This is a genomic window from Natronococcus sp. A-GB7 (assembly GCF_029688865.1).
Lineage (GTDB): Archaea > Halobacteriota > Halobacteria > Halobacteriales > Natrialbaceae > Natronococcus.
In genome coordinates this window covers 1-56997 of record NZ_JARUKV010000027.1, presented here as the reverse complement: position 1 = coordinate 56997, position 56997 = coordinate 1, and the positions used below count along the sequence as shown (strand labels likewise).

Genomic DNA, 56997 nt, shown 5'->3' with positions numbered 1-56997 from the left:
ACGAACAGCGAGGCGCCCGACGTCGTCGAGGAGTGTCTGATGCGCGCCGAACCCGGCGTGTGCGACGCCGTCGAGCCCGGAAGCGACGTCCTTCTCGTTCCCGACGCGTTGAACACGCTACTGGTCGAGCGGCGGTAGCCGCACTGCACCGGCCGTCCCTGCTTCAGCTTTACCCCGTTCGACGTCGTCGAGAGGGGTATGCTGGAACGTTTCGCCCGCTTCCGACCCGACGGCAATCTCGCCGTCAGAATCGTCGTCGTGGTCGCGCTCGGTTCCATCGTGACCGGTATCGTCGCGATGCTCACGGATCCCGAACTCGCCGCGGGCGGACTGCTCGCCGATCTCCAGGCGGCGGCCGAGTTCACCGGGACCGTCATCGGCTTCGCGCTGCTCGTGGCCGCGTGGGGGATGCGTCGGGGCTACCGGGTGGCGTACCTCGCCGCGGCGGCGCTCGTCTTTCTCGCGGCGGCCCACGGCGTCGCCCAGTCGCGGCTACTGTCGGTACCGCTGATCGTCCTTTCCCTCGGCGGACTCGCGATCCTGGCGTTGACCAGCGAGCGCTTTACGCGCTCGAGTCGCCTCGAGCTCTCGGCGACGCAGCTCGGCGCGCTCGTCGCGATCCTCGGCGTCTGCTGTTACGGGACCGCGGGCGCGTACGCTCTCCGAGGCGATTTCGACGGTCTCGACACCGCTGTCGACGCCGTCTACTTCACGCTCGTCACCGCGAGCACGGTCGGCTACGGCGATATCCACCCTGCGACCGAGACGGCGCGGCTGTTCGCCGTCTCGCTCGTCGTTCTCGGACCGACGACGGTCGCCGTCGCCGCCGGCAGCCTGTTCGGGCCCGCGATCGAGACGCGACTCACGCGGACTGGTCGGCGGGTAACGAACCATCACGACGAGACGAACCGGGTCGTCGTCCTCGGCTACGACGAGACCACCGCGTCGGTCGTCGAGCGGCTCGCCGACCGGGTGAACGTAACGGTCGTGGCGAGCGACGAACGACAGCTGCGGGCCCTCCCCGGTGTCGTCGACGTCGTCGTCGGGGAGCTACCGTCCGCCGAAGCGCTCGAGCGGGCTGCCCTCGAGACGGCCGACGCGGTCGTCCTCGCCGGTAGCGAGGGAGCGGATACCGCGACCGCCGTGCGAGCCGCGACGGACGCACGGCTCGTAGCCGTCCTCGATCCCGATACCGAGTCCGAGCCGAGAGTCGACGCGGAGGTCGTCATCGATCCGCGAGCGATCGTCGCCGACGCGGTCACCGACGCAACACTCGGCGGACCCGATGCCGCTGCTCAGTCGTCGGCGTCGGCGGCCTCCCACAGCGGGTAGAGGTCGTCCTCGATCGGCTCGGTGATCGTCTCGGAACCGAGCTCGAGGGCGAATTCGCCGTCGGCGTCGCTCCGTCCCGCCTCTTCGACCGTTCCGATCGCCGCGGCCTCGAGCCCGGCCGACTCGAGTCCCGCGAGGCAGTCGTCGAGCGCGTCGTCGGGAACGGTCGCGACCAGGGCACCGGAGCCGAAGATCCGGAGGGGGTCGACGCCCGCCGCCGCACACAGGGTCTCGGTTTCCGGACGGATCGGAACCGCATCGCGATCGACCGCGAGCCGGACCCCGGAGGCGCGGGCGAGTTCGAGCAGGCCGGCCGCGACGCCACCCTCCGTCGGGTCGTGCATCGCGGTCGCGTACTCCCGCAGCACGCGGCCGTCGGGGACGACGCTGATCTCCTCGAGGAAGTCGGCCGCGCGCCCGCGGACGTCGGGATCGACGCCCAGCTCGTCGCCGAAGTCGGCCGCGAGGATGGCCGTTCCCTCGATTCCCGCGGCTTTCGTGATGACGACGCGGTCGCCGGGCTCGGCGCCCCCGGTCGGGACGAAGGCGTCGGTCGATCCCATCGCGGTCAGCGAGACCAGCGGGCGCTCGAGCTGGTCGACGTACTCCGAGTGGCCGCCGACGATCGACGCCCCGACCTCGCGAGCCGCGGCGTCGATGTCGACCGTGATCTCCTCGAGGGGCGACGCTTCGTCGGGAAGCAGGATGACGGTCGTGAGCCAGCGCGGATCGGCGCCGGATGCCGCGACGTCGTTGCAGGCGACGTGGACGCCGAGGCGACCGACCTGGGAGGCTGCAAGCGAGATCGGATCGGAGCTGACGACGAGGGTGCCCTCGCCCTCGGGCCAGGCGATCGCCGCGGCGTCCTCGCCGTCGGCGGGGCCCTGGATCACCGACTCGTCGTCGCTCGCGGTCCCCGTGCGACCGAACACGTGCTCGAGCAGCTCCGCCGGCGGTACCTTTCCGGGCATACTACGAACTGGGCTGATCGGCGGTTTGTAGCTGTCGACCGCGGTCGACGCGCTCTCCGAAAGCCGGTTTCGAAGAGAGGGGGGCTGCGTCAGGCCGTCCGCTCGAGGTCGTCGAACAGCGCCGTCACGCGGCGCTCGATCTCGTCGCGCTGTTCGCGGGTGGCCTCGATCCCACCGCCGTGTGATTCGAGCGACCAGATTCGGACTTCGCCGCCCCAGTCCTCGGGGACGAACTCCGAGGCCGAACAGCCCATCGTCACGACGGTTTCGGCGTCGACCACGTCGTCCGACGTGATCCGTCGCGGCGTTCGGCCGCCGACGTCGAGGCCGTCCTCCTCCAGGGCCTCGAGCGCGTCCTCGCTGATCGACTCCTTCGGTTCGGTGCCGCCGGTAACGAGTTCGACGTCGAGTCCGCGTCGATCCCGCTCTCGTTCGGCGTAGGCGGTCGCCATCTGGCTGCGGCCCGCGTTTCCGACACAGGCGAACACGATTTTCGTCATCGACCGCCCTACACCCGCGATCCTTACCAGTATTTGCCCGGCGAGCCCGAGTCGGAATCCCAACCCATTCCACCTCGGTCCCGCTAAACCCATCACCGTGAACGTCCTCGAGAAGTATCAGACCGCCGTGGTTCTCGCGGCGATCGTCGTCGGTCTCGCGCTCGGCCAGCTCGAGGGCGTTCCCGCCGTCGCCGACGCGCTCATCCTCCCCTTCCTGATGGTGATGCTGTTCGGCGCGTTCGCCGGGATGCCGCTCTCGAAGCTCCGATCGGCCTTCGGAAACCGCCGGGTCGCCGGCTCGAGCCTCCTCGTGAACTTCGTCTGGAACCCGCTGTTGGCCGTCGGTCTCGGCGCCGTCTTCCTCAGCGACCACCCCGCGCTGTGGGTCGGGCTGCTCATGCTCATGGTGACGCCGTGTACGGACTGGTACCTGATCTTCACCGACATCGCCGACGGCGACGTCCCGCTGGCGACGTCGATCCTTCCCTACAACCTCGTGTTGCAGCTCGTCTTGCTACCCGTCTACCTCTACGTCTTCGCGGGCGAACTCGTCGAACTGCCGCTGGCGTTGCTGCTCGAGAGCGTCGCGCTCGTGTTGCTCGTCCCGCTCGTCCTCGCGGGGGTCGCCCGGAAAGGGCTGATCCGCTGGCGGGGCGACCGGTGGTTCAGCCGGACGTTCCTGCCGAAACTCGGCCCCGTTCAGATCGTCTTCCTCAGTCTCGCCATCGGGGCGATGTTCGCCTCGCAGGGCCAGGAGGTCCTCGAGAACCCAGGGCTGCTCGCCCTGCTCGCCGTTCCGGTGATCGCGTTCTACGCGCTGAACCTCGCGATCGGGTTCGGGATCGGCCGTGTCCTCTCGTTTTCCTACAGTGAGATGGTCTGTTTCAACAACACGATCCTCTCGCGGAACTCGCCGACGGCGCTCGCGATCGCGGTCGTCGCCTTCCCCCACGAGCCGCTGATCCCGCTGGCGCTGGTCATCGGACCGCTGCTCGAGTTGCCGCTGCTCGGCGTGATCGCGCAAATCCACACGGGGATCGCCGATCGGGGCTGGTGGCCGATCGATTCGTCGATCCGCCCGGAGAGGAGTTAAAAACCGCGACGGGCGGACTCGCCCGCTCGTCGTCCGTCTCCGGACCGCTCAGTCTCCGCTCGAACCGGGTGCCAGCGCGTCCATCGTCGCCTCGACCTCGCTCTCCTCGGCGCCCCGCGGGAAGCTGACCGCGACGGCATCGATCCCGTCGACGGCCTCGAAGCGCTCGAGTCGCTCGCGGGCGGTCTCGGGATCGCCGACGGCACAGAGATCGTCGAGCAACTCGTCGGAAACTTTCTCGAGCGCCCGTTCTCGATCGCCGTCCTGCCAGGCGTCGTGGATCGTTTCGGCCTCGTCGTACCCCTGGCGCTCGAGGGCGTCCCGGTAGAACGTGCCCATCCCGCCGACGTAGAACCCGACGTGCTGGCGGGCGAGTTCGCGGGCGCGCTCTTCGTCCTCGAGGGCACAGCAGGTGACGCCGACGGTGACCGCGAGGTCCTCAGGGTCACGGTCGCCGAGGTCGGCGCCGCGCTCGAGGTCCGCGAGCCGATCTCGAACGCCGTCGGGAGTGAGCATGATCCCGTGCCAGCCGTCGGCGAACCGCCCCGCGAGTTCGACGGCCTTCGGTCCCATCCCCGTCACCTCGACGGGCGGGGCGGGGTCGGGTGCCCCGCAGCGGAGCCGAAAGCCCGACAGCGAGAACTCGTCGCCGTCGTAGTCGACGGGCTCGCCCGACAGCACCTGGCGAACGATGTCGACGGTCTCGCGGGTCCGCTTGAGCGGGTTCCCGTACTCGAGGCCGTGCCAGTTCTCGATCACGACGGGACCGCTCGGGCCGATCCCGAGCCGGAACCGACCGTCACTGGCCTCCTGGAGCGTCGCGGCGGTCTGGCCCAGCAGGGCGGGCGACCGTGAGTAGGCGTTGACGATACTGGTGCCGAGGTCGACCTCGTCGGTTCGCTCGGCGATCGTCGCCAGTACCGTCACCGCGTCCCGCCCCCAGGTCTCTGGCAGCCAGACGCAGTCGTACCCGCCGCCCTCGGCCCGTCCGGCGTAGTCGGCCAGCGAGTCGACGCTCGGCTGGGCCGCGACGGGCAGGTGGACGTCCCGCTCGGTCATATCTCGGGCGACTCCTCGACGCGCGGAACCCCCTGTGCGGTGATCGTCTCCCCGACGATATAGGAGGACGCGGGGCTCGCGAGGAACTGCGCGAGGTCGGCGATCTCGTCGACAGTCCCCATCCGGCGCTCGACCTCGGTGCGGTCGACCTCGTCGGCCGAGATCCCCATCTGGTTCTCGACGCCCTTCGTCGCGACGAAGCCGGGTGCGATGCAGTTGACCCGTACTCCATCGGCGGCCCACTCGTAGGACAGCGTCGTCGTCAGGTTCACGACCGCGGCCTTCGCGGCGCCGTAGTGGCTCATGTACGGCGATCCCAGCTGGCCCGCGACGCTGGCGAGGTTGATCACGATCCCGCCCCCATCTTTGAGGTGTTCGGCGGCGGCCTGGGTGCAGTGGTAGGTGCCGTGGACGTTGATGTCGACGATCGTCTTCCAGCCGTTCTCGGAGATATCGTCGAAGTTCGCCATGAACGAGGCGCCGGCGTTGTTGACGAGCACGTCGAGTCCGCCGAACTCCTCGACGGTCGCCTCGATCAGCGCGTCGACGGCTTCGCGGTCGGTGACGTCGCACTCGACGGGCAGGGCCCCGCCCGGTCGATCGCTCTCCTCGATCTCTTCGGCCACGGGATCGACGTTGTCCTGCTCGCGCGAGCAGATCACTACGTCGACCCCGTCGTCGGCAAAGCCCTTTGCGATCGCCGCACCGATCCCGCTCGAGGCGCCCGTGACGATCGCGACGTCGCCGTCGACGCCGAACTGGTCGGTGCTCATCGGCGGTCACCCGCTGCGAGTGTGCTTACCATTGTTAGATCCATTAGACAATAGGAAGACACTGTTAATAAAGATAGGTACAACCCCCGTATCGTTAAGGGAGTCGAGGAGAATCGTCACCAGTACGCACACCCTGGCGACGCTCGTCGCTTCCACACCACTATGACAGGCGAAGATACCAACTACGGGCCGGATCGACAGGAGACAGTGTACCGACAGGGAATGCTCGAGGGCGAGCCGCCCGAGTTCCCGGTGGCTTACGAGGAGCTCGAGGAGCGCGCCCGCGAGGAGCTCGACGAGGAGGCGTTCGCGTACGTCGCCGGCGGAGCGGGTTCGGAGTCGACCGTCGAAGCGAACGATCGCGCTTTCGACGCCTGGCAGATCGTCCCGCGCATCCTGCGGGACGTTTCGGACCGGGACCTCTCGGTCGAACTGTTCGGCAGCGAGTTCTCCGCACCCGTCCTGCTCGCACCGATCGGCGTCCAGGGGATCCTCCACGACGAGGCCGAACTTGCCGTCGCCCGCGCGGCGAACGCGGTCGGCGTCCCGATGATCTCGAGTTCCGTCTCCTCGTACACGATGGAGGAGATCGCCGACGAACTCGAGACGACGGGCTGGTTCCAGCTCTACTGGAGCGCCGACCGCGACGTGGCCGCGAGTTTCCTCGAGCGCGCCGAAGACGCGGGATTCGAAGCGATCGTCGTCACCCTCGACACGCCGAAGATGGGCTGGCGCGAACGCGACATCGACCTCGCCTACCTCCCCTTCCTCGAGGGCCAGGGGATCAGAAACTACTTCGAGGACGATGCGTTCTGCGATCGCCTCGAAGACGACCCGTGGGCCGACCCCGAGGCCTCGCTCGAGTCGTTTATCGACTGCTTCGGTGACGCGTCGCTCACCTGGGACGACCTCTCGTTCCTGCGGGAACACACCGACCTGCCGATCGTCCTCAAGGGCGTGCTCCACCCCGACGACGCCACCCGCGCCATCGAGTGCGGGATGGACGGCCTGATCGTCTCGAACCACGGCGGTCGTCAGGTCGACGGCGCGATTCCGGCGCTCGAGGCCCTCCCCGAGATCGCCGAGGCCGTCGGCGACGACGTCCCGGTGCTGTTCGACAGCGGAATTCGTCGGGGCAGCGACGCCGTCCGGGCGATCGCGCTCGGCGCCGACGCCGTCCTGCTCGGACGACCGTACGCCTACGGGCTCGGCATCGGCGGGGCCGACGGCGTCGAGGCCGTGCTGCGAAACTTTCTCGCCGATCTGGATCTCACCGTCGGGCTCTCGGGCTGTGCAAGTGTCGACGAACTCGACCGATCGACGATCCGACTGGCCGAGCGATGAGTCCGGATTCACACGCCGGCACCGGCGAGCCGGGCGCACCCGAGAAGTGGGAGGCCGTCTTCTGGGACATCGGCGGCGTCATCCTCGATCTCGAGTCGGTCCGGAGCGCCCACGTCGCGTTCGTCGCGGATCTCCTCGAGCGCCACGCGGTCGACGCGACGGTAGAGGAGGCGATCGCGACCTGGCGGTCGACGGTCGGCGACCACTTTCGCGGGCGTGAGGGGACGGAGTTCCGGGCTGCCCGTGACGGCTACGAAAAGGGCGTCGAGGCGGTCGTCGGCGATCCGGTTCCCCGCGAGGAGTGGGAGCCGGCGTTTCGGGCAGCCGCCAGAGAGTCGATCGAACCCGTTCCCGGCGCCGTGGAGACGATCGAGCGTCTCGCCGAGCGGGAGCTCCACGTCGGCGTCGTCAGTGACGTCGACGACGACGAGGGAAAGTGGATGCTCGAGCGCTTCGGCGTTCGCGAGCGGTTCGACTCGATCACGACCTCCGAGGAGGTCGGACGAACGAAGCCGGACCCCGCGATGTTCGAGACGGCTCTCGAGAAGGCGGGCGTCCCGGCCGAGCGATCGCTGATGATCGGCGACCGCTACGACCACGACGTTCGCGGGGCCGACGAGGCGGGACTGCACGGGGTCGCGTTCGGCGCCGGGGACGGCCCCGCAGTGTCGTACCGGATCGAGTCTCCGCCCGAGATCCTCGAGATCGTCGACGGAGAGCGAGACGCCTGACCGTTCGGGGACACGACCCGATCGAAAACGTGTACGCGAAACGGACGTCGATCGACTTCAGAAGTTCTCTATCCCGTAGATTCCGGCGTATTCAGGCTCAAGGTCTATCTGCGAGTCGGGTGGAGAACGAACGTGATCGGTGGCGCGCTCGGGTCCGAATGAACCGCGGTAAGACCACCACCCGCGGTAAGTCCACTACCCACCATGAACACGGCCAGTCGATCGACGTCGCGGGTTACGATCCGGCAGTTCGAGCCCGGCGATCGGGAGGCGTTCCTCTCGCTGTACGAGCGAGTGTTCGGTCGCGGGCGATCGCCCGCCTGGTTTCGCTGGAAGTACGAGGACAACCCCTACGCCGACCACGTCCCCATCGTCGTCGCCGAGGACGACGGCGACCTCGTCGGCTGTCGCTCGCTGTTCGCCCAGGAGATGCGCGGCCACGGTGCAGTTCGAACGGCGTACCAACCCTGCGACACGATGGTTCACCCCGAGTACCGCAGGCGCGGACTGTTCGACCGGATGAACGAGCGGACCCTCGAGCGGTACGCCGAGGGCGGCCCCGCCTTCCTCTTTAATTTCCCGAACGAGGCCTCGAAGCGCGGGAATCTCAACCACGGCTGGCGAGAGATCGGCACCGTCCCGCTGTACTACCGGGTTCGGGATCCCGTCGGCGCCCTCGAGCGGTGGACCGACGGATCGGGAGCCGAATCGCCGGTGCGGACCGACGGACGCGCTGCGACCGCGGCTGCGAAATCAGCCGCGAGCCGGATCGTCGAGGGCGTCCACCGCACAGGGGATCGACTGCTGGCACCCGACGCCGAGGTCACCCTCGAGCGCCACGAGTCGACGCCCGCCGAGGCGCTCGCGGCGGCCTACAAGCGGGCGATTCCCGAGGCGATGCACACGAACCGAACGGCGACGTTCTACCGCTGGCGGCTCGCCAACCCGGAGCACACGTACACGACGTACGTCGCGAGACGCGACGGTGAGCCCGTGGCCGCGCTCGTCACCGCGACCGTCGACGACCGCGTTCGAATCGTCGAGGCGGTCCCGCGAGCGCTCGAGGCCGAACGGAGGGCACTCGAGCGCCTGCTCGTCGCCGCGCTCGCCGACCGCGAGAGCCGGGAGTTCGTCACGGCCTTCGGCGAGACGCTTCCGAGACCGATTCGATTCCGGTTCTTCCCCGACACGCAAGCGCCCCTCTCGACGGTGATCCGGCCGTCGTCGCGGACGCTGCTGGCGCGGGACCTCGACGCCAGCGCCGCGGTCGAAAACAGCTCGATCGACGACTGGACGTTCTCGCGGCTCGATCTCGACACGACCTGAGCGGGGCTCACGGTCCTCAGCCGCGGAATCGCGTCACCGGATCGAGCTCGCTCTCGTCGACGTCTTCGAAGGCGTCGCGGGCGATAACGCGCTTGTGGACCTCGTCGGCGCCGTCGACGAGGCGGAACGCGCGGACGTTCTCGTAGAAGTCCGCCAGCGGCAGGTCCTTCCCGATCCCGTTGGCGCCACAGCACTGGATCGAGAGATCGACGGCGTCCTGGACGACGTCGGCCGTGAAGACCTTCGCCATCGAGACCGGAACGCGGGCCTCCCGTCCCTCGCCGATCTCGCGGGCGGCGTGGCGAACCATCGTTCTGGCGGCGTGAAGTCGCGTCTCGGCGTCGGCGATTCCGTAGCGCAGGCTCTGTTTCTCCGAGAGCGTGCTGCCGAAGCCCTCCCGCTCGCTCGTGTAGGCCTTCGCGACCTCGAGCGAGCGCTGGGCCATCCCCGAAAAGCGCATGCAGTGGGTGAGCCGCGCGGGGCCGAGCCGTTTCTGGGCGATGGCGAAACCGGCGTTCTCGGCGCCAAGCAGGTTCTCCTCGGGAACCCGCACGCCGTCGTAGACGATCTCGGCGTGGCTCGTCCCCGTCACCTCGCCGCCGACGTGGGGAATGTCCCGCTGGTACTCGACGCCGTCGGCGTCGCTGGGGACGAGGAAGATCGAACACCCCTCGTAGGGGTGGGCCTCCTGGTCGGTGCGGGCCATCACCAGCAGGACGTCGGCCTCGCTGCCCTGGGTGGTCCACCACTTGTGGCCGTCGATCACCCACTCGTCGCCCTCCTTTCTGGCTTCGGTCTTGATCATCTTCGGATCCGACCCGCCGCCCTGCATCGGCTCAGTCATCGAGAATCCCGAGTGGATATCGGCCTCGACCAGCGGCTCGAGCCACCGCTCCTTCTGTTCGTCGGTGCCCGCCATCTCGAGGGTGTGCATGTTCCCCTCGTCGGGGGCGTCGACCCGAATCGCCAGCGGGCCGAGCAGGCTTCGGCCCGCCTCCTCGAACGCCGGCAACACGTCGCGGAACTCGAGGCCGAGCCCGCCGTACTCCTCGCTAACCTGCGGGGCGTACAGCCCGCGCTCGCGGGCGGTCTCGCGCAGGTCGTCGACGACGTCCTCCGGAACGGGGCCGTTCCCGAGCTGCTCGCGCTCGGCGGGGATCACGTCCTCGTCGACGAACTCCCGAACCTCCGCGGCCAGCTCGCGCGCCCGATCGCTGTCGTGGTACTCCATACCCTAGCTACACGAACATTGTAAGATAAGGTTTCGGTCGTAACTATTTTCGTTAATCGGACCGCGGGTAGTACCATGCCGCGTGCAACCCCCCACTCGACGCAGCCGACGAACCGGGACGCCTCGACGGACCAGCGAGCCGATCGGCTCGAGCCATGACCGACACCTACTACGAGCGGCTGGTCGACGAGGAGGCGCTGGCAGCCTACCTCGAGAACGAGCTTGGGACCGTCGAGCGCTACGAGATCGAGCGCCACCGTGAGGGCCACTCCAACGAGACGCTGCTTCTCACCTGGGGCGACCGAGAGCTGGTGATCAGGCGGCCCCCGCCGGGCGAGACGGCCGACACGGCCCACGACGTGCTCAGAGAGTACCGCGTGACGAAGGCGCTGGTGGATACCGACGTCCCCGTCCCCGAACCCGTGCTGGCCTGCGAGGACCACGACGTCATCGGCAGCGACTTCTACGTGATGGAGCGACTCGAGGGCGACGTCCTCCGGGACGGCGAACCCGACCGCTTCGCCGACCCCGCCGCCCGCGAGCGGATCGGCGAGGAGCTGGTCGACACGCTGGCGGCGATCCACGAGGTCGACTACGAGGCCGTCGGCCTCGAGGAGTTCGGCTATCCGCCCGGCTACACCGAGCGCCAGGTCGAACGCTGGGGCCAGCAGCTGATGTGGGCGTTCGAGACCACGGTCGAAGAGCGGGAGGTCCCGGACCTCTACGAGGTCGGCTCGTGGCTCCAGGAGAACGTTCCGGAGGAGCATCCGCACACGTTGGTTCACGGCGACTACAAGCTCGACAACGTGATGTACGGGCCAGCGGGACGCGACGCGTCCCGAGAGGAGCGAGCGGACGACGTCCGCGAGCCCGAATCCACTCCGGAGCTCGTCGGCGTCTTCGACTGGGAGATGGCCACGCTGGGCGACCCCCGCGCCGACCTGGGCTGGATGCTGTCGTACTGGCGCGACCCCAAGGACCCCGACCCGGCCGTGCCGGAGCTGACGGCGACGTTCATGGAGCGGGAGGGGTACTCGAGCCGGCTCGAACTGGTCGAACGCTGGGAGGATCGGACGGGGCTCGCCTTCGAGCACGAGCGGTTCTACCGCACGCTCGCGGTGTACAAGCTGGCGGCGCTCGGGGAGATGTTCTTCCGGCGCTACCTCGAGGGCAACAGCGACGACCCGATGTACCCGAAGATGGAGGAGCGGGTTCCCGCGCTGGCTGCGCGTGCGGTCCGGATCATCGAGGGGGAGGAGCCGCTCTGATGCGGTACTTCGAGGACGTCGAGGTCGGCGAGACCCACGAGTTCGGCGAGTACGAGGTGACCGAGGAGGAGGTCGTCGAGTTCGCCGAGCAGTACGATCCCCAGCCGTTCCACGTCGACGGGGAGGCCGCCGAGGAGTCGATGTTCGGCGAGCTGGTCGCCTCGGGCTGGCACACTGCCGCGATGTCGATGCGGCTGCTCGTCGAGGGTCCCGACGGGATGGAGGACCGAGCCGCGATGGGATCGCCCGGCGTGGACGAACTGCGCTGGCACCGGCCCGTCAAACCCGGCGACACCCTCTCGGTACGAACCGAAGTGCTCGAGAAGCGTCCCTCCGAGAGCCGCGAGGATCGAGGGTACGTCAAGAGCCGCCTCGAGACCTACAACGAGGACGGCGACCTCGTCATGAGCTGGGTCGCGGACACGATCTATCGCCGACGGGACGACGACAGTTAGCGTCGTACGCGCTTGGACGAATTTTACACAGCTCGTACGCCCGCACAGCTAATCAGTTAACATTGGTAACTCGGTTCGGTGGAGTTAAGACGACTCCGATCGATCACACGGCCATGTCAGACGACACCATCGAACGCGTCGCCGTCCTCGGCGCGGGGAACATGGGTCACGGAATCGCCGAGGTAACCGCGATCGCAGGGTACGACGTCGCCCTCCGGGATATCGAGCCCGAGTACGTCGAGGACGGCTACGAGTCGATTCGCTGGAGTCTCGAGAAACTCGAGGAGAAAGACCGTCTCGACGAGTCCGCCGACGGGATCCTCGAGCGGATCGAGACGACGACCGACCTCGAGGACGCCGTCGCCGACGCGGATCTCGTGATCGAGGCCGCGCCGGAGAACCTCGAGCTGAAACACGACATCTTCGCCGACCTCGAGCGCTACACGGACGAGGACGCCCTGCTGGCGACGAACACCTCGAGCCTGCCGATCACGGACATCGCGGAGGCGGTCGACACCCCCGAGCGCGTCCTCGGCCTGCACTTCTTCAACCCGCCGGTGAAGATGGATCTCGTCGAGGTCATCTACGGCGCAGAGACGAGCGACGAGGCGGCCGAGGCCGGCCACGACTGGGTCGAGTCGATCGGCAAGACGCCGATCTACGTCCGCAAGGACGTGCGGGGCTTCGTCGTCAACACCATCGTCGGCCCGTTCATCGGCGAGGCCGCCTGGATGGTCTCGGAGGGCGACGCCGACATTCGCCAGGCCGACGCCGCGATGGTCCACGAACGTGGCTACCCGATGGGACCGTTCGAACTCGCCGACCTGACGGGGATCGACGTCGGCTACCACGTCCGCAAGGAAGCCGGCGACGACGTTCCCCCGGTGATGGCCAAGAAAGTCGAGGCCGAAGAACTGGGGAAGAAGACTGGCAAAGGGTTCTACGACTACGAGGAGGGGGACGGTCCCGACTACGAACCCGGCCAGGGGGAGGGGTTCGACACGCTCCAGGTCGAGGCCCGAATGATCAACCGCGCGGCGTACCTCGTCGGCGAGGACGTCGCGACGCCGGAGGCGATCGATATCGGCGTCCGCCTCGGTCTCGGTTTCCCCGAGGGGATCTGCCGTCGCGCGGACAAGATCGGGCTCGATGCCGTCCTCGAGACCCTCGAGAGCCGCCTCGAGGAGAGCGGCGACGACCGGTTCGAGCCCCACCCGTACCTGCGCGAGCTCGTCGCGGCGGGAAAGACCGGCGAGAACGCCGGCGCGGGCTTTCACGAGTACGGCGACGGCGGCGCGAGCGACCTCGACTCCTACCGCTACCTGAACGCCACAGTCGAGGACGGCGTCCTGCAGGTGGAGCTCGACCGCCCCGAGCGGATGAACGCTCTCTCGGCGGATCTGCTCGAGGAGATCGACGACCTCTTCTCGACGGTCGACACCGACGAGATTCGCTGCGCGACGATCGAGGGCACCGGCGACCGGGCCTTCAGCGCCGGGGCCGACATCGGCGGCTTCGGCTCGCTCGAGCCCACCGACGCGATGGACGTCACGCCCGCCTTCGAGACGGTCAGCGAGTTCCCCCGACCCGTACTGGCGAAGGTCGACGGCTACTGTCTCGGCGCGGGTCTCGAGCTCGCGCTTGCCTGCGATCTGCGGATCGCGACGAAACGGTCGTCGTTCGGCGCCCCGGAGATCGGCCTCGGGCTGATTCCGGGCGGGGGCGGGACCCAGCGACTCATGCGCGTCCTCGGGGAAACTCGAGCGAAGGAGCTGGTCTTCCGCGGGAACCACATCGATGCCGAGCGGGCCGCCGACTGGGGGCTCGCCAACCGGGCCGTCGACCGCGAGGCGTTCGACGAGACGGTCGAGGCGTTCGTCGACGACCTGCGCGAGGGGCCGCCGCTGGGCCTCGAGGTTGCAAAGAAGGTGATGAACCGGGGCGAGGACGCAAGCCTCGAGGCGGCGCTGGCGATGGAGAGTCAGGGCTTTGGCCTGTTGCTCGGCACCGACGACGTCCGCGAGGGCACCGCCGCGTTCGCCGAGGATCGCGAGCCGGAGTTCGAGGGCCGGTAGATGGGCGACGCGAACGACGATCGGGTTCGGTTCGACGACCTCGAGGTCGGCGACGAGGTCGTTACCCATTCGCGGACGCTCACCGAAGCTGACGTACGCGAGTTCGCAGGCGTTAGCGGGGACTTCAACCCGCTCCATCTGAGCGAGAGCTACACGGCCGACCTGCCGTTCGGCGAGCCGATCGCCCACGGCGCGCTGCTGTTTGCCGTGACGACGGGGCTGCTCTGGCAGCACCGCCACGAGCGACCCGAGACGGTGGCGTTCTACGGCGTCGACTCGCTGCGCTTTACCGAGCCCGTAACGATGGGGACGACGGTCCACGCCGAGTCCGAACTCCTCGAGAAAGAGCCCCGCGATCACCCCGTGGGCAGCGGGCTCGCCCGCTACGAGACGCGCCTCGTGGCGGACGACGGGTCGGTTGCGCTCTCCTGCGAGCTACTGACGCTCGTAAAGTGACGGAGTTTAGCTGTTGTCGTCCGCTTCGTCCGTCGCATCGGCGTCGTCCTCGTCTTCGACGTCGTCGAGTTCGTCCTCGGCCGCGTCGGCCTCGTCCTCGACGTCCGACTGGACGTCGTCCATCTCGACGTCCGACTCGAGTTCGTCCCGGTCGATCGCGTCCTCGAGAACCTCGGCGTCGGTAACCGCGCCCATACCGTCGTCCTCGACCGCGGATTCGATCGTCGTCGCGTCGATGGCCGAATCGACGTCGCCCGACTCCGAGGCCGACTGCAGCGCTCGACGGACGGCGACGTATCCCGCCAGTGCGATTCCTCCGGAGGCGACGGCTCCCGGGACGCCGAAGCGTTTGTACCCGAACGTGACGGCCTTCTTCCCGACGGTGAGTGCGCCAATCATAGCGCTTGTCGTAGCGCCGGCAACGGGAAGAGGGCGGGGCTTTCGTGTGGAAGGAGAGCCCGGAAAACCCGTTCGGATCGGCCTCGGGACTTCGAATCTCGACTCTCGCCGATGCGAGCCGATTCGTCAACGAATCGGACAAAAGTATAATATTTATTGAATTTCAACTAGTATTAGAATATGACGGACCGACCGAACACTCGCCGACGATTCCTCGCGCTGTCCGGAGCGACGATGGCCACCGGTCTGGCCGGCTGTTCCGACTCCGACGCGTCCGAGGACGACGAGACGACGAATCAGACACCGGACGATGACGATGACCCGCCGGAGAACGATACCGAGGACGAGGGTGACGACGAACCCGAAGACGAAGACGAGGAGGACGAAGACGAGATCGAGTCTCCCGAACTCGCACTCGAGACCGAGTACGATAGCCGCGAGGAGTTCGGCCAGCCCGGGGAGGCGTTCGACGACTTCGAGGACGCCGACGAGTGGGACGTCGTTCGGGGGTCGGCGGAGCCCGACGACGAGATCACGTTCGAGGGCTCACAGAGCCTCCGGCTTACCGCCGAGGATGGCGAGGACGTCATCGTCGAGCGGGAGATCGAATCGACGGACCTCACCGACCGCGAGCTCTCGCTCGCCGTGCGAACGACCACGCCGGGAAACGTCGCGATCGACGTCCGGCTCGTAGACGCCTCCGGCGGATCGACACACCACCAGCTCCGCTCGGTCTCGTACGGCGCGTCCGACGTCGGCTGGTTCCGGACGAACCCGGGCGTCTTCGAGGAGGGGTCGACGCCGCTCGAGCGCGACGCTGTCGAACGGATCCAGCTGCTCGTCTACAACACCGACGAGGCCGAGGTGTGGGTCGACGACCTCCGGGTTCACGACAAACCCGAGACGGGGTACGTCGTGCTCTGCTGGGACGACGGGACCCCCGACTTCTACGACACCGCGAGTCCGCTCCACGACGAGTACGGCGTCAACGCGGTCCAGTCGGCGGTTCGGCAGTGGACCCAGGGGTCCCGGGACGACGTCCTGACCCTCGAGCAGCTACAGGAACGCCAGGAGGCCGGCGATCAGATCATCGCCCACGGCTCTCACGTCTTCCTCGAGGACCTCGAGGAGGACCAGCTCAGGGAATCCCTCGAGGGCGACAAGCAGTGGGCCGTCGACAACGACCTGCAGGGCGGTCACTACATCACGTACCCGCACAACAGCTTCGATCAGACGGTCCTCGACGTCGCGACGGACTACTACTACGCCGGCGGGTTCAACCAGGCCGGCGACGTCAACCTCACCGGCGTTTACGGCTTCGATCCGCTGGTGCTCCCGCGAACGATCGGCCACGACCTCGAGATCGCGACGCGGTGTGTCGATCTCGCCGCCGAACACCGCCAGTGTACGATCCTGAACTTCCACGCCTTCGACCTGGAGAACACGATGGACGAGGACGACTACGAGGAGCTCCTGGGGCACATCGATAGCGAGGACGGTGTCGAGGTCATCGACATCGACGATCTCTGGCGGATGCGCCGCGAGGGCCACCGTCGTAACGACTGAAATTATTTGTGCGCTGACGTTCGGTGGCTACTACGGCTCGAGCGCGGCGCGGCGACGGTTACCTCGTTTCCGACTCGGGCGTCGCCGTGCTCGCCTCGATGAGCTGAATAAGCACGGAGGCGAACAGCGATCCCGCGCTCCAGATCGCCGTCTCGCTGTCGTCGTCGTCGACGACGCTCAACAGGAGACTGTCCTCGTCGGCGATCACGATCCGGCCCGAACGCTGATCGTCGTCGCGGTGTGCCGGCGGAACGGCCGTCGCAACGCCGTCGATCGCACCCAGGCGGTCCCGGACGGCCTCGTTTCTGCTGATGACGGTGATCGAGACGCCGTTGGTCGCTTGCTCCTCGAGGGTCCGTTCGATGTCGGGCGTAACGAGCTCCGTCAGGCGGGTCCCGAAGAGGATCTCCTCGTCGGCCTGCGAGAGGAGGTCGACGACGCGGTCGTCGACCCGATCGCGGCTCCGCACCGTCCAGATGTCCTCCTGGGTCTCCTCGGTCGTCGACTCCCGCGTGACCGAGTCGACGAACTCGAAGGCTCGCTCCCGTTCCTGCTCGAAGCGGTTTCGAAGCGTCTCCTCCGCCTCGTCGATACTGACCGGTCGATACCGGATCGGGCTCGACTGCTGGACCTCGAGCAGTCCCCGATCCTCGAGACTTTCGGCGACGCTGTACACCTGCGATCGCGGGACGTCGGTGACGCTCGCGACGTCGCGGGCGGTCCCCGACCCCAGCCGGTGGAGCGCGATGAAGACCTTGGCCTCGTAGCTCGTGAGGCCGAGTCGCTCGAACGCGTCGATGGCCTCGCTCTCGTCGTCGGTCACGGTTCGTCCTCCCCTGCGTGCTCGGGCGACGTGTCCGTTTCCATTTCGGTCCCGCCGTCGCTGGCGGCCGGCGTCGTCGCTCCCGCCCTCGAGCGATCGAACGAGACGTCCGGGCCGAAGTACCGCGTCCACAGTACGAGCAGCGTCGGCAGGACGATCACGCTCGCGAGGAACGAGTAGATGATCGTCATCCCGGTGATGATCCCGAACTGCCGCAGCGCCGGCAGGATCGCAAAGGCGAGGGTGCCGAAGCCGCCGACGGTCGTCGCGGCGCTACCCAGCAACGCACCGCCGGTTCCCGTCACGGTCGTCCGCATCGCCGACCAGACGTTGCCCTGGCGCTCGAGTTCGAGCGTGTACCGGGCGCTGACGTGAATGCTGTAGGCCACTCCGAGCCCGATGGTGAGGCTGGTGATCATCCCCGTCAGCACGTTGAACGGCATCCCGAGCAGGTACATCGTCCCCAGGATCCAGCTGACCGCGAACGCGACCGGGAGCAGGGTCACCGCCCCGAGGGTCGCGCTGTTGCCGGTTAGCTTGTACGCGACCGTCAGGAACGCGAAGACGGCCACGAGCGTGATCATGAGGCTCTGCAGGACCGTCTCGAGCAGGTCCTGTTCGACGATGTAGTTGACGATCGGATCGCCGGTGGCGAAGGCGTTGAGCTCGCCCTCACCCGCATCGAGGTTGCGCTCGTCACCCGTGCCGGCGGCGTCGAGCTCGCCGGCGATGGATCGCAACTCGGTGGTGACGTCGCCGACGTTTGCACCGCCGTCGGTCGCGACGATCAGCCGAGCCGACTCGTACTCGCCGCCGTCGGTCCGATAGATGACGCTGCTCGCTTCGTCCTCGTTGACCTCGAACAGCTCGTCGTACAGCGCCTCGACGTTCTGATCGGGAACGCCGTCGCCGTTCGTATCCGCGGCCTGGAACGACTCGTTGAACGACTCGTTCTCCGCGGCGGTGTCTTCCATCACCGACAGCGGCCCCCGAACGTCCGCCTCGCCGTTCGGCAGCGTGTAGACGACGTCGCTGTCGGCCGCCTCGCTTTGGGTCTGCTCGAGCCGTTGTAAGGCCCCGTCGTCGGTGATATCACCCTCGACTAATATCTGCGCCTGCGTGTCCTCGCGCTGGAAGTTGTCGTTGATGTACTCGAGGTCGTCGGCGGCCTGGTACTCGCCGGGCGCCATCGGTCCGGGCAGGTGTTCGGTCCAGCCGGGCGGACTCTCCGCGAGGAAGTCCTCCTCCTCGAAGCTGGTGTCGACCTGGGTCGCGCCGTAGACGCCGCCCGCCGTGAGCAAGAGCGCGGCGATCAGGACGATCACCGGGATCTTCCGGGCCGCCTCCGAACCGACCGTCAGCGCGCTCGTGAACCCGCCCTCTCGGGTCCCGAACGCCCGCTTGCGCCGATCCCAGCCCCGCGACTCGAGCAGCGAGTCGATCTCGACTTTTAGCGCCGGGATCAGGCCACCGAAGATGATCAAGGCGGCGACGATCCCGAACGCGCTAACGATGCCGAACTCCTGGATCGGAGCGATCGGACTCACCAGGTTCGCGAGGAAGCCGATCGCGGTCGTCGCCGTCACCCAGACGAGAGCGACGCCGACGCCGGCCAGCGCGATCGTCATCGAGCCGCGGACGGTGCTGGTCTCCCCGTCGGCCTCGCGCTGTTCTCGATGCCGCATGAAGACGTGGATCGCGTAGTCGATCGAGAGCCCGATCAGCAGCACGGGAACGGCGATCATCATCTGGTTGAACGCGATCCCCGCCCACCCCATGAAGCCGAACGTCCAGATCAACACGCCGCCGATCCCGACGACCCCCATGACGATGTCGAGGGGGTCGCGGTAGGCGATCGCCAGCGCGCCGACGACGAACAGCAGTGCCAGCGGACCGACGATCGCTAAGCTGTCGCCCATCGAGTTCTCGATCTCGTCGGTGATGATCCCGGCACCGAAAACGACGTACTCCTGTTCGTGCTGGGTCGCGAGCTCGCGGAGATCGAGCTGGGTCTCGAGCGTCGCGTCCATCTCGCCGCCCATCTCCATGTCGTCGCCGCCGGCCGTCTCCTGGCTGACGAGCGTCATTCGGGCGTCGGCTTCGGTCGAGCCGGGCTCGTAATCCGAGGGCATGAAGCCGAGCGCCGCCCCCTCGTTGCCGTCGTCATCCTCGTCCAGAACCTCCCGGATGAGATCCTCGAACTCCTCGTCGTCTAAGCCCTCGAGAGCCTCGATCTGTTCGTCGAGCGACGGCGTCTCGTCGTCCTCTTCGAACTCGTCCCAGGCCTCCTCGAGCGCCTCCGCGTCGTCGCCGAGCTGTTCGTACTCCTCCTCGAGGACGCCCATCGTCGCGCCGGCGTAGATCCCCTCGAGAGCCTCGTTCAGCTCCTGGTACTCGGGAATCTCCTCGGGATCGTCCGGTCGCTGCTCGATCGTCCAGCGGTTGGACTCGATCTCGCGGGCCTGCTCGGCGAGCTCCTCGTACTGGTCGGTCTGCTCGGCGTCGAGCTGCGCTTCGGCCGCGGCGTTCTCGATCGTCGCCTCGATTTCGGCCTCGATCTCCTCGGCCTCCGCGTCATCACCGGCCTCGGCGGCCGCCTCGTACTCGCGCTGGAGGTCGAGGACCTCGTCGAGCCCCTCCTCGAGCGTCGTCGCGCGGTCGTCGAGCTCGGACTCCCGCTGTTCGAGTTCCTGTCCGTCCTCTTCGAGCTCCTGTCCGTCCGCCTCGAGCGTGGCGGCGTCGGCCTCGAGCTGTGCGTACTCGTCCTCGAGCACGCCGACGGTCGCGCCGAGCGTCACCTCTTCGAGGTTCTGGGTCAGCTCCTGGTAGCCGGGGGCGTTTTCGGGATCGTCGCTCGCCTGTTCGATCCCCCATCGAGTAGCGTCGATTCCGAGTGCCTGATCGACGAACTCCTCGTACTCAGCGGTCTGCTCGGCGTCGAGTTCGGCCTCGGTCGCTGCCGCCTCGACCGTCGCGTCGATCTCGTCGTCGACCTCGGCGACGGCGGCGTCGCCACCTTCGTTTAGCGCTCCGCGCTGGATCGCGAGTGCCTCCTCGAGTCCGTCCTCGAGGGTCTCGCTTCGCTGCTCGAGGGCGGCTTCGCGCTCCTCGAGCTCCTCGCCGCGTTGCTCGAGCTCCTGTTGCTCTTCCTCGAGCGCTGCGGCGTCTTCCTCGAGGGCCTCGAACTCCTCGGCGAGGACGCCCACCGTGGCGCCGGTGTAGACCTCGTCGAGGGCCTCCTCGAGCTCCTGGTACTCGGGGAGCTCCTCGGGCGGCAACTCGGCCTGTCGCTCGAGGGTCCAGCGGTTAGTCTCGACTTCACGGGCGTCCTCGACGAACGCCTCGTACTCGTCAGCCTGGTCGGCGTCGAGTTCGGCCTCGTCGACCGTCCCGTCGACCGTCGCCTCGATCTCCGCCTCGAGCTCGTCGGCGGTCGCCTCGTCGCCGTCGGCCGACGCCTCCTCGTACTCGCGCTGGAGCTCGAGGACCTCGTCGAGCCCCTCCTCGAGGACGTCGCTGCGGTTCTCGAGTTCGGCCTCGCGGTCCTCGAGCTCCTCGCCGCGCTCCTCGAGTTCGTCGATCTCCTCGTTCGTGATCGCGGTTATCGCGAGGATGTTCTCGACGCCGGTGATCGGGTCGTCGTCGGCCAGCGTCGCGTTGATCGACTCGTTATCGCGGATCTCCTGTTGGAACTCGAGCGAGGTGATCAGCGACTCCTGTGAGAGAACGTTCCCGCCCTCGTCTCTGTGTATCAGCTGGACCGAAGTCGTGTTCTCGTCACCGTCCGCGGCGAAGTTGTCGTCCATCTCCTCGAGAGCCTCGGCCTCTGCGGACTCGCCCTCGAACTGATCGAGCGAGGAGTCGTCGTCGACCATCGGCATTCCCGCACCGACGAGCGCCGTGGTCAACAGCAACGCGACGATGACGATTTTGGAGTACGACGTAATCAGTTCCGAGAGCCGATACGGAAGGCTCATCCGCTCACCTCGGGAGTGCGGGCGGATCGGGTTGGGAGGGACATTCTGTTGTTACGATCCTACAAACTCGCCGCATATACCTGTTCGGATCTCCGAACCCGCGGTCGGCAGCACCGTCGCTGGTCAGAGAGCGCTGAGCGGAGGAAATTCGCGCCGTGAGCTACTCGATCGAGACCGTCGTCAGGTCCTCGGCGAAGCGAACGTCGCCGTCGTAGTGGGCGCCGATCGACTCGAGCATCTCCTCGTGGCGGCCCTCCGTGTGGGGGTAGAGATGCGTGAGATAGACCCGACCGATCTCCCGGCCGGCCAGTTCGCGCCCGAGCGTCTCGGGCGTCGGGTGGTTCGAGACGTCGACGTCGTCTGGAAACGAGCAGTCGTGAGCCAGGATCGCGGACCCTTCAGCGAAGTTCGCCAGTCCGGCGAACGCCTCGCTGTCGCCGCTGAACGTAAAGCGGTCGTCGAACCGGTAGGCGAGACACGGCAGCGAGTGACGGGTCTCGTAGGCCGAGACGTCGAACCCTGCGACCGAGAACTCTCCGGGGTGGACCTCCCGGACCTGTAACTCGAGTTTGCCCTGCATGTACTCGTGGACCTCGAGCAGGCCGTCGACCAGCGACTTGGTACCCTGTGGGCCGACGACCTCGAGGTGTTCCTCGCCGGCGAGCCAGCGGGCCTTCATCAGCGGCAGCAGGTCGGCGACGTGGTCGAGGTGATGGTGCGTCAACAGAACCGTCGAGACGCTCTCGTAGCCGACGCCGGACTGCTGGAGCCGGTGGAGGACGCCGGAGCCGCAGTCGACCAGCAGCGATCGGCCCTCGTCCTGGACGAGGAGCCCGGTCTGGAAGCGTTCGCCCGTGGGCATCGCACTGCCCGTGCCGAGAAAGGTGACGCGCATGTCCGACTCTGGGACCGCACACCCGATAAGGCTGGCTCTCGGTCGCCGCATCCGTCAGCGATTACTCGCTCGCCCGCGACGCTTCGGTATGCGCGCTGCAGTACTCGAAGCCTACGGCGAGCCCCTGTCGATCGAGTCGGTCGAGGGTCCAGAGCCCGATCCCCACGGCGTCGTCGTCGACGTTGATGCCTGCGGAATCTGCCGGAGTGACTGGCACGCCTGGAAGGGCCACGGCGAGTGGGCCGACGATCAGGTGCCGATCGGACAGATCCTTGGTCACGAACCCGCCGGAACCGTCGCCAGCGTCGGCGACCGCGTCGACCGATTCGAGCTCGGCGACCGCGTCGCGATCCCCTTCAACCTCGGCGAGGGCGCCTGTCCGCAGTGTCGGAACGGCCACGGAAACGTCTGTGAGGACGGCTACGCCCTGGGATTCGAGGAGACGGTCCCCGGCGCGTTCGCCGAGCAGGTTGGCGTTCCACACGCCGACTTCAACGCCGTCGCGCTTCCCGACGCGGTCTCGACGACCGAGGCAGCCGCGCTGGGCTGTCGCTACGTCACGGCCTTCCACGCGCTGGCCCACCGTGCCGACCTCGCCGCCGGCGACTGGGTCGCCGTCCACGGCTGCGGGGGGCTCGGCCTCGCAGCCGTCCAGATCGCGGGCGCACTCGGGGCCAACGTCGTGGCGGTCGACATCCGCGAGGACCCCCTCGAGCTGGCGACCGAACTGGGCGCCGACGCGACGGTGACCGCGGGCGACGGCGTCGACGTTCCGGCCGAGGTCGAGTCCGCGACGGACGGAGGCGCCCACGTCTCCGTCGACGCGCTCGGCCGCGCCGAGACCTGTCGGAACAGCGTCGACTGTCTCCGCACCCGGGGGACCCACGTCCAGGTCGGGCTCACCACTGACGCCGAGCGCGGCGAGATCGCCCTGCCGATGGACGAACTCACCCGCTGGGACGTCACGGTCGTCGGCTCGCGGGGGATGCCGCCCTCCCGGTACGACGAACTGCTCCGGCTGATTGCGTCGGGTCGGCTCGAGCCCGACGCGCTCGTCACGAGGGAGGTCGGGCTCGAGGATGTCTCGGATCGGCTCGCGGCGATGTCCGACTACGAGACGCGGGGCGTCGAGGTCGTCACCGACTTTTAGCGGGGTTCGCGGTGCTACCGATCGACCCTGCCGCGGGCGCTGATCGTCCTGTCGGCTGGAATAAACAGGAACCGGTCGTACGTCCCCGCGTACGATCCGAGCAGCGGTTCGTGGGTAGCCGTCTCGATCCCGACGACGGGAGGATCGTCCGAGACGTACCGGTCGGCCGCGTCGTTCGGATCGTAGACGGCGAAGACGACGTCGTCATCGTTCGCGTCGTAGTCGTACAGCAACACGTAGTGACCGTTGAGGACGTCCGCGCCGGAGATCGTTATCCCGGCAGATCCGAACTCGTCGATCGCGGCGCGAAGGTGGCGCTCCTGGGCCTCGTAGTCGATCCAGTCGGGATCGAGAAGCGCCCACCGCCGAAGCCACGACTCGGCGTCGAGGAACTGCTGGCGGTGGAACCGCTCGATGTCGTCCCGAACCGGCGCGGCTGCGTCGTCCTCGAGCGGTTCGTTCACGTGTTCGATCTCGCTGGCGGACTCGCGCTCGAGCGGGACAGCCGTCGGTTCCTCGCAGTACCACTGCGCGGTCGCGACCATTCCGTAGCAGTACCCCCTCGTGCCGAACAGTCGATTGGCGTTCGCGTAGAGTTCGTCGACGACCGTCCGGAGCCGGGGTCCCGAGCTGGCCTGCAAGGTGTCGGTTACTCGCGTTCCAAGCGGGGTCTCGAGCCGGCCCGTCAGCTCCTCGCGGAGGTCGCGTCTCGAAACGAACTCCGTCGGCTCCGGCGGAACCGGCGGCGTCGCGTAGTTATCGAAGCCGAACGCGTCGGCGCGAGGGTCGAACTCGAGTCCGTCGGCCACGGCTCCGGTGTCCGACGTCGACCTCGATCGCTTCAGCGACGCCGCCGACAGCGCGCCGACGCCAGCCGACAGCGAGAGACCGCAAAGCAGAGCGCGTCGAGTGATTCGAGTCATAGTTTCGGAAACCTTCGAGGCGAGTTCGAGCCCGTCGACCGCTCGAGTGCGGCTGCAGTACGTCGTCGCGGACGACTCCTGGCGGGCCGAAACTCCCGATCCGGGATTGCGGTTCACGTCGTTGCGCGACGCGGTTCGTCTCTTTCTCGCACCGAACGGGCAGATATACGTGGGACTTGCAGGTGCAGACATCTGATCTCGACTGCCAACCGCACCACTTTCACTCCGCTGGCCAAACCCTCTTACACCGCGGCCTCCCAGGTCGGGGTGATGGACGGGACCGACGGGCTCGAGTTGCCGCTCGCCGACGAGGAGTTGCCCTTCGATCCGGACGCCGCCACGATCGAGGACCGCGACGTCTTCGAGCTGCTCGAGCCCGCGGTCCAGCAGTGGTGGCTCGAGGAGTTCGGCGAGTTCGTTCCCGAGAACGATGGCTTCTTTACGCCGCCCCAGAAGGGTGCGATCCCGAAGATTCACGGCGGGACGAACACGCTGATCTGTGCGCCGACCGGTTCGGGCAAAACGCTGGCGTCGTTTCTCTCGATCATCAACGAACTCTATCGACGCGATCGGGAAGCCGAGGCCGCGGCGACGGACGAGTCCGCCGGCCTCGAGAACTCCGTCTACTGTCTCTACGTCTCGCCGCTGAAGTCGCTGGCCAACGACATCCACCGCAACCTCGAACTCCCCCTCGAGGGAATCGAGTCCATAGCGGAGGACCGCGCGGCGCGTGGCGCCGCGGAAGATCCGGGCGGTGAAACCGCGAGGAACGGCGAGGACGTCGGCGAGATCCGCCACGCCATCCGCCACGGCGACACCCCCTCGAGCGAGCGCCAGAAGATGCTCGAGGAGACGCCCCACATCCTGAATACGACGCCGGAGACGCTCGCAATCCTGCTGAACTCCCCGAAGTTCCGCGAGAAGCTTCGCACCGTCGAGTACGTCATCGTCGACGAGATCCACTCGCTGGCGGGCGGGAAGCGCGGAACCCACCTCTCGGTGAGCCTCGAGCGACTCGAGGCGATGGCCACGGGCGAGATCACGCGTATCGGCTGCTCGGCGACGATCGACCCGCTCTCGCAGGTCGCGGAGTTTCTGGTCGGGCAGAAGGAGCCGAGGGGCGCACCCCGAGAGTACGAGATCGTCGACGCCCGCTTCGCCCGCGAGTTCGACATCGAACTCGAGTCGCCGACCGACGACCTGATCCACACCCCCCGCGAGGTCGTCCAGGACCGCTTCTACGAGATGCTCCACGAGCACGTGCAGAGCCACACGAACACGCTCGTCTTTACGAACACCCGGTCGGGCGCCGAGCGGGTCCTGCACAACCTCCGGGAGCGCTTCGACGCCTACGACGAGGACAATTCGGGCTGTCACCACGGCAGCCTCTCGAAGGAGGTCCGCCAGGACGTCGAGGGACGGCTGAAGAGCGGCGACCTCGAGGTGGTCACGTCCTCGACCAGTCTCGAGCTGGGGATCGACATGCCACACGTCGATCTCGTGGTGCAGGTCGGCTCGCCGAAGTCGGTCGCCGCCCTGCTCCAGCGGGTCGGACGGGCGGGCCACCGCGTCGGCCAGACCGTCACGGGCCGGGTGATCGCGCTGGATCGGGACGAACTGCTCGAGTGTGCGGTCATGTTGAAGAAGGCCGAGGACGGGTTCGTCGACTCGGTGTCGATCCCGCGCAACGCCCAGGACGTCGCCGCCCAGCAGGTCTACGGGATGGCGATCGCCGAGATCCGTCCCGAGAGCGAGGTGAGAGGGATCCTCGAGCGTGCGTACCCCTATCGCGAGTACGGCGACGAGGAGTGGGAGTCGCTCTGTCGGTACCTCACCGCCGAGTACGCCGGGCTCGAGGAGAAGAACGTCTACGCGAAGATCTGGCGCGACGAGAACGACCCGCCCGGCGGAGAACACCACCACGAGGGGTTCCCGGTCGGCGAACCCCTGATCGGCAAGCGCGGCCGGCTCGCCCGGGTGATCTACATGACCAACATCGGGACGATTCCCGATTCGTTCACCTGCGACGTCCACACCCGTGCGAGCGACGAGTGGGTCGGCCAGTTAGACGAGAACTACCTCGACACCTTAGAGAAGGGCGACGTCTTCGTCCTCGGCGGGAACCACTTCGAGTACCGTTACCGCCGGGGGTCGAAGGTGTACGTCGACCACACGAGCGCCCGGCCGACGGTCCCCTCCTGGTACTCCGAGCGACTGCCGCTGTCGTACGACCTGGGCTGTGAGATCCTGGCGTTTCAACGCCAGCTGCTCGAGCACTACGCCGAGGGCGGCCCCTCCCGCGTTCGCGGTTGGCTGCGCGGGTTTCCGCTGGACGACGACAGCGTCCGGGCGATCGCGCGGTTGTTCGACCACCAGCTTCGGTACGCGGGCGTCGAAAGCGTCAGCACCGACGAGCGACTCGCGATCGAGGTCGAACGCGACCGAAACGAGTACGAGCGCCACTACTACGTCCACTCGAACTACGGGCGGAAGGTCAACGACGGCCTCTCCCGGCTGCTCGCGTACCACTGCGCCCAGGAGGCGACGGCCAACGTCAAGGTCGCCGTCGCCGACAACGGGTTCGCCCTCTCGATGCCGCTGAACCGCAAGATCGATCTCGAGGGGATCCTCGACGACCTCGATCCGTCGACCGTCCGCGAGGAGTTGCGCTCGGCGCTCGAGGGCACGGACCTCCTGCAGCGGTACTTCCGGATCAACGCCACGCGGGCGCTGATGATCCTCAAACGGTACAAGGGCTACGAGAAGTCGGCCAGCGAGCAGCAGGTCTCGAGCGAGATGCTGCTGGGCTTCGCGCAGGACCTCGAGGAGTTCGCGGTGATCGAGGAGACCTACCGCGAAATTCTGGAGGACAAGCTCAACGTCGCCGAGATCGAGGATATCGTCGCGGCGATCGACGCCGGCGAGCTGGCGGTCGAGCGCCAGCTGCTGGACTCGCCGACCCCGCGGGCGTTCGGACTGGCGACCCTGTCGGCCAGCGACGTCGTCCTCGCCGAGGACGAGAGTGCCGCCCTGCAGGCGTTCCACGAGCGCGTCCTCGAAGAGATCGGCGAGGAGTCGCTCGGGCGGCTCTCGACGGAGAACTGAGAAACGCCGAGACGGGCCCTTACCAGCGGCAGTTAACAGTGGAAGCGGTCGCGTCACCTACGACGGGGCGGACGGGTGACCGATCGACCGATTCGCTCGCTACTCCGAGCCGTTGCGCGAACCGAACACGTAAACAGTGGAAACCACGTTAGTAGGAACCATGAGCGACGACCCCCCGAACTGGGAGTTCAAGGACCGCGACATCGCGATCCTCTGTGAGCTCGCGGAGGACCCGCAGCTCTCCTCGCGGGAGCTGACCGACGTACTCGAAGCCGACTACGACATCGACGTCTCCCACGTCACCGTCAGCGAGTCGATCCGACGGATGCGCAACGAGGGCGTCTTCCGGGAGGCGATCATCCCCAACGAGGAGTACTACATCTTCGCGCTGTTCGAGTTCAAGTTCAACACCGACGGCTTCGCCGACGGCTGGCGCGAGGCGATGGAGCACATCCGCGAGGACAAACACACCCTGTTTTTCTTCCTCTCGGACGGCGAGTACCAGTGGAAGACGGTGATGATGTTCCGGAACCGCGAGCAGGTCTCCCGGTGGATCCACGACTGCTACACCGAGTACGGCAACGTCATCGCCAACGTCCGCAACTCGGCGGTCCACAACGTGCTCAAGTTCCGGACCGATCCGGAGATCTACGAGGACCTCGGCGAGGAGTACGACGCCTCCTGACGAAGCGACCCCTCGAGTGGCGGCCTCGAGCCCGTTCGTCGACGACCGAGCTCACGCGTCGACGAGCTCTCGCAGCCGCGGGAGTACCTCGGTCACGTCCTCGTGGCGGACCACGTCGGCCGTCTCGTCACACGGCGTCGACTCGAGGTTGATCACGCCGACGGTCGCGCCGCTCGAGGCGGCCTGCCGGGGCAGGGAGGCCGCGGGCTCGACGACCAGCGAGGAGCCGATGGCGAGAAAGACGTCGCTCTCGCGGGCCAGCGACTGCGCGCGCTGGATGACGGCGCCCGGAAGCCGTTCGCCGAAGAGGACGACGTCGGGCTTGTAGACGCCGCCGCAGTCGCAGGTCGGCGGGAGCTCGCCGTCGGTGGCCCGCGCGAAGATCGGTTCGCCCTCGCGACGTCGACCGCAGTCGGTGCATCGGACCCGGCGGGCGTTGCCGTGGAGCTCGAGGACGGAGCCGTCGCCGTCGACGTTCGGCGCGTCGGTCTCGCCGTCCCGAACGGCAGCTGCGGCGTCCCGGTGGAGACCGTCCGTGTTCTGAGTGCAGACCGCGTCGAGGGAGCCGTCCCGCTCCATCGCCGCCAGCGCCTCGTGGCCCGCGTTGGGTTCGTACTCGCCGCCGAACATCGCCTCCTGGAGCTCGAGGCGATCGGTCCAGAACCCCTCCGGGTCGCTCCGGAAGCGGCCGTAGGTGAACTGTCCCTCGTCGAAGCGGTCCCAGACGCCGTTGTCGCCCCGGAACGTGGGGATTCCCGAGGGCGCCGAGATGCCGGCGCCCGTGAGGACGGCCGCGGTGTCGGCGTTCCGAATCGCCTCGGCGAGCGTCTCGAGGTCGTTCATAGCGGACGGTGGGAACCGAATCGACAAAAGCGAGACGGGACGTGCCGAACCGCGGCGACGGTCGCGAGTCGCTGCAGGAACTCAGACGCGCCGGACGAGCTGATCCCGAACCGCCCGTTCGCGACGTTCGCAGCGATCGGACAGGCGGGCGACGGCCGTCAACACCGGGTGTGCGGTCGAGCGGTCGCGGTAGAGTCGGTCGACGAGCGGCCGGTGATCCACCCCGACGACGCCGCGGTTCGTCGTCGTCCGCAACGTTCGCTGTCGCTCCCGCGCGAGCTCCTCACAGTGGGTTCGCTGGCGCCGAAGCGTCTCGTGGCGAGCAGCGAGCTCCTCGAAGCCGAGCTCGAGGAGCCGCGGGGTGTCGTCGGATGCGTCCGAGCGTCGTGCCGATCATTGCAAGTGTCAACACGGAGGACGGGTACAATCATTTTAGGTCGGCCTAAAACAACGAGGGGATCGAGCAGGACGCTAATGGTCGTCGACTCCGTGGTCCGTCGCATGGCCGACAACCGCCCCGGCTCGACCGCCGATCGCCCGCCCGGACCCGACGGCCTCCCCCTCGTCGGAAACCAGCTCGCCTTCCTCCGTGATCCGTACGGGTTCATGACCGAGACCGCTCGCGAGTACGGCGACATCGCCTCGTGGGAGGATCCGATGGGAACGGTGTACCAGCTCAACCACCCCGACTACATCGAGCAGGTGCTGGTCGGGAACAACCAGAACTACGTCAAGGGCGACCAGTTCCAGCACATACTCCGACCGGTTACCGGAAACGGTATCCTCAACAGCGAGGGCGCGGTCTGGCGGCGAAACCGCCACCTCATCCAGCCGGCGTTCAACCCCGACCGGATCGAGGAGTACGCCGGGATGATGACCGGGTTCACCGAGGACGCACTCGAGGAGTGGGAGGACGGCCAGACCCGTCCGTTCCACGAAGACATGATGGAGGTGACGCTGCGGATCGTCGCCCGAGCGCTGTTCGGCGTCGACATCGACGACCACGTCGACACGATCGGCGAGAGTCTCGAGGAGTTCATGCTCGCCACCGAGAGCCTCTCGCATCTCGTCCTTCCGTCGGGGGTGCCGACCCCATCGAGGCGGCGCATCCGACGCGCGAGCGAGAGGCTCGACGCCGTCATCTATCCGCTGATCGAGGAGCGACGGACGAACCCGACCGATCGGGACGTCATCTCGAAGCTGCTCGAGACGACCGACGAGCGCGGGAACGCCCTCTCGGACGAGGGGATCCGCGACGAGGTCGTGACGCTGCTGCTGGCCGGCCACGAGACGACCGCCCTGTCGCTGACGTTTACCGCCCACCTCCTCGCGAGGAACCCGGCCGTCGAACGGCGACTGGTCGAGGAGCTCGAGACCGAACTCGGCGGGGAGACGCCGACGATGGCGGATCTCCCCGCCCTCGAGTACACGGAACGAGTGGTCAAGGAATCGATGCGGCTCTACCCGCCCGTGCCGGGGATCGTCCGCGAGCCCGTCAAGCCCGACATCGTCGGCGGCTACGAGATCCAACCGGGGGCGACCGTCCGGATGCACCAGTGGGTCGTCCACCGCGATCCGCGCTGGTACGACGATCCCCTCGCCTTCCATCCCGAGCGCTGGACCGACGAGATGGAGTCCGAGCTGCCGAAACTGGCCTACTTCCCGTTCGCCGCGGGGCCGCGACGGTGCATCGGCGACCGCTTCGCCATGCTCGAGGCCCGACTCCTCCTCGCGACGATCTACCAGGAGTACCACCTCGAGCTCGTTCCCGGAACGGAGGAGCTCGATCTGATGGCGACGATCACCGCCCGTCCGAAACACGAGATTCCGATGACCGTCCGGGAGCGGTAACCCGGATCGAGACTCAGTCCTCCCAATACTCGACGTCCTCGTCGAGCCGGTAGTAGCCGTGAAGCGAGCGCTCCCCCTCCCCGCCAGGCGGGGAATCGACGAAGACGCCGAACTTGTTCATTTCGGGGTAGACGGTGACGTCGGGTTCGGTCATCGTCGAGACCATCAGGTACCGGAGCACCCCATCGCTGTCGTTGACGATCTGGTGTCCGCCGTCCTCGTTCGCCGGAAGCGCCGCGAAGACGCCGTCCTCGAGCGGGAGCTCCCCGCGTTCACACCGCAAGATCCCCTCCCCCGCGAGGACGAAGATCGCCTCCTCGTTGGCGGTGTGGTAGTGGTAGGGCCACGATCGCTCGCCAGCGGGCAGTTCGTACAGGCTACAGCCGAGATCGGTCGCGTCGACGGCGCTCGAGAGCTGCTTGCGCCGGAACCGGGACGATCCCCGGTCGTACTCGGTCCACTCGAGGTCGGCTTCGTCGATGGCGTTCGTCATGCGAAGCGACGGTACTCCGGCCCTCGCAAAGAGTCCGCGGGGTCGGACGGGTCGACGGACGGAACGAGTCGATATCGGTTCCTGTGGCGATCGAAATCGACGAGCCGTAGCCGTGCGGACCGTCATGGGGGCTGGCGAACGACCGCCTCGATGGCACCGCACCGACCGCATCCGAACCGCCGATCCGGAACGATTGCGCTTAAGTTCCGGCGACCGAAATCGGGTGGTATGCAGAACAGAACCTACACTGCCGACGCCGAGCCGGGCGACGACGCGACGGTCGCCGGCTGGGTCCACGAGATCCGCGACCTCGGCGGGATCGCCTTCCTGATTCTCCGGGATACGACGGGCAAGATTCAGATCAAGTTCGAGAAAGACGAGATGGACGACGAGCTCGTCGAAACCGGCCTCGACGTCTCCCGCGAGAGCGTCGTGAAGGTCTCGGGCGCCGTCGAGGAGGAACCGCGCGCGCCGACCGGCGTCGAGGTCACGCCGGAGTCGCTCGAGGTCGTCGGCCCCGCTGACCCCGAGCTGCCGCTGGACCCGTCCGGAAAGGTCGACGCCGATCTCTCGACGCGACTGGACAACCGCACGCTCGACCTCCGGAAGGACGAGGTGCAGGCGGTCTTCGAGATCCGCTCGGAGATCCTGCGTGCGGCCCGCGATGCGTTCCGCGAGTTCCGCTGTACGGAGATCACGACCCCGAAGATCGTCGCCACCGGGACCGAGGGCGGCACCGAGCTGTTCCCGATCACGTACTTCGGCGAGGAGGCCTTCATGAACCAGTCCCCGCAGCTGTTCAAGCAGCTGATCGCGGGCTCGAACGTCGAGCGCGTCTTCGAGATCGGCCCGATCTTCCGCGCCGAGGAGCACAACACGCCTCGCCACCTCAACGAGGCGACCTCGATCGACTTCGAGGGCGCGTTCTGTGACGAACACGACGCGATGGACGTCGCCGAGGGGGTCGTCCGTGCGGCCTACGAGGCCGTCAACGAGAACTGCAGCGAGGAGCTCGAGGCGCTCGGCCTCGAGGAGACCTTCGAGGTTCCCGACGGCGAGTTCCCGCGACTCAGCTACGAGGAGGCTATCGAGCGTATCAACGCGACCGGCGAGCTCGACGAGCAGCTCGTCTGGGGCGACGACCTGCCGACCGAGGGCGAGAAGGCCCTGGGTGACGACGTCGGCGGCCACTACTTCATCACCGACTGGCCAAGCGAGATCAAGCCGTTCTACATCCAGGACCACGAGGACGACGAGCAGCTCTCGACTGGCTTCGACCTGATGCACCCGCGTATGGAGCTCGTTTCGGGCGGCCAGCGCGAACACCGCTACGAGCAGCTCATCGAAGGGTTCGAACAGCAGGGGCTCGACCCCGAGCAGTTCGACTACTACACGAAGATGTTCAAGTACGGGATGCCGCCCCACGCCGGCTTCGGGCTGGGTGGCGAGCGCCTGATCATGACGATTCTCGGCCTCGAGAACATCCGTGAGGCCGTTCTCTTCCCGCGAGATCGCCAGCGTTTGTCGCCGTAGGCGACAAACCTGAGAGCCAGCAAGGCTCGAACGAAGTGAGAGTCTTGCGGGATCGCCAACGTCTGAGCCCATAAGGGCGAAGCCGTTGAGAACGAGCAGGACGACGCTCCGTTTTCCCGCGTTCCTTTATTGCAACCGCCGTCGTGCGAGGCATGATGCTCTCGTTTCTCGTCTGTTACGGCACCGGTGAGGGACAGACCGCGAAGATCACCGATCGGATCGGCGGCGCGCTGGCGGCTCGAGGACACGACGCGACGACCGTCGACGCGAGCGAGCTTCCGCCGGACCTCGAACTGGAGACGTTCGACGCCGTCCTCGTCGGCGCGTCCGTCCACGCCGGGAAACAGCAACCGGCTGTCCGCGAGTTCGTGCGAGCCAACCGCGACGTCCTGAACGCGATGCCCACGGCGTTCTTCCAGGTGTCGCTCTCCTCGGCCGAGGAGCAGGGCGCGGAGCAGGCCGCGGAGTACGTCGAGCGGTTCTTCGAGGAGACCGACTGGCACCCCGATCGGATCGGCTACTTCGGCGGCGCATTGCGCTACTCGGAGTACGGCTTCCTCAAGCGACAGCTGATGAAGCTGATCGCCTCGCGAACGATCTCGGAGCTGCCCGACGCCGACGACGCTGGGGACGTCGAGTTCACCGACTGGGCGGCCGTCGAGGCGTTCGCCGCCGACGTCGCGTCGTTCGTCGAGGGACGCCTCGGAGTCACGCCACCCGAAGCCGACGGCGAGGACCCGCTCGAGTGAGGCGAACGCGACACGAAAAGTGCGACCTCGAGCGGGCGGCGTCTCGGAGTACGGGTAGCGGCGCTATCGCTTCGTCTTCAACGTCTCGAGCACGCGCTCGCCGTAGGCCGCAAGGGGTTCCTCGCTCGCGTCGACCGCTCGAACCCAGTTGACGTACCCCGTAAACCGACCGAAGTCGATCCCGTCGCGCTCGAGGATCGTCGCGTCGAGCGTGGCCGGATCCGTACTCGCGAGCACGTAGGGGACGTACGCGCCGGCGACGTAACCGACCTCTCGCAGCACGCCGGTCTCGGGCGCATCAGCAACGTACTCGAGGTAGAGGTAATTACGCTCGCGAACGAGACGGTCGACGGCGATCCCGTCGCGCTCGAGGGCCGTTCCGAAGCTCTCCGTATCGGTGGCGGTGGCCTCGAGCCCCGCCTCGAGGCCGGCGTCGAGTTCGTCGGTGAACTCGCGAACGGGAAGGTCCGGAAGCCGATACCCGATCGGCGTGTGATCCTCGACGGGGTCCGGTTCCGGCTCGTACCCCTCGTCGTGGTCGACGGTACAGCCGGCGAACGTCAGCGGTCCGACCGTCCCGACGGTCGCGAGGAGCGTTCGCCGAGAGAACGTACTCGGACGGTCCATCCCGGTTCCGTACTCGGGGACGAGACAAAACCGCTGGCCGAGAACGTGCAAGTCCTCCGTTTATGTGGCGGATGGTAATACCGCCAACGGATGGTCCTCGACGGCTTCGTCGCCGGCTTGCTGGTCGCGGGTATCGCGATCCTCGCCCTGATCGTGCTAACTCGCCTCCTCGAGGAGCGCGCGCTCTCCCTGCCGATCTTCTACCTCGCGCTGGGTGCGGTCGCGTTCACGCTCGTGCCGGAGCTGCCGTATCCCGACCCGATCGAGCACGCCGACGAGGCCGAGCGGTTGACCGAACTGGGCGTGATCGTCGCGCTGATGGGCGCGGGGCTGAAGATCGATCGTCGCGTCGGCTGGCCGGCCTGGGCGTCGACGACTCGGCTGCTCGCGATCACGATGCCGCTGTCGATCGCCGGCGCGGCGCTGCTGGGCTGGGGCGTCGCCGGACTCCTGCTCCCGACGGCGCTGTTGCTCGGGGCGGCGATCGCGCCGACCGATCCGGTTCTCGCTTCGGAGGTGCAGGTCGGACCCCCCGGCCGGAGCTCGCCGTCGAACTCGGACGGAAGCGGGACGGACGGTGACGACGCTGACGACGTTCGGTTCGCGCTGACCTCCGAAGCGGGCCTCAACGACGGCCTCGCGTTCCCGTTTACCTACCTGGCCGTCCTCCTCGCGTTCGTCGGCTACGCGCCGAGTCGGTGGCTCGGGCAGTGGCTGCTCGTCTACGTCGCCTACAAGATCGTCGTCGGCGTCGTGGGAGGAATCGTCGTCGGCTGGCTGCTCGCCGTCGTCGTCTTCCGGTTCTCGGCCGACTCGCCGCTCTCGCGGTCGGTGCAGGGACTCGAGGCCGTCGCGGGAACGCTGATCGCGTTCGCGGCGGTCGAACTCGTCGGCGGCTACGGCTTCATCGCGGTGTTCGTCGCCGCGCTGACGATCCGGGAGTACGAGCGCAGCCACGAGTACCACGAGGCACTCCACGGCGTCGCGGAGATGGCCGAACACCTGCTGATGGTCGCGATCATGGTGCTGTTCGGTGGCGCGCTCGCGAACGGGCTGCTCGCGCCGCTGACGCTCGAGGCGACCGTCGTCGTCCTTGGGATCCTGCTGGTCGTTCGTCCGATCGCGGGGATAGTCGGGTTTCTCGGCTCCGAACTCGCGTTCCGCAAACGGGCCGTCATCTCGTTTTTCGGCATCCGCGGGATCGGCTCGTTCTTCTACCTCTCGTGGGGACTCAACGCCGCACCGTTCCGCGAAGCCGAACTACTGTGGGCGATCGTCGGCCTCGTCGTCCTCGTCTCGGTCGTCGGTCACGGCGTGCTGGCGACGCCGGCGATGAATCGGCTCGTGGAGCGCTGAGGGAACCGGTCGACGCTCGAGCGGGCTCGTCAGTGAGCGATCCGGTCCGGCGTGACGGCGTCCTCGAACCGCTCGATGGCGTCCTCGCTCCCGCCGGCGATGAGGATATCGTCCTCTCGGACGACGAACTCGGCGGTCAGGTCGGTTCGAAGCTCCCCGTCTCGTTCGATGCCGATCACGGTACAGCCGGTTCGGGCCCGAAGGTCCGCGTCGCTGAGACTCATCCCGGCGAGCGACGGCGCTGCCGACCGGACGAACTCGAACTGGACCTGGGGCGTGACGATCTCGACCTCCTCGATCAGATGCGAGGCCAGGATCTCGCCGGTCACCGTCGGCAGGGAGAGGACGTAGTCGGCGCCAGCGTTGTACAGCTTCCAGACGGTGTCCGGATCGTCCGCGCGGGCGATGATCTCGATATCGGGATCGAGCTCCCGGATGACGAGCGTCGCGTAGATCGTGGTCGTGTCGTCGTCCAGCGCGAGAACGACTGTCTCGGCGTCCTTGATATCGACGTTCTCGTAGGTCTCTGGATCGGTCGCGTCGCCGACGACGTCGACGCCCTCCCGGTCCTCGTGGTCGATGACGGTGGTGTCGATGTTCGCGTCCCGGAGCGTCTCGGTCACCGACCAGCCGACGGTGCCGTACCCGCAGACGACGACGCGGGACGGGTGGTGGTGAGTCGGGATCGACCGGGCGGTGACGTCCTCGAACCCGCCGTGACCGCCCGCGACGAGGAGGATCGTGTTCTCCTCGAGGACGGTGTCGGGATCGGGGGAGATCACGAACTTGCCGCCGAGCCAGACGCCGACGATGGTGATCCCCTCACGGTCGAAGATTTCGGCCTCCCTGATAGTGCAGCCGGCGAGATCGCTGCCCTCCTCGATCAGGAGTTCGGTGATCTCGTAGTCGTTTTCGACCTCGATCACGCTCCGGAGCTTCTCGGCGAAGGAGATCGTCGCCCGCCTCCCGAACGCTTCGCCGAGTTGCTGGCGAGCCAGTACGATTTCGTCGGCGCCGGAGTACTCGTGGTACGTCGCCGTCTTGTAGTCCCGGACGACGCTGACGATCCGCATCTCGGGGTTGATTCGAAGCGCCGAGAGGATGATCGTCGGGTTCGCCTCGTCGTCGACGTCCGCGACGAGGGCGCGCGCTTCCGCGGCGTTGGCATTCCGGAGCGTCTGAATCTGCTCCGGATCGCCGTGGACGGCGTCGATCCCCCGATCGTCGAGCTCCGAGACCAGCTCGGGGTCGGGACTGACGAAGAGATAGGGGATCCCGACCTCGTCGAGTTCCTTCCGGAGTACGTCGTCGAGCGTCGAGTGACCACAGACGATCACGTGATCGGTGAGGGCGCTGGTCGTCGGCGGTTCCGACTCGAGGGCCTGTCGAAGCAGGGGGATCGCGAACAGCGGTAGCCCGAGGAAGACGAGCAGGACGCCGGTAAGGTTCATCCCGATCACCAAGAGGTTCAACACCGTGCTCTCCCACGGCGCGTGGCCGCCGAACCCGGCGGTCGTGAGCGACTCGATGACGACCTGCACGGCCTTGTAGAAGGGAATCTCGCGTCCCTCGAAGGTCAGCATCGCCCACTGGTACACCGTCGAGTAGACGACGATGATCGCGGCGACAGTCAGAAGTGCGTACCCGATTCGGCGACGCCAGTCCTTCATCGTTCTCTGGTATCAGACGGGAGCTATTAGGCTTTCGGTAAATACGACGCAATATTATTCGTATTGCGGAACTACTTAGGCCTTCAATTGCGGATTCGAAATCGAGATGAAGGGTGGCAAACGGTCCGTTCCTGTAGGGGTATCGCGTCTGGATTACGGACCGCGGCAGCAACCGAAAGGGAGGAACCATCTCGTCCCCTCGGTTACCCCAGATATGGGCATTCGTCTCGACGACGTCAACAAACGCATCATCCACGCGCTGATGCAGGACGCACGGAACACCTCCGCGCCGATGATCGCCGAGGACGTAGGCGTCTCGCCGGCGACGATCCGAAACCGGATCGACCAGCTGGAGAACGCGGGCGTTATCCGGGGCTACCACGCGAACGTCGACTTCGAGGCCGCCGACGAGATGCTCACGACGCTGTACACGGCGACGGCCCCGATCGAGGAGCGCCCGCGGCTCGCCCAGCAGGCACGGACGATCACCGGCGTCGTCAACGTCCGCGAGTTCGTGGCGGGCGAGGAGAACCTCCACGTCCTCGCTACCGGACCGGACGTCGAGGCGCTGAACGACGTCGCCCGCGAGCTGGCGAAGCTCGGCCTCGAGATCGACGACGAGAAGCTCGTCCGGACCGAGCAGTTTCAGGCCTACCACGCCTTCGGACCCGCGGAAACCCACCAGCAGTTCTCGGACTATATCAGCCTCGCGGGCGGGAACGAGGTCGTCGAGATCACCGTCGACGACAACGCGCCCATCGTCGGCAAGTCCTTGGAGCAGGCCGACGACGAGGGACTGCTCGAGGACGACACACTGGTGGTCTCGATCGAGCGCACCGACGACGTCCTGACGCCGACGGGCGGCACCGAGGTTCGGGCCGGCGACATCCTCACGGTCCTCTCCCGGAGTGACTTCGACGAGTCCGCCCTGAGAGCGTTCGAGGGGGTCGACGACTAACACGGCCGTCGAGTTCGGTCTCGATTGAGACCGTCGCTTCCGTAGAGTCGGCACGCTCGGTTCCGAAGCTGCGGACAGCGAAGAGCACGGTTTCACGGACTCCCGCAACTGTACGGCCTCGCAGCTCACGCATGCACATCTCGTTTTTATCTCTCGTTCCGGAATCGAGAGTAGGATTAATAATAGTGTACCTACAACGTCTACTACGGATGGGGGTACTCGACGCGCTACGAACCGGTAGACGTGGCACAGAGCTGTACGAGTGCAGAAACTGCGGTCGGAAGCTCGACGACCACGACGAGTGTCCTCACTGCGGGTCACAGGAGATCGCCCACTACGTGTTCTGAGCCCAGTGTGGTCAGCTCCGAGGAGTACACGCGTCCCGGACGCTCGTAACCGGTTTTTGCGTGTGGCGTCCGGAACGATCGTGAAAAGCGACGAACTCGAGCGATCGAAACCGTTCCGACTACGCGGAGAGCCGTTCGGCGACCGCCTCGGTGATCTCCCAGTGGGTCTCGTACGGCCCGCGGACCATCACGACGCTGCCGTCGGTCTGTTGCTTGACCGTCTCAGCGATCGATCCGTACAGGATTTTCGAGACGCTGCTTTTCTCCGAGACGCCAGCACAGACGGTGTCGTAGCCGTCGACCTCCTCGAGGATCGCCGACTGGGCGTCCTCGGAAACGAGCACCTTGCTCTCGTAGTTCTTGACCCCAGCCGTCTCTGCGACGTCCTCGATCACCGCTTCGCCCTGCGCGATCGGATCGTCGTCTTCGTCTCCGTCGCCGGGTGGTTGAACGTTCAGCAGCGTCGGCGTCGTTCCCGAGAGCGTCGCGAACTCGGCTGCGCGCCGGGCGGCCACCGGCGCGTGCGGTCCGGGACCGGCGAGCGCGACGACATCGCCGATCTCGTCCCGCCGGAGGTTGGCGATCGTTACGTCACACGGAGCGTTTTTTAACACGGGGTCGATCGTGGACCCGAAGATGTACTCCTTCGTCCGCCGTCCGTGCCCGCGATCGCCGAGCACCACCTGGTCAGCCGCTTCCTCCTCGAGCACCGTCAGCAGGGTCTGACCGATGTCGCGTCCGAGAATCGCCCGCGTTCGCAGGCTGATGTCGAGATCGGCGGCCGCCTCGCGGGCACTCTGAAGCAGTTCGCGCTGGGTTTCGACGCGCTGTTCCTCGAACTGAAGCTCCTGTTCGAGCGCCGTCTGGGTCGGAACCCGGGTAATGTTGACGGCGACGATTTCCGGCGTCTCGCCCTCGGAGTGAGTGCGCGCGCTGACCGCGGCGAGCCGAAGCAGGTTTTTCTGGGTCTCCGGGTTCGCGATCGGAACGACGACCCTGTATCGGTCCTCGTCGACGTCGACGCTGCCTCCCTCTGAACCGTTCACGATTGCGTCGCCGACGAGGCTCTGGTCGATATCCTGGCGTCGAGCGTACAGGAAGTACCAGACGATCCCGAGGACGATGATTCCGATCCCGATTCCGATGACGGCGAGGTTCATCTGTGTGATGACCAGCATCGAGAGTGCGATGCCGGCGATCGGTACCCACGGGTAGAGGACGGACGGGATCTCGAAGTCGGGCTCGTAGTCCTCCGGCTCCGCACGCCGAATGACGACGACGGCGGCGTGGACGAGCGAGTACGCGACGAGGAAGCTGAAGCTGGCCACCTCGGCCAGCACCTCGATAATCGCCTCGACCTGCAGGCCGGCGGCGACCAGCAGTCCGGTCAGGAGTCCGGTCGCGATGACGGCGCGGTGTGGCGTTCGGAACCGGCTGTGGGTCGTGTTCAACCAGTCCTGCATCAGGTTGTCTCGCCCCATCGCGAAGACGACCCGTGCGGCCGCGAGGATCGACGAGTTCGAGCTCGAGATCGCCGCCAGCGCCGCGGCGGCGACGATCGCGGCGACGCCAGCCGCCCCCATCGACACCTCGGCGACGTCGCCGACCGGGACGAGCGAGTCACCCAGTTCGTCGAACGGCACGACCCCGGTGCTGACGATCATGACGATCACGTACAGCAGGGTCACCGAGACGACCGAGAGGATCATGGTCAGCGGGATGTTCTTGCCGGGGTTCTTGACCTCCTCGGCGACGGTGGCGATGATCTCGAACCCGAGGAACGTGACGAAGACGAGCCCGGTCGTCGCGATGATCCCGCTCGGCCCCGTCGGCGCGAACGGCTCGAGGTTCGCAGCGTCGATATAGAAGAAGCCGACGACGAGGTAGACGACGATCACGACGAGTTCCAGGCCGATCATGACGTTCTGGAACGATCCCGACTCCTCGGTGCCGTAGTAGTTGACGCCAACGAGCAAGGCGAGCCCGAGTAGTCCGAACAGGATCACCAGCGCGCGGCCGCTGAAGAACGGGATCGGTTCGACGAGGTACTGCCCGAACCCGATCATGTAGAACGCGCTCGCGAACATCAGTCCGGTCCACATCCCCCAGCCGACGATGCTGCCGAAGAGACTGCCGAGCGCGCGGTTGACGTAGTGGTAGCTCCCGCCGGCGATCGGCATCCCGGTCGCCAGTTCCGACAGCGATATCGCCGCAAGCAGAGCGGCGAGCCCGGCGATTGCAAAGGAGATCGAACTTGCCGGACCGGCGCCCTCCGCAGCGATTCCGGGAAGAATAAAGATTCCGGCGCCGATCATCGTTCCGCCACCCATCGTCATCGCCTCGGTGAAACCGAGGTTGCGGGCGAGTTCTCCCTCGGTGTCGCTCACGAGCACCACCCGTCGGAGGCGACGTGCGAGCGAGCGTGGCCCGTTCGTTCCGTGTTTGCAGCACCCGAAGATGGCTGTACGACCCGACAAACAGATCGCTCGAGAAGACGACCGCCGAACGCGTGCGATAACACAGTAACCGAACAGTGGGTTTCCCGATGGATACGTACCGACTTGTAATATGCAAGGAGTCAGGTACGTTCTCCGCTCGGATACGGCGGGCCCCCGAAGAACGTCCGGCTACGCTCGAGGAACTCCTCGTGAGAGATGTCGCCGGTAGGCAGCGCGGCCAGTCCCGCGATCGCAAAGGAGGTCGAACTCGCTGGGCCGGCGTCCTCTGTAGCGATTCCGAGTCTTCTGGATAGAACGGTGTACCCAGCCGACTGAGCGGCGCCGTTCCGTACGACAAACACCGACCGATCACCGTTTTTGTCCTTTGGCAAATCATGCCGTGGACTTTTGAGCCTTTCAAGAAAAGCAGGGGTAGTGGTGAAATAAGAGATGGTCGATGTCGGCCTCGCGAATGATGTAGCTATTATCCTCGTCGCTGCTGCACTCGTCGGGGTTCTTGCGGTTCGATTGGGACAGCCGACGATCATCGGATATATTCTTACCGGCGTCGTGATCGGCCCGGTCGGACTCGGACTCGTGGAACCGAGCATCATCACGGACACGATGGCCGAACTCGGGCTCGCGTTTCTATTGTTTTTGCTCGGTATCAAGATGCGAATCGATGAAATCCGCCATCTCATCGCACCGATCGTAAAGATATCTATTCCCCAGATGATCGCGGTCGGAGCCGTCGGGTTTGGTTTTGCAGTCCTTCTCCCATTTTCATTCGAGGAGGCGGTGATCATCGGGCTGGCGGTGGTGTACAGTTCGACGGCCGTCGTGATCAAAATGCTCAACGACAAGGGCGAGGCGACGTCGCTGCACGGCAAGATCGATGTCGGCGTACTCCTCGCCCAGGACATCGTTGTCGTCATTATTCTCGCGGTGCTGGCCGCAGGCCGGCCCGACGGTATCGCCGACGTCGCGATGACGCTTGGAATCGTGATGGTGCTCGTCACGGTCACTACCGTTGCGGCGATCGCTGCGTCCAGATACGTGCTCCCGTCGCTCTTTAGACGAATCGCCGACGATACGAGGCTGCTTTTTCTCGTCGCTATTTCGTGGCTCTTTCTGTTCGTCCTCGTATCCGACCAGATCAACGTCCTCCTGTCGCCGATCGGGGTCGACGCGTACCTCTCAATCGAGATGGGGGCGTTCCTCGCCGGGCTGGCGATCGCCCAGCTGCCCTACAGCAAGGATCTCCAGGGTCGGGTCAACCCGTTGACGGACCTGTTCGTGATGGTGTTTTTCGTCTCCGTCGCTCTCGACTTCGAAGCGAGCGATCTCCTCGCATACTGGCAGGAAGCGGTCGCCGTCGCCGTGGGATTGATGATCGTCAAGTTTGTCGTCTTCTTCCTCCTTCTCAACTGGCAGCGATTCGATCTCGAGACGACGTTCCTCGGCAGCATCGGGATGATTCAGGTCAGTGAGTTCGGCATCGTCGTCGCTGTCGCTGCGGTCGAGAGCGAGCCTCCGTTTATCGGCCAAGCTGAGCTCGGCTTCATCACCCTCGTCGCGCTGATGACGATGAGCGTCTCGGTGTACTTCATTCAGTACAACCGACAGCTGTTCGAGCGCGTGGAACCGTACCTCTCGCGATGGGAGCAATCTGACCCCGTCCAGCCGGCCGATACGGAGTATCGAAACCACGTCGTTGTCATCGGCTACGACGAGATTGCGCGTAGGGCGTTGCGAATCCTCGAGGACCAGTACGACCAGATCGTGGTCATCGACCGAAACGTCGAGCACATCGAAGCGGTCGAAGACGCAGGGTACGATACCCTGTTCGGTGACGTCCGGTACGAGAAGATTCGCAAGGACGCCGGTGTGAAGTACGCCGACTTCGTGTTCTCGTCGTCGGATCAACTGGAGACTAACGAGATCTTGCTCAGAGAGACAACGGAGGAGACGACGGTGTTCGTCGAGGCAGCGACTGCCGAGGAGGCAGAGCAGTTGTACGATTCGGGTGCTAAGTACGTTATTCTGGCGCCACAGCTCGGCGTCGCACAGTTCATCGAATACCTCGAGTCGTACTTCGCGGACAGATCGACCTTCGACCGAGAGATTGCCGGCGACATGGAACTGTTGCGAAGCGGGCGGCTGTTCCCCGATATCACGGATCGAGTAGGTGGTGACGATGACTGACGTCGCATTGCTCACCGCAATGGCGATCCTTTTCGTCGTCGCCGGGCCGCTGTTGCTGATCGCGAAGGGATTGCAGCTGTCGATCATCCCGTCGCTCATCTTGGCGGGGTTGTTCGTCGGACAGCTGGGTCTCATCGACGAGGAGCTCATGCTCGAGCTCGCCCGGCTCGGAATCGCGTTCCTCGTCTTCAGTTTCAGCGTGCAGATTCAGACTGAACACGTCCGTACAGTCACCTCGGATACCGAAGTCGTCGCGATCGTTCAGGCGCTCGTCCTCGGCGTCCTCGGACTTGCCTTCGCGCTCGTGGTCGGCATCGCACTGGAGTACGGGATCCTCACAGACGGAGGAGTCATAGATACACTGACGCTCGAACAGGCGCTCTTCGTCGGGATCGTAGCCGCCCTCTCGTCGATGATCGTTGGAACGACGCTGTTTACCGAACCGCAGTCCGACATCGTCCACGACTATCTTTCGAACGAGATCGATTCGGTCAACGACTTTTTGGCGGTGATGCTGTTACTCGTCGTCAGCGCCGGCACCTTCGCGCTGGATCCGATCGCAACACAGCTCGGGTACGGTGTCCTACTCGTCGGTACAGCAATCGCCATCAATCGGTACCTGTTCGGTCTCATGGAACGACTCACCAGTGGTTCCGACGAGGCGATGCTCATCAGCATCGTAGCGTTGTTGATCGCCTTCCTCGCTGCAGCGGAGTTCCTCGAAACATCGATCGTCGTCGGCGCGTTCGCCGCCGGACTGGCAATCAGAGACAACCCAGTCGAGTACTCGGAGGTGTTCAACGGGTTGAACTCGATCCAGGAATTCTTCGTTGCGATCTTCTTCGCCACTGTTGGAGCCTTAGTCACACTACCCCCGCTGACCGCGGTAGTGGCCGATCCGTCGGCTGCCATAGCTCCCTTCGTCCCCGTCGCCACGATCGCTCTCGGGCTCGTTGTCCTGACGGTCGTTATCAAGCCGATCGTCATCGGCGTCCTGCTCGTATACAACGGGTACGACAGGCGATCGGCGACGGTTACGGGACTCAATCTGGACCACGTCGGTGAGTTCGGTGTCATCGTGGCCATCGAGGCGCTCGTCCTCGGATTCCTGATCGAGCCGGTGTTCGAAGCGATCATCCTTGCGGCAGCAGTGTCGATGATCCTCTCGAATCTAACTCACACGTACGACGAGGAAATCTACGAGATCATGGCCAGTCGCGGCTGGCTCGGTCAGCCGTATCACGATGTCGACGACTGGAACTTCGTCCCTGAGGATATTTCCGACCACGTCGTCATCGTTGGGTACGGCCGACACGGCCGACGACTCGTCGAATTCTGCGAGGAGATTGACCAGCCGTACGTCGTGATCGAGAACAATCCGCATGCACTGTCCGATCTCCGGGCCGAGTGCGATGCCTACGTATTCGCCGACGCAATCGAACCGGAAACGACGGACGTGTCCAACCTCGAGGCGGCGCAACTAATCATCTCCACCGCTGAATCAAAGTCAGCCACGGAACACTTCCTGTCGTTTGCCGATACCACTGACGTCGTCGTCCGGACCAGCGAGTTGCCGATGGCCGCCGAGCTCATCGAGCGAGGGGCTACGTACGTCATCGTTCCGGGCCTCCTCGCAGCCGACCAGCTCACCGACAGCCTCGGGGCACTCTTGAAGGGGGAGTACGATCCCGACGAACTACGAGCGGAGAGCATGAACGAACTGAACACGGAGCGTGCACCACCTCGGTCTTCCGCTGCGGAATCGACGTCGCACACCGGAGATCTCGACAGCTAACATTCTCCGCAGCTCAAATGTATGGTATCGTCTTTTGTTAGCGTATGAGAGGGGACACAACACTTGCGCTTTCTCCCCTCATAATTCCACTATCAAACACAACTGAGACGGATTAGGCGTGGAACACCTGTTGTGGACTGTCTGAGCCCTAAAACTGGTATCATTTCCGATCATTCCGTCGCCGTCAACTCTCGATTGAGCAGCGTCTGCACGGTGCTCCGTCGATTAAAGTGTGCTGTGACGTTTTGCTGCCGATCGCTGAGTTATGGAACCGGTCGATCCGGATTTTGAGCGTAGGAAACCACTTTTCGACCGAGGTTTCGGTCGATGTAGTCTACTCGACCGTTCATTCCTAACCGGACAGGGGCAGTCCGATAGCCAAACTGATCGACGAGAAACACTGCCCCGGAGAGATCGTGTTTCTCACGGAGTCCATACAGGAACGCAGCTGCCGGATCGGTGCCGTGGCGTCCGAATACCTGGACGTCAAGAATTAGCTTCGTGTCGAGGTCTATTGCACTAAGACAGTTCACCACTGATTTGGGCACCGTTCTTGTCAACCGCGCCCCGGGTCGGCGAAGCTGACGGCGGGCCAGAAAGGATGTCAACCATCTGAGGAACCTCGTGACAGGCGGCTCTGTGAGGGGTTTCAACGCCTCTTTCCTCGAGAATCGTTCATCTCTCGGATCAATAACCAATGGCGTGGAGTTGGACGCGAACGTCCTGACCGGTGTCCTCAGAACGCTTCGCGTTCTGATTGGCTGCACAAGAGCTTTGCTCTCGTGAACGTCGCCGTCCGCTCGTTCTCCCAAACTTCTCCTAAATCCGCGCCGTAGCTCTCGCTGAGCAGGCTGCGAGCAGTAGTCCAAGTCAATCCAACGACCTGCTCGTTCCTCAATCTGGCTCAACTAGAGAGTGATTGGGCATTCGACATAAATGGAATCCGACCCGAAGCGTGCAAACGGTAAGCTACGATTCCTGATCTGGGTACGGCGGGTCCTCGAAGAATGTCCGGCTACGCTCGAGGAACTCCTCGTGAGAGATGTCGTCGGTAAGCAACGCCTCGAGATCGTCCCCGACCCGCTCGGCCGTGATCGCCTCGGGGTAGACGACGCCGGTCGCCTCGCGCTCGAGGAACGTCCCGGCGTCGTCGGCCGAATCGATCCGGATGACCCGGGGGGTGTCCGTCTCGAGATCGGCGATCGCCTCGGCGCGGGCGAGTTCGGGCGAGAGCGAGACGACGAGCGCCGCCGTTTCGAGTCCCGCGACGTCCCAGGTCCGATCGTTCAACACGTCACCGTAGACGTAGTTGTCGGCGAGGTCGCGGACGTCGTCGAACCGCGTCGGGTTGTCCTCGACGACGACGACCGGTCGATCGAGCTCCGAGCAGGCCTTGAGGACGTGCTCGCCGCCGTGTTCGAAGTCGGTAACGATGACGTGGTCCTCGAGCCCGTCGTCGACGTTCGTCTTCTCCCCGATCGGTTTGCCGACGGCACGAACGAGCCCGCGCTCGCGGAGCCAGCGGTTGATGTCCTCGGCGTTGCGGGCCGTATACGTCGCCGCGAACATCGTGATCGCCGCCGAGAGCACGATCGCGTCGAACAGCGGCCGCGCGATCGTCTCGGCGATGAGCGCCTCGATCGCGATGAAGAGGCTGAACACGCTGACCTGATCCAGTGTCAGCCCCGTCAGGACGGCCGTCCGTCCGTCGAATCCGGCGCGAAGCAGGAGGAACCCGACGATCAGCGGATTGAGGACGAGCACCGCCGTGACCAGCGCGGCCGTATAACCGATCGTCTCGAGCGTCGGAATCGCCAGCAGAGCGCCGACGGTGACGAAGAAGATCGGCGTGAAGAAGTCCTCGAGGTCGTCGATCGTGTCGACCAGTTCGAGCGAGTGTGGGTAGTCGTCGGCGACGGCGATTCCGGCGGCGAACGCGCCGACGATAATCGAGAGGTTCGCAACTTCAGCGAGCGCGATGAAGCCGATCGCGAGCGTGATCCCGAACAGCATCATCACCTCGGAATCCCCCCGGAGCCTGCTCGTAATGCGGTGGAACGCGAGGTACCGCACGCCGAGTGCGAGCACGAACAGCCCGGCGCCGACCGCGAGCTGGGAGGGGGCCGGCTCGGTCGCGTAGACGAACGCGCTCAGACCCAACACGACGAGGACGCCCAGCAGGTCCTCCGTGAAGTGGATCGACTCGGCGACCTGCGCGTGGGTCGGTCGAACGCCCTCGTCGGTGTCGAGGTAGCTGGTCGCGACGAGCGACGAGCTCAGGGCCGCGGCGACGCCGAAGTAAACGGCGTTCAGCGGATCGACGCCGAACGCGAGCGCGCCGCCACCGGCCAGCCCGCCGACGACAATCGCCTGCACGACGCCGATGACGACGCTGGTTCGCCCGGTCGAGCGGAACGACTCGAGGTCGACGTTGGTCCCGAAGAGGAAGACGAGGAAGGCGATCCCCCACTGGGCCAGATCGAGCAGCTCGCTCTCGTCGATCGCGAAGCCGATGAGAACTCCCGCGATCAGGTAGAACGGAATCACCGGGAGATCTCGCTGGGCGGCGACGAGCAACAGCAGCGCTGCGACGCCGAAGATCAGCGTCAGCGCGAACAGAATATCATACATCGGTCTCACCTCCGGTGCTGGCGGGCTCGCTGGTCCGCCTCGGCTCGCTGCGGGCCCGCGCGTTGAGCTCCGCAAGGCGGTCCTCGAACGCCTCGCGGTCGTCGAGCGTCTGGAGCAGGTCCGCCAGCTCCTCGCCAACGAGCCCACGCTCCATGACCACGTAGTCCGCCCCGGCCTCGGTGAGCCGCGTGGCTTCGAGTTCAGTGTTGGCTCTCACGATCGAAAGCGTCTCCGGCGACTCCTCGACGAGGCGCTCGTTGACGTCGACCCGGTCGGCGACGGTGATCAGAACCTCCGCGCCGGCGAGGTTCGCCTCCTGGCGGATCTCGCCGTGTCTAGCGTTGCCGAAGATGAAGCCGTGGTCGGCCTCCTGGAGTTCTTCGACGTGTTCGGCTCTATCCTCGACGACGACGATCTCCTCGACGTGGTCATCCAGTACGTTCATGAGTTCGCTCGAGAGTCGGTTGTAGCCGACGACGACGGCGTGGTTCTCGTACTCGACCGGTTCGGCCTGAATGGGGTCGTCGGGCTCGAATCGCTCGAGGTACGGTTTGACGTGCGCGTAGATCTCGCGGTTGTACCGGACGTAGTACGTCGAGATCGGCATCGTGACGAGCGCCATCAGGCTGAAGAAGCCGAGCAGCCCCTCCTCGATGAACCCCTCCTCGACAGCGAGGGCGCCAAGCACGACCGAGAACTCGCTGACCTGGAGCATCGAGATCGTCCCCAGGAAGGAGGTCTCCATGTCGAAGTTCTGGCTGTAGAACAGCCCGAAGACGATGAAGAAGTTGATCACGATCAGGGCGACGCTCGCGATCAGCGCCTCCTGCCAGTAGGCGAGCAGCTGGTCGACCTCCATCTGGAGGGCGATGCTCGCGAAGAAGACCGCGATGAAGAAGTTCGTCGCGGGTCGCATCCGCTCTTTGAGCTCCGTGCTGTAGGGAAGCTGTGCGAGCGCGAGTCCCGCGAGGAACGCACCGATCTCGACCGAGAGGTCGAGCGTCTCGGCCGCGAAGATGAAGAGGAACGCCCAGGCGATGCCAACGGTAAACAGGGTGCTCTTGTTCGCGGCGCTGGCCCGCAACAGCGCGGGCAGGAAGTACTTGCTCCCGAGGTAGGCGACGACGCCGATGACGCCCATCAGGAACAGCACCTGTCCGATGCTGAACGCGACCTCGGTGACGTCGTCGACGGTGCCGACGGCCAGGATCGCGAGTGCCAGCACGAGGTAGATGTCCTGGAAGATGAGGATCCCGACGTCGGTCTTGCCGTACAGCGTCTTCAGGTCGTCCTTGTCGCCGAGCACCTTGACGATGATCGGCGTCGCGCCGAACGTCGTCGCCAGCGCGATCATCAGCGACTGATAGAGCGTAAAGCCGAGCAAGAGTGCAACGCTCGTCGAGGCGATCGCCTGCAGGAGCGCCTGCCCGACCGCGATCGCCCCGACGGGGCGCATGATCTCCTTGATGTCGTCGAAACGCATCTCGATCCCGAGCAGGAACAGCAGGAAGCCGAGCCCGAGTTCGGCCATCACCTCGATCAACTGATCCTCGGCGACGATCCCGAGGCCGATCGGCCCGACGACGACGCCGGTCATGATGTAGGCGACGATCGTCGGCTGTCCCGTCAGTCGGGCGATATAACTCAGTAGCGTTGCCGCGGCGATCAACAGCGCAAAGTCTGCCGCGAGTGCGATCCCTCCGGTCGGCATCTCTTAGGTCCTCCACATACTCGATCGTAGGCGGCTGGTCGTCGGCAACTGTCGTTGTTCTCGGCGGTCCTCGCGGTCTCGGCGTCGCCCGAAACTCATCGTCGCTCGATCACCGTCCCCTCGCTTCCGACGGCGACGCCGAGTTCGTCGCCGAGCGCGATCGCCTCGAGTCCCGCCGTCGCGTCCGCATCGGCTCGCTTCCAGTCGGCCGTCGGCCCGTCGCGTTCGTGGATCGCTCCGTCGGCGGTACAGACGGCGAGTCGGTCCCCGACTCGAGCGACCCCCGCGAGCGCCTCCTCGCAGACCCGCTCGGGGGTCCACCGCGAGCCGTCGTAGCGGTGGACGACGCCGGCGTCGGTACAGAGGTAACAGGTTCCGTCCTCGCCCGCGGCGAGCCCGGTCGGGGTGCCGTCGGCGCCGTCGATCCCGATCGACTCGAAGCGCTCGCCGCCGTCCTCGGTCGCGAAGACGCCGTCGTTCGTGTCACAGCAGTAGCCGACAGACGAATCGACGAGAACGACGTCGCTCAGGCTCGAGCCGCTGCCCGGCGTCGCGGGCTCGTCCCAGCTGCAGTCGCCGTCGCGGTACCGGCCGCGAAGCACCTCGCCCGAGCCGTTGATCAGGAGGACGGTCTCGTCGCCCTCGCTGCCAGCAACGGCGATCCCAGCGAGGTTGTCCGTGCGGTCGTCGGGCGCCGAGTAGTCGGTGTGGCGGCCCGAGTCGAGCTCGAGTCGACCGACGGCGCCCCCGTCGCCGGCGACCCAGGTAGCCTGGCCGTCCTCGGTTACGTCGACGCCGTGCAGGGTCTGGCCCTGGGCAGCGGGGCCGTCCTCGAGGGTGATGGACCACTCCTCGCCGTCCGTCGTTGCGACCACGCCATCCTTGCCGACGGCGACGGCGCTCGAGCGCCCGGCGACCGCGGCGTCGAGCAGGGTCGCGTCGGTGGGCGCGTCCGCGGGCCGCCACTCGGGTTCGGGTTCGGACTCGGAGTCGATCTCGTCCTCGTCGTGTGGTTCGGACACCGCTGCGGTGTCCTCAGTCGCTGGCTCGGGCTCGCCGGCCGACTCGTCTACTTCGGATTCCGACGCGGCTGCATCCGTCGACTCGGTCGACGGTTCGGCGTCGGCTGCCGGCTCGCTCGAGGGCCGTGGCTCCGGTTCGACTTCTGGTTCGCGGTCGGTCGTCGACGCGCCCTCGAGCGACTCCCGGCCGTCCTCGCTCGGGGACTCGGCTCGAGCGTCCGGCTCTGCCGGCGGCGGCCCGAGCGAATCGGCTCCCGACTCCGGGGCGGACCGGTCCTCGGGCTCGATCCGCTCGCTCCCGTCCGGCTCCTCGTGCTCCGCGAGTGCCGCGTCGGTCGGCGACATCGAACTCCCGGCTGCGTCGTCGCCGCGTCGCGTGATGTAGAGGACGATCGGCGGGACGATATAGCAGGCGAGCGCCAGGAGGACGAACCCGCGGTGGACGAACGAGAGGAGTCCGAACGCCGTAAGCCCGGCCGTCGCGACGGCGTGCATCCAGGTTTTCGTGTACTGCTGGAAGAACCGGCCGAAACCGCTGGGTTCCGTGTTCGTCGCCATCGCTCAGCCCCACCCGTCCTCGAGGAGGGAGCGCTCGCTGTCGCTGCCGACCACCGGGTCGACGGGCCGCGGCGAGGACTGTTCGCTCATTGCGCGTTCCTTGAGGCTCCGAACGGAAAAGCCGGGACCATGAAGTGTCCTGAGCCGTCGGTGTGGAACCTGCAACGTTATACCGGGCGAGTGACAACCGGATGATGATGCGCGAGGAGGCGACGGCGTTCGTGCCGGGCCACGTAACCGGATTCTTCAGCGCCCATCCGGACGCGGACCCGACGAAGGCCGGCTCACGTGGGGGTGGACTGACGCTGACCGACGGCGTCGAGGTGACCGTCGAACCCGCAACCGAGACGGCGGTCGTCCTCGACGGCGAACCGATCGAGATCGATCCGGTTCGGACGGTCCTCGAGGCGCTCGAGGTGCCGGCCAGGGTCGAGGCCGAGTCTGAGCTTCCGCTGGGGGCCGGCTTCGGCGTCTCGGGGGCGATGGCGCTGGGGACGGCGTTCGCGGCGAACCAGGTCTTCGAGCGACGGCGCTCGCGAAACGAGCTGGTCGCGATCGCCCACGCCGCGGAGGTCGAGGCCGGAACGGGCCTGGGCGACGTCGTCGCCCAGGCCCAGGGCGGGATCCCGATCCGACTCGAGCCGGGCGGCCCCGCGGTCAACGAACTCGACGCGGTTCCCGCCCGGGCCCGGATCGAGTACGTCGCGTTCGGCGAGCTCTCGACGGCCGACGTGCTCGCGGGCGAGACTGCGAAGCTCTCGCGAGCCGGCGAGGCGGCACTCTCCCGGCTCGTCGAGGAGCCCACCCTCGATCGGTTCATGGACGCCTCGCGTCAGTTCGCGCGCGAGGCCGAACTGCTGACCCCGACGCTCGAGGAGGCGATCGAAGAGGTGACGGGTGCCGGCGGGGAGGCGTCGATGGCGATGCTCGGCGAGACCGTCTTCGCGCTCGGAACCGGGCTCTCCGACGCCGGCTACGAGCCGTCGGTCTGTCGAACCCACCCCTCGGGTGCGGTGCTGAAGTAGGGATCGGTCGCCTTTTCATCGACGGTCTCGAGGGATCGATCATGACCGACTACGACACCGTCTCCGCCGACGTCGAGCACGAGGAGGAGATCCCGGAGGACCACCCCAGATACCAGGACCTGCTCACCCGCCACCGGATCGAGCGGGGCGTCGAGAAGGGGATCACCCATCTGCAGGGAATGCACGCCGAGGGACGGGGCAGTGCCTTCGACTACCTGCTCGGCGAGGAGACGATCCCAAGCGCCGACGAGGCCGAACGGGCCGCCGCGGCCCACCTGCTGCTCGCCGATCGGCCGGTGCTCTCGATTAACGGCAACGTCGCCGCACTGGTGCCCGGCGAGATGGTCGAACTCGCCGACGCCGTCGACGCCGACCTCGAGGTCAACCTCTTCAACCGCACCCCCGAGCGGATCGAGGCGATCGCCGACCACCTCCGCGAGCACGGCGCCGAGGACGTGAAGGGACTCGAGGCCGACGCCCGGATCCCGAACCTCGATCACCAGCGCGCGAAGGTCGACGCCGACGGGATCCACGCGGCCGACGTCGTGGTCGTCCCCCTCGAGGACGGCGACCGCGCGGAGGCCCTCGAGGCGATGGGGAAAACGGAGATCGTGATCGATCTCAATCCGCTCTCGCGGTCGCCCCAGGTCGCGGAGGTCCCGATCGTAGACAACATTATCCGCGCGGTGCCGAACGTGACGGCTCACGCGCGGGACCTGGCCGACGCGGACGAGGCCGAGCTCCGGAAAATTATCCAGGCGTTCGATCGGGAGGCGGCGCTCGAGGAGGCCGAGCGCAGGATCCGAGACGGCGAGCTCTAGAAGCGATCGGTGATCCGCGGCGAGAGGGTATCGCGGCCGTCATCGGCTTCGGTGATGTGGTCGCCGTCGCCACCGTCGAGGAACGGCACTCGAGAGCTGATCGAGGCGGTGAGCTCCTTGACGCGGTAGTACGACAGCGAGAAGTACTCGCTGGCTCGCCGACTGAACGAGTCGTCGACCTCGTAGCGGATGTCACAGTTCTCTCCTCGAAGCGTCTCGCCGTCGTCGTCGATCAGCCAGCGGCGAGTTAGCTCGACGCCCTTCTGGGCGTCGTAGCCGCGGGCGACGTAGTGTCTGTAGGGGTGGCGGATCCACGAACACTCCCAGTGGGCGTAGATATCGACCTCCTCGGTGTTCTCGAGTTCGTGGAGGATAACGTGGAGCTGATACGACGCCAGCGGCGACGGCCGCCACACCCACGACCCCTCTGCGGTGTTGCCGTCCATCCGAACCTTCACCGCGGAGATCGGGTTACGCGAAAACCTGAGTTCGTCGAGCAACTCCTCGATCTCTGCTTCCGAACAGTTGGCGGTCAGCGCGTACTCGTCTGCAGTAGTGTGCGTGACGGCGTACCCTCCGAAGGTCCCCCGCAGAAGGTAGTGAATCTGCGGGTAGACGGTCCGTCGAGCGGCGTTGATCGCATCCTCTCGATAGCCCATACGACCGAGTGATACGCCGAAGTCGATATGAATCTTTGGCAGGCAGTGGCCGCATTCGGCACCGGGATCCGAATCGGCAGCAAGCGACGCGTATGTGCATACGCCGGTGAAACTGTTAGGATCCTTCAAGTTGGTAGTACGCACACTTAAATGAGCACGACAGATAACGAGGACGTCATTACGAGACGCACGCTCGACACCGATCAGGAGACGCCCGCGACGCAGGTCGCCGAGCTCGTCGCCGAACTCGAGAGTCGGGAGGTGACCGACCTCGCACCGATCTACTACACCGTCAACGAGCTGCTCGCGGACCTCTTCTCCTCGCCGCCGCGAACGACGGCCAACGCCGCCCTCGAGTTCACCTACGAGGGCTACCAGTTCCGGGTCCGACAGGACGGAACGACGACGGTGACGAACGCCGGGGTCTGATCCGGCCTCCCGCGGTCGCGGGTCGGTTATTATAAAACCGTTCGCCGGGTCCGATGAGATAGAGATGGACGCCTACGAGCTGATCACGCGAAACGCCGAGGAAGTCGTCACCGACGAGGAGGTGCGCGAACTCGCGGCCGACCCCGAGGGGAAACGCGTCTACGTCGGCTACGAGCCCTCCGGCGTGTTGCACCTGGGACACCTGCTGACGGCCAACAAGCTGATCGACCTTCAGGACGCCGGCATGGAGGTCGTCGTCCTGCTCGCGGACGTCCACGCCTACCTCAACGGGAAGGGCAGCTTCGAGGAGATCCGCGAGACCGCAGAACGGATGCAGGCGCAGTTTACCGCCTACGGGCTCGACGAGTCGAACACCGAGTTCGTCTACGGCTCGGAGTTCCAGCTCGACGAGGAGTACACCCTCGATCTCCACGAACTCGAGCTCTCGACGACGATGAACCGCGCCCAGCGCGCGATGGCCGAGCTCCAGTCGGGCGAGACGGCGAAGGTCAGCCACCTGGTCTACCCGCTGATGCAGGCCCTGGACATCGAGTACCTCGACCTCGACCTCGCGGTCGGCGGCTTGGACCAGCGCAAGGTCCACATGCTCCACCGCGAGGAGCTGCCCGACCTGGGCTACGAGGCCCGCCCCTGTCTACACACGCCGATCGTCGCCGACCTCACCAGCGGCGAGGGGAAGATGTCCTCGAGCGAGGGGATCACGATCTCGATGGAGGACTCCACCGACGAACTCGAGGAGAAGGTCAACTCGGCCTTCTGTCCGCCCACGCGGGACCCGGAGGGCGACCTCGAGAACCCCGTGCTCGAGCTGTTCGAGTACCACGTCTTCCCGCGCTTCGAGGAGATCGTCGTCGATCGCCCCGAAAAGTACGGTGGCGACCTGACCTACGAGGAGTACGAGGACCTGGCGGCGGATCTCGAGTCCGGCGAACTCCATCCCGCCGACGCGAAGGGCACCCTCGCGACCTACCTCGACGAGCTGATCGCGCCGGGCCGCGAGAAGCTCCGCGAGCTGCGAGGCTAAGACCCAGCACTGCCGGGTTCTCGGTCCCGCGAGAGCCGAGCGGCTCGCCCGCCGCGCCGTCGCCGCCCGGCTCAGAACTCGACCGCGTCGATCCACGGCTCGTCGCCGCAGTACTGACACTCGAAGGTCGTCTCGTACTCCTCGCAGGGCTCGTGGACCCCGCGTCCACAGGTCTCGCAGGTCGTGATCTCGCCCTCGACGGGTCGTGTCCCGCAGGTCGTACAGCGCGTGCCGATTTTCATGTGTCGTGCTAGCTCACCTCATTCGGTCGACGTTCCGAGAGCGAGCGGCAAAAGCCTCCGGATCGGACGGTCGAACGACCAGTCACGACGAGAGAGAATCGAACCGCGACCCGCTCGAGAGCCGATCCAGCCGATTCAAGTACGGTCCCGTCCCTTTCCTCCGTATGAACGAGACGCGACGAGCCATCCTCGAGGCCATCGCCGACGGCCCCGTCTCGGGGCCGGACGTGGCCGAGTCGCTCGGGATCTCGCGGGCGGCCGTCTGGAAGCAGATCGACGGGCTGCGCGAGGCCGGCTTCGAGATCGAGGGCGGATCGACGGGCTACGAGCTGACCGGCGTCGCGGCCTACAACGCCCCCGCAGTCGAGTTCGGGCTCGAGGCGCCGTTCTCGATCGACTACCACCAGTCGATCGGGAGCACCAACGACCGCGCCCGCGAGCTGGCGACCGACGGGGCGAGCGACGTCGGCGTCCTCGCGGACGAACAGACCGGGAGTCGGGGTCGGCTGAAACGCGAGTGGACGTCCCCCTCGGGCGGGGTCTGGCTGAGCATCGTCCTCCGGCCCGAGGTCGCGCCGGCCCGCGCGTCCCTGTACACGCTCGCGGCGGCGGTCGCGACCGCGCGGGCGGCTCGAGAGGCCGGCGTCGACGCCCGGATCAAGTGGCCCAACGACGTCGTCGTTCCCGTCGACGACGAGGGCGGATACCGCAAGCTCGCGGGGATCCTCACGGAGATGGAGGGCGAGACCGATCGCATCGCGTGGCTCGTCGTCGGAATCGGCGTCAACGCGAACGTCGACGCCGGTGCGTTGCCCGCGGAAGCGACCTCGATCCGCGCCGAAGCCGGTGACGTCGACCGACGCGCGTTCGTTCAGCGACTCCTCGAGGAGTTCGACGATCTGCGGACCGACCTCGAGGCGGTCGTCCCGGCCTGGCGCGAGCTGGCGCTGACGCTCGGCCAGCGCGTCCGAGTCGAGCGACCGACCGACGAACTGGTCGGAGAAGCAGTCGATGTCACCGATAGCGGGGCGCTCGTCGTCGAGACCGACGACGGCCGGGAGACGGTCTCGGCCGGCGACTGCGAGCACCTGCGGCCGACCTAAACGTCCGAGGGCTCCGGCGTTTCTCCCTCGGCCGTTTCGGCCTGGCGCTCGGAGTTCGGAACCGGTTCGTCCTCGCCCAGCCTGACCGTCAGCACCGGGACGGGCGACTGTCTGACGACCCGTTCGGCGACGCTGCCCAGCAGCAGCCGGTCGATCCCGCCGCGGCCGTGGGTCCCCATGACGACGAGGTCGCAGCTGTCGGGGGTCGCCTCCCGGACGATCACCTGGCTCGGCGACCCCTCGAGGATCTCCGTCTCGACGTCGACGTCCGGCGGTGCGAGCTCCTCGACCCGCGCGAGCGCGCCCTGGCCCTCCGAGCGCAGCGCCTCCCCGATGCCTTCCCAGGCGGTCTCCATCGGCAGTCCGCCGTAGCTGGCGACGTTGGCGACGTAGATCGCCTTCACCGTCGCGTCGTGAGTACGCGCGAGCTCGAAGGCGTACTCGAGCGCGCGCTCGCCCTCCGGCGAACCGTCGGTCGGGACGAGAATGCAGTCGTACATCTGTTACCACGTGGCATAACACGTCGGGAGTAATAACGTTGTGGTAGTATCGAGAGATTCTCATACGAATACTGATAGGGGTGGCGAGAGGATGAAACTGGCAAAAACGTCGCTCCTCTCCGCTGGCACCGTTTCCGCACGGCAAACGAGGGTTCTTTACACCGTACTTCTCGCGAAGGTTCGGGTAGGTCGTCGACGAGAGCCGTCTCGTCGAACCGACCTACGGCTCTAGAGCGGCGAGTCGCTCCT

Annotated in this window: 49 protein-coding genes and 1 pseudogene (1 of these 50 only partly in view); 27 read left to right on the top strand and 23 right to left on the bottom strand. The window is 66.3% G+C overall.

All coding sequences use genetic code 11. From position 1 onward, the window contains the following. Both QA609_RS20115 and QA609_RS20110 read left to right on the top strand, forming a co-directional pair. Positions 1–138, top strand: partial view of a lactate racemase domain-containing protein gene (locus QA609_RS20115; protein WP_278304414.1) — the end only. 1089 nt of this gene lie to the left of the window's left edge; the window shows 138 of its 1227 coding nt (coding positions 1090–1227); its start codon lies beyond the left edge, outside the window; the stop codon is at positions 136–138. A gap of 60 nt (positions 139–198) precedes the next feature. After that, positions 199–1332: an ion channel gene (locus QA609_RS20110; RefSeq protein WP_278304413.1), complete on the top strand. Its 1134-nt coding sequence runs from the start codon at positions 199–201 to the stop codon at positions 1330–1332. On the opposite strand, the gene QA609_RS20105 is transcribed toward QA609_RS20110, so the two are convergent. Then, positions 1296–2303, bottom strand: a complete 1008-nt coding sequence (locus QA609_RS20105) for an AIR synthase family protein (protein WP_278304412.1) — start codon at positions 2301–2303, stop codon at positions 1296–1298. The two genes, QA609_RS20110 and QA609_RS20105, sit on opposite strands and share 37 nt — an antisense overlap. 89 nt (positions 2304–2392) lie before the next feature. Beyond that, positions 2393–2803 carry a low molecular weight phosphatase family protein gene (locus QA609_RS20100; RefSeq protein ID WP_278304411.1) on the bottom strand — a complete coding sequence of 137 codons (411 nt, stop codon included), beginning with the start codon at positions 2801–2803 and terminating at the stop codon, positions 2393–2395. Positions 2804–2900: 97 nt separating this feature from the next. On the opposite strand from QA609_RS20100, the gene QA609_RS20095 reads away from it, so the two are divergent. Continuing rightward, positions 2901–3896 (top strand): arsenic resistance protein, encoded by a 996-nt coding sequence (locus QA609_RS20095; RefSeq protein ID WP_278304410.1) that lies wholly within the window; start codon positions 2901–2903, stop codon positions 3894–3896. A gap of 48 nt (positions 3897–3944) precedes the next feature. Here the strand turns inward: QA609_RS20095 and QA609_RS20090 are convergent, their stop codons facing one another. Together QA609_RS20090 and QA609_RS20085 are read right to left on the bottom strand one after the other, a co-directional pair. Beyond that, on the bottom strand, positions 3945–4955 hold the full coding sequence (locus tag QA609_RS20090) for a TIGR04024 family LLM class F420-dependent oxidoreductase (RefSeq protein ID WP_278304409.1): 1011 nt from the start codon (positions 4953–4955) through the stop codon (positions 3945–3947). After that, positions 4952–5728, bottom strand: coding sequence for a glucose 1-dehydrogenase (locus QA609_RS20085; RefSeq protein WP_278304408.1), 777 nt, complete (start codon positions 5726–5728; stop codon positions 4952–4954). The genes QA609_RS20090 and QA609_RS20085 overlap by 4 nt, the downstream gene beginning before the upstream one ends. Positions 5729–5890: 162 nt before the next feature. Between QA609_RS20085 and QA609_RS20080 the strand changes: the two genes are divergently transcribed. The 3 genes from QA609_RS20080 (at position 5891) to QA609_RS20070 (ending at position 9129) form a co-directional block, all read left to right on the top strand. Further along, a complete protein-coding gene (locus QA609_RS20080; RefSeq protein ID WP_278304407.1) occupies positions 5891–7072 on the top strand; it encodes an alpha-hydroxy-acid oxidizing protein in 1182 nt (393 codons plus the stop codon). Then, the gene (locus QA609_RS20075) at positions 7069–7803 is read left to right on the top strand and encodes an HAD family hydrolase (protein WP_278304406.1); all 735 of its coding nucleotides are present in this window, start codon (positions 7069–7071) and stop codon (positions 7801–7803) included. Before QA609_RS20080 ends, QA609_RS20075 begins: the two co-directional genes overlap by 4 nt. A gap of 204 nt (positions 7804–8007) precedes the next feature. Beyond that, positions 8008–9129 (top strand): GNAT family N-acetyltransferase, encoded by a 1122-nt coding sequence (locus QA609_RS20070; protein ID WP_278304405.1) that lies wholly within the window; start codon positions 8008–8010, stop codon positions 9127–9129. Between the two features lie 16 nt (positions 9130–9145). On the opposite strand, the gene QA609_RS20065 is transcribed toward QA609_RS20070, so the two are convergent. Continuing rightward, positions 9146–10360, bottom strand: a complete 1215-nt coding sequence (locus QA609_RS20065; RefSeq protein WP_278304404.1) for an acyl-CoA dehydrogenase family protein — start codon at positions 10358–10360, stop codon at positions 9146–9148. Positions 10361–10515: 155 nt separating this feature from the next. On the opposite strand from QA609_RS20065, the gene QA609_RS20060 reads away from it, so the two are divergent. The 4 genes from QA609_RS20060 to QA609_RS20045 all read left to right on the top strand — a co-directional run bounded on the left by QA609_RS20060 (position 10516) and on the right by QA609_RS20045 (position 14614). Continuing rightward, entirely contained in the window at positions 10516–11628 is a 1113-nt protein-coding gene (locus QA609_RS20060) for a phosphotransferase family protein (RefSeq protein WP_278304403.1), read from the top strand. After that, positions 11628–12083, top strand: a complete 456-nt coding sequence (locus QA609_RS20055) for a MaoC family dehydratase (RefSeq protein ID WP_278304402.1) — start codon at positions 11628–11630, stop codon at positions 12081–12083. Before QA609_RS20060 ends, QA609_RS20055 begins: the two co-directional genes overlap by 1 nt. A gap of 113 nt (positions 12084–12196) precedes the next feature. Next, a complete protein-coding gene (locus tag QA609_RS20050) occupies positions 12197–14158 on the top strand; it encodes a 3-hydroxyacyl-CoA dehydrogenase NAD-binding domain-containing protein (RefSeq protein ID WP_278304401.1) in 1962 nt (653 codons plus the stop codon). Next, positions 14159–14614 carry a MaoC/PaaZ C-terminal domain-containing protein gene (locus QA609_RS20045; protein WP_278304400.1) on the top strand — a complete coding sequence of 152 codons (456 nt, stop codon included), beginning with the start codon at positions 14159–14161 and terminating at the stop codon, positions 14612–14614. Between the two features lie 6 nt (positions 14615–14620). Here QA609_RS20045 and QA609_RS20040 read toward each other — a convergent pair whose 3' ends face one another. Further along, a complete protein-coding gene (locus tag QA609_RS20040) occupies positions 14621–15013 on the bottom strand; it encodes a hypothetical protein (RefSeq protein WP_278304399.1) in 393 nt (130 codons plus the stop codon). 180 nt (positions 15014–15193) lie between these two features. Between QA609_RS20040 and QA609_RS20035 the strand changes: the two genes are divergently transcribed. Beyond that, entirely contained in the window at positions 15194–16579 is a 1386-nt protein-coding gene (locus QA609_RS20035; RefSeq protein ID WP_278304398.1) for a polysaccharide deacetylase family protein, read from the top strand. Positions 16580–16637: 58 nt separating this feature from the next. Here QA609_RS20035 and QA609_RS20030 read toward each other — a convergent pair whose 3' ends face one another. From QA609_RS20030 to QA609_RS20020, 3 genes are all read right to left on the bottom strand, one after another. Further along, positions 16638–17402, bottom strand: a complete 765-nt coding sequence (locus QA609_RS20030; protein WP_278304397.1) for a helix-turn-helix domain-containing protein — start codon at positions 17400–17402, stop codon at positions 16638–16640. Further along, entirely contained in the window at positions 17399–21379 is a 3981-nt protein-coding gene (locus QA609_RS20025) for an MMPL family transporter (RefSeq protein WP_278304396.1), read from the bottom strand. Before QA609_RS20025 ends, QA609_RS20030 begins: the two co-directional genes overlap by 4 nt. Before the next feature lie 160 nt (positions 21380–21539). After that, complete coding sequence (locus QA609_RS20020) at positions 21540–22274, bottom strand: MBL fold metallo-hydrolase (protein ID WP_278304395.1); 735 nt, start codon at positions 22272–22274, stop codon at positions 21540–21542. Between the two features lie 88 nt (positions 22275–22362). On the opposite strand from QA609_RS20020, the gene QA609_RS20015 reads away from it, so the two are divergent. Then, positions 22363–23424: a zinc-dependent alcohol dehydrogenase family protein gene (locus QA609_RS20015; RefSeq protein WP_278304394.1), complete on the top strand. Its 1062-nt coding sequence runs from the start codon at positions 22363–22365 to the stop codon at positions 23422–23424. 14 nt (positions 23425–23438) lie between these two features. Here the strand turns inward: QA609_RS20015 and QA609_RS20010 are convergent, their stop codons facing one another. Beyond that, a complete protein-coding gene (locus QA609_RS20010) occupies positions 23439–24347 on the bottom strand; it encodes a hypothetical protein (RefSeq protein WP_278304393.1) in 909 nt (302 codons plus the stop codon). Between the two features lie 270 nt (positions 24348–24617). On the opposite strand from QA609_RS20010, the gene QA609_RS20005 reads away from it, so the two are divergent. After that, positions 24618–27452: an ATP-dependent helicase gene (locus QA609_RS20005; protein ID WP_278304392.1), complete on the top strand. Its 2835-nt coding sequence runs from the start codon at positions 24618–24620 to the stop codon at positions 27450–27452. A gap of 160 nt (positions 27453–27612) precedes the next feature. Next, the gene (locus tag QA609_RS20000; protein ID WP_278304391.1) at positions 27613–28137 is read left to right on the top strand and encodes a winged helix-turn-helix domain-containing protein; all 525 of its coding nucleotides are present in this window, start codon (positions 27613–27615) and stop codon (positions 28135–28137) included. 51 nt (positions 28138–28188) lie between these two features. Here QA609_RS20000 and QA609_RS19995 read toward each other — a convergent pair whose 3' ends face one another. Both QA609_RS19995 and QA609_RS19990 read right to left on the bottom strand, forming a co-directional pair. After that, the gene (locus tag QA609_RS19995; protein WP_278304390.1) at positions 28189–28980 is read right to left on the bottom strand and encodes an NAD-dependent deacylase; all 792 of its coding nucleotides are present in this window, start codon (positions 28978–28980) and stop codon (positions 28189–28191) included. A gap of 81 nt (positions 28981–29061) precedes the next feature. Further along, positions 29062–29235 carry a hypothetical protein gene (locus QA609_RS19990; protein ID WP_278304389.1) on the bottom strand — a complete coding sequence of 58 codons (174 nt, stop codon included), beginning with the start codon at positions 29233–29235 and terminating at the stop codon, positions 29062–29064. Positions 29236–29481: 246 nt separating this feature from the next. Here QA609_RS19990 and QA609_RS19985 point away from each other — a divergent pair, with 246 nt between their 5' ends. After that, positions 29482–30831, top strand: coding sequence for a cytochrome P450 (locus QA609_RS19985; protein WP_278304428.1), 1350 nt, complete (start codon positions 29482–29484; stop codon positions 30829–30831). A 13-nt stretch (positions 30832–30844) separates the two neighbouring features. On the opposite strand, the gene QA609_RS19980 is transcribed toward QA609_RS19985, so the two are convergent. After that, entirely contained in the window at positions 30845–31324 is a 480-nt protein-coding gene (locus tag QA609_RS19980) for a cupin domain-containing protein (protein ID WP_278304388.1), read from the bottom strand. Between the two features lie 228 nt (positions 31325–31552). On the opposite strand from QA609_RS19980, the gene aspS reads away from it, so the two are divergent. Together aspS and QA609_RS19970 are read left to right on the top strand one after the other, a co-directional pair. Beyond that, positions 31553–32857, top strand: coding sequence for an aspartate--tRNA(Asn) ligase (gene aspS, locus QA609_RS19975; RefSeq protein ID WP_278304387.1), 1305 nt, complete (start codon positions 31553–31555; stop codon positions 32855–32857). Between the two features lie 155 nt (positions 32858–33012). Continuing rightward, the gene (locus tag QA609_RS19970; protein WP_278304427.1) at positions 33013–33606 is read left to right on the top strand and encodes a flavodoxin domain-containing protein; all 594 of its coding nucleotides are present in this window, start codon (positions 33013–33015) and stop codon (positions 33604–33606) included. 63 nt (positions 33607–33669) lie between these two features. Here QA609_RS19970 and QA609_RS19965 read toward each other — a convergent pair whose 3' ends face one another. Beyond that, the gene (locus QA609_RS19965) at positions 33670–34233 is read right to left on the bottom strand and encodes a hypothetical protein (protein WP_278304386.1); all 564 of its coding nucleotides are present in this window, start codon (positions 34231–34233) and stop codon (positions 33670–33672) included. Between the two features lie 90 nt (positions 34234–34323). On the opposite strand from QA609_RS19965, the gene QA609_RS19960 reads away from it, so the two are divergent. Next, entirely contained in the window at positions 34324–35589 is a 1266-nt protein-coding gene (locus QA609_RS19960) for a cation:proton antiporter (protein ID WP_278304385.1), read from the top strand. 29 nt (positions 35590–35618) lie between these two features. Here the strand turns inward: QA609_RS19960 and QA609_RS19955 are convergent, their stop codons facing one another. Beyond that, entirely contained in the window at positions 35619–37259 is a 1641-nt protein-coding gene (locus QA609_RS19955) for a potassium channel protein (protein WP_278304384.1), read from the bottom strand. A gap of 214 nt (positions 37260–37473) precedes the next feature. Between QA609_RS19955 and QA609_RS19950 the strand changes: the two genes are divergently transcribed. Both QA609_RS19950 and QA609_RS19945 read left to right on the top strand, forming a co-directional pair. Next, the gene (locus tag QA609_RS19950) at positions 37474–38217 is read left to right on the top strand and encodes a TrkA C-terminal domain-containing protein (protein WP_278304383.1); all 744 of its coding nucleotides are present in this window, start codon (positions 37474–37476) and stop codon (positions 38215–38217) included. 209 nt (positions 38218–38426) lie between these two features. Then, positions 38427–38564 carry a hypothetical protein gene (locus QA609_RS19945; protein ID WP_278304382.1) on the top strand — a complete coding sequence of 46 codons (138 nt, stop codon included), beginning with the start codon at positions 38427–38429 and terminating at the stop codon, positions 38562–38564. A 119-nt stretch (positions 38565–38683) separates the two neighbouring features. Here QA609_RS19945 and QA609_RS19940 read toward each other — a convergent pair whose 3' ends face one another. Then, positions 38684–40951 (bottom strand): amino acid permease, encoded by a 2268-nt coding sequence (locus QA609_RS19940; protein ID WP_278304381.1) that lies wholly within the window; start codon positions 40949–40951, stop codon positions 38684–38686. 501 nt (positions 40952–41452) lie between these two features. Here QA609_RS19940 and QA609_RS19935 point away from each other — a divergent pair. Together QA609_RS19935 and QA609_RS19930 are read left to right on the top strand one after the other, a co-directional pair. Next, entirely contained in the window at positions 41453–43207 is a 1755-nt protein-coding gene (locus QA609_RS19935) for a cation:proton antiporter (RefSeq protein ID WP_278304380.1), read from the top strand. After that, on the top strand, positions 43200–45002 hold the full coding sequence (locus QA609_RS19930) for a cation:proton antiporter (RefSeq protein WP_278304379.1): 1803 nt from the start codon (positions 43200–43202) through the stop codon (positions 45000–45002). The genes QA609_RS19935 and QA609_RS19930 overlap by 8 nt, the downstream gene beginning before the upstream one ends. A 184-nt stretch (positions 45003–45186) precedes the next feature. Here the strand turns inward: QA609_RS19930 and QA609_RS19925 are convergent. The 4 genes and pseudogenes from QA609_RS19925 to QA609_RS19910 all read right to left on the bottom strand — a co-directional run bounded on the left by QA609_RS19925 (position 45187) and on the right by QA609_RS19910 (position 50924). Then, positions 45187–45852, bottom strand: a pseudogene (locus QA609_RS19925) (DDE-type integrase/transposase/recombinase). 119 nt (positions 45853–45971) lie between these two features. Next, positions 45972–47633, bottom strand: coding sequence for a cation:proton antiporter (locus tag QA609_RS19920; RefSeq protein ID WP_278304378.1), 1662 nt, complete (start codon positions 47631–47633; stop codon positions 45972–45974). Next, positions 47626–49344 (bottom strand): cation:proton antiporter, encoded by a 1719-nt coding sequence (locus QA609_RS19915; protein ID WP_278304377.1) that lies wholly within the window; start codon positions 49342–49344, stop codon positions 47626–47628. The genes QA609_RS19920 and QA609_RS19915 overlap by 8 nt, the downstream gene beginning before the upstream one ends. A 95-nt stretch (positions 49345–49439) precedes the next feature. Further along, positions 49440–50924, bottom strand: coding sequence for a hypothetical protein (locus tag QA609_RS19910; protein ID WP_278304376.1), 1485 nt, complete (start codon positions 50922–50924; stop codon positions 49440–49442). A 197-nt stretch (positions 50925–51121) separates the two neighbouring features. Between QA609_RS19910 and QA609_RS19905 the strand changes: the two genes are divergently transcribed. Then, complete coding sequence (locus tag QA609_RS19905; protein ID WP_278304426.1) at positions 51122–51949, top strand: pantoate kinase; 828 nt, start codon at positions 51122–51124, stop codon at positions 51947–51949. Positions 51950–51990: 41 nt separating this feature from the next. Continuing rightward, positions 51991–52770 carry a 4-phosphopantoate--beta-alanine ligase gene (locus QA609_RS19900; protein WP_278304375.1) on the top strand — a complete coding sequence of 260 codons (780 nt, stop codon included), beginning with the start codon at positions 51991–51993 and terminating at the stop codon, positions 52768–52770. On the opposite strand, the gene QA609_RS19895 is transcribed toward QA609_RS19900, so the two are convergent. Then, on the bottom strand, positions 52767–53429 hold the full coding sequence (locus QA609_RS19895) for a hypothetical protein (protein ID WP_278304374.1): 663 nt from the start codon (positions 53427–53429) through the stop codon (positions 52767–52769). The two genes, QA609_RS19900 and QA609_RS19895, sit on opposite strands and share 4 nt — an antisense overlap. Positions 53430–53579: 150 nt before the next feature. Between QA609_RS19895 and QA609_RS19890 the strand changes: the two genes are divergently transcribed. Both QA609_RS19890 and QA609_RS19885 read left to right on the top strand, forming a co-directional pair. After that, the gene (locus tag QA609_RS19890) at positions 53580–53858 is read left to right on the top strand and encodes a HalOD1 output domain-containing protein (RefSeq protein WP_278304373.1); all 279 of its coding nucleotides are present in this window, start codon (positions 53580–53582) and stop codon (positions 53856–53858) included. Between the two features lie 64 nt (positions 53859–53922). Beyond that, positions 53923–54903, top strand: coding sequence for a tyrosine--tRNA ligase (locus QA609_RS19885; RefSeq protein WP_278304372.1), 981 nt, complete (start codon positions 53923–53925; stop codon positions 54901–54903). Between the two features lie 71 nt (positions 54904–54974). On the opposite strand, the gene QA609_RS19880 is transcribed toward QA609_RS19885, so the two are convergent. After that, complete coding sequence (locus tag QA609_RS19880; protein WP_278304371.1) at positions 54975–55145, bottom strand: hypothetical protein; 171 nt, start codon at positions 55143–55145, stop codon at positions 54975–54977. Positions 55146–55309: 164 nt separating this feature from the next. Between QA609_RS19880 and QA609_RS19875 the strand changes: the two genes are divergently transcribed. Then, a complete protein-coding gene (locus tag QA609_RS19875; RefSeq protein ID WP_278304370.1) occupies positions 55310–56248 on the top strand; it encodes a biotin--[acetyl-CoA-carboxylase] ligase in 939 nt (312 codons plus the stop codon). Here the strand turns inward: QA609_RS19875 and QA609_RS19870 are convergent. Further along, positions 56245–56748: a universal stress protein gene (locus QA609_RS19870; protein ID WP_278304369.1), complete on the bottom strand. Its 504-nt coding sequence runs from the start codon at positions 56746–56748 to the stop codon at positions 56245–56247. The genes QA609_RS19875 and QA609_RS19870 overlap by 4 nt on opposite strands. Between the last annotated feature and the right edge of the window lie 249 nt (positions 56749–56997).

Excerpts from the sequence above, each read along its gene's own strand:
- QA609_RS20110 (WP_278304413.1), top strand. The coding sequence starts at position 199 with ATGCTGGAACGTTTCGCCCGCTTCCGACCCGACGGCAATCTCGCCGTC.
- QA609_RS20105 (WP_278304412.1), bottom strand. The coding sequence starts at position 2,303 with ATGCCCGGAAAGGTACCGCCGGCGGAGCTGCTCGAGCACGTGTTCGGT.
- QA609_RS20100 (WP_278304411.1), bottom strand. The coding sequence starts at position 2,803 with ATGACGAAAATCGTGTTCGCCTGTGTCGGAAACGCGGGCCGCAGCCAG.
- QA609_RS20090 (WP_278304409.1), bottom strand. The coding sequence starts at position 4,955 with ATGACCGAGCGGGACGTCCACCTGCCCGTCGCGGCCCAGCCGAGCGTC.
- QA609_RS20085 (WP_278304408.1), bottom strand. The coding sequence starts at position 5,728 with ATGAGCACCGACCAGTTCGGCGTCGACGGCGACGTCGCGATCGTCACG.
- QA609_RS20080 (WP_278304407.1), top strand. The coding sequence starts at position 5,891 with ATGACAGGCGAAGATACCAACTACGGGCCGGATCGACAGGAGACAGTG.
- QA609_RS20075 (WP_278304406.1), top strand. The coding sequence starts at position 7,069 with ATGAGTCCGGATTCACACGCCGGCACCGGCGAGCCGGGCGCACCCGAG.
- QA609_RS20070 (WP_278304405.1), top strand. The coding sequence starts at position 8,008 with ATGAACACGGCCAGTCGATCGACGTCGCGGGTTACGATCCGGCAGTTC.
- QA609_RS20065 (WP_278304404.1), bottom strand. The coding sequence starts at position 10,360 with ATGGAGTACCACGACAGCGATCGGGCGCGCGAGCTGGCCGCGGAGGTT.
- QA609_RS20060 (WP_278304403.1), top strand. The coding sequence starts at position 10,516 with ATGACCGACACCTACTACGAGCGGCTGGTCGACGAGGAGGCGCTGGCA.
- QA609_RS20055 (WP_278304402.1), top strand. The coding sequence starts at position 11,628 with ATGCGGTACTTCGAGGACGTCGAGGTCGGCGAGACCCACGAGTTCGGC.
- QA609_RS20050 (WP_278304401.1), top strand. The coding sequence starts at position 12,197 with ATGTCAGACGACACCATCGAACGCGTCGCCGTCCTCGGCGCGGGGAAC.
- QA609_RS20045 (WP_278304400.1), top strand. The coding sequence starts at position 14,159 with ATGGGCGACGCGAACGACGATCGGGTTCGGTTCGACGACCTCGAGGTC.
- QA609_RS20040 (WP_278304399.1), bottom strand. The coding sequence starts at position 15,013 with ATGATTGGCGCACTCACCGTCGGGAAGAAGGCCGTCACGTTCGGGTAC.
- QA609_RS20035 (WP_278304398.1), top strand. The coding sequence starts at position 15,194 with ATGACGGACCGACCGAACACTCGCCGACGATTCCTCGCGCTGTCCGGA.
- QA609_RS20025 (WP_278304396.1), bottom strand. The coding sequence starts at position 21,379 with ATGAGCCTTCCGTATCGGCTCTCGGAACTGATTACGTCGTACTCCAAA.
- QA609_RS20020 (WP_278304395.1), bottom strand. The coding sequence starts at position 22,274 with ATGCGCGTCACCTTTCTCGGCACGGGCAGTGCGATGCCCACGGGCGAA.
- QA609_RS20015 (WP_278304394.1), top strand. The coding sequence starts at position 22,363 with ATGCGCGCTGCAGTACTCGAAGCCTACGGCGAGCCCCTGTCGATCGAG.
- QA609_RS20010 (WP_278304393.1), bottom strand. The coding sequence starts at position 24,347 with ATGACTCGAATCACTCGACGCGCTCTGCTTTGCGGTCTCTCGCTGTCG.
- QA609_RS20005 (WP_278304392.1), top strand. The coding sequence starts at position 24,618 with ATGGACGGGACCGACGGGCTCGAGTTGCCGCTCGCCGACGAGGAGTTG.
- QA609_RS20000 (WP_278304391.1), top strand. The coding sequence starts at position 27,613 with ATGAGCGACGACCCCCCGAACTGGGAGTTCAAGGACCGCGACATCGCG.
- QA609_RS19995 (WP_278304390.1), bottom strand. The coding sequence starts at position 28,980 with ATGAACGACCTCGAGACGCTCGCCGAGGCGATTCGGAACGCCGACACC.
- QA609_RS19985 (WP_278304428.1), top strand. The coding sequence starts at position 29,482 with ATGGCCGACAACCGCCCCGGCTCGACCGCCGATCGCCCGCCCGGACCC.
- QA609_RS19980 (WP_278304388.1), bottom strand. The coding sequence starts at position 31,324 with ATGACGAACGCCATCGACGAAGCCGACCTCGAGTGGACCGAGTACGAC.
- aspS (WP_278304387.1), top strand. The coding sequence starts at position 31,553 with ATGCAGAACAGAACCTACACTGCCGACGCCGAGCCGGGCGACGACGCG.
- QA609_RS19970 (WP_278304427.1), top strand. The coding sequence starts at position 33,013 with ATGCTCTCGTTTCTCGTCTGTTACGGCACCGGTGAGGGACAGACCGCG.
- QA609_RS19965 (WP_278304386.1), bottom strand. The coding sequence starts at position 34,233 with ATGGACCGTCCGAGTACGTTCTCTCGGCGAACGCTCCTCGCGACCGTC.
- QA609_RS19960 (WP_278304385.1), top strand. The coding sequence starts at position 34,324 with ATGGTCCTCGACGGCTTCGTCGCCGGCTTGCTGGTCGCGGGTATCGCG.
- QA609_RS19955 (WP_278304384.1), bottom strand. The coding sequence starts at position 37,259 with ATGAAGGACTGGCGTCGCCGAATCGGGTACGCACTTCTGACTGTCGCC.
- QA609_RS19950 (WP_278304383.1), top strand. The coding sequence starts at position 37,474 with ATGGGCATTCGTCTCGACGACGTCAACAAACGCATCATCCACGCGCTG.
- QA609_RS19945 (WP_278304382.1), top strand. The coding sequence starts at position 38,427 with ATGGGGGTACTCGACGCGCTACGAACCGGTAGACGTGGCACAGAGCTG.
- QA609_RS19935 (WP_278304380.1), top strand. The coding sequence starts at position 41,453 with ATGGTCGATGTCGGCCTCGCGAATGATGTAGCTATTATCCTCGTCGCT.
- QA609_RS19930 (WP_278304379.1), top strand. The coding sequence starts at position 43,200 with ATGACTGACGTCGCATTGCTCACCGCAATGGCGATCCTTTTCGTCGTC.
- QA609_RS19920 (WP_278304378.1), bottom strand. The coding sequence starts at position 47,633 with ATGTATGATATTCTGTTCGCGCTGACGCTGATCTTCGGCGTCGCAGCG.
- QA609_RS19915 (WP_278304377.1), bottom strand. The coding sequence starts at position 49,344 with ATGCCGACCGGAGGGATCGCACTCGCGGCAGACTTTGCGCTGTTGATC.
- QA609_RS19910 (WP_278304376.1), bottom strand. The coding sequence starts at position 50,924 with ATGGCGACGAACACGGAACCCAGCGGTTTCGGCCGGTTCTTCCAGCAG.
- QA609_RS19905 (WP_278304426.1), top strand. The coding sequence starts at position 51,122 with ATGCGCGAGGAGGCGACGGCGTTCGTGCCGGGCCACGTAACCGGATTC.
- QA609_RS19900 (WP_278304375.1), top strand. The coding sequence starts at position 51,991 with ATGACCGACTACGACACCGTCTCCGCCGACGTCGAGCACGAGGAGGAG.
- QA609_RS19895 (WP_278304374.1), bottom strand. The coding sequence starts at position 53,429 with ATGGGCTATCGAGAGGATGCGATCAACGCCGCTCGACGGACCGTCTAC.
- QA609_RS19890 (WP_278304373.1), top strand. The coding sequence starts at position 53,580 with ATGAGCACGACAGATAACGAGGACGTCATTACGAGACGCACGCTCGAC.
- QA609_RS19885 (WP_278304372.1), top strand. The coding sequence starts at position 53,923 with ATGGACGCCTACGAGCTGATCACGCGAAACGCCGAGGAAGTCGTCACC.
- QA609_RS19880 (WP_278304371.1), bottom strand. The coding sequence starts at position 55,145 with ATGAAAATCGGCACGCGCTGTACGACCTGCGGGACACGACCCGTCGAG.
- QA609_RS19875 (WP_278304370.1), top strand. The coding sequence starts at position 55,310 with ATGAACGAGACGCGACGAGCCATCCTCGAGGCCATCGCCGACGGCCCC.
- QA609_RS19870 (WP_278304369.1), bottom strand. The coding sequence starts at position 56,748 with ATGTACGACTGCATTCTCGTCCCGACCGACGGTTCGCCGGAGGGCGAG.